Origin of the sequence: Mucilaginibacter straminoryzae (assembly GCF_022953055.1) — a bacterium.
Lineage (GTDB): Bacteria > Bacteroidota > Bacteroidia > Sphingobacteriales > Sphingobacteriaceae > Mucilaginibacter > Mucilaginibacter straminoryzae.
Genome location: NZ_JALJEJ010000008.1, coordinates 115,343 through 173,013 on the forward strand (window position 1 = coordinate 115,343; position 57,671 = coordinate 173,013).

Annotated in this window: 51 protein-coding genes, 2 tRNA genes and 1 other RNA gene (2 of these 54 running past the window's edge); 31 read left to right on the forward strand and 23 right to left on the reverse strand. The window is 44.0% G+C overall.

Features of this window, described 5'->3' with window-relative positions; genetic code table 11:
- Positions 1–704, reverse strand: the start of a protein-coding gene (pnp, locus tag MUY27_RS15830; RefSeq protein ID WP_245131574.1) for a polyribonucleotide nucleotidyltransferase. Its footprint begins 1,471 nt before the window's first position; 704 of the gene's 2,175 nt are visible here — the first part of the coding sequence; the start codon lies at positions 702–704; the stop codon falls past the left edge of the window.
- A 128-nt stretch (positions 705–832) separates the two neighbouring features.
- Positions 833–1,111 (reverse strand): 30S ribosomal protein S15, encoded by a 279-nt coding sequence (rpsO, locus tag MUY27_RS15835; RefSeq protein WP_245131577.1) that lies wholly within the window; start codon positions 1,109–1,111, stop codon positions 833–835.
- A 170-nt stretch (positions 1,112–1,281) separates the two neighbouring features.
- Here rpsO and MUY27_RS15840 point away from each other — a divergent pair, with 170 nt between their 5' ends.
- From MUY27_RS15840 to MUY27_RS15855, 4 genes are read left to right on the forward strand one after another with little or no spacing between them, the layout of a single operon-like run.
- Positions 1,282–2,427, forward strand: a complete 1,146-nt coding sequence (locus MUY27_RS15840) for an aminotransferase class I/II-fold pyridoxal phosphate-dependent enzyme (RefSeq protein WP_245131580.1) — start codon at positions 1,282–1,284, stop codon at positions 2,425–2,427.
- A complete protein-coding gene (bioD, locus tag MUY27_RS15845) occupies positions 2,420–3,037 on the forward strand; it encodes a dethiobiotin synthase (protein ID WP_245131582.1) in 618 nt (205 codons plus the stop codon). Before MUY27_RS15840 ends, bioD begins: the two co-directional genes overlap by 8 nt.
- A 44-nt stretch (positions 3,038–3,081) precedes the next feature.
- On the forward strand, positions 3,082–3,969 hold the full coding sequence (locus MUY27_RS15850; RefSeq protein ID WP_245131583.1) for a 3-hydroxybutyryl-CoA dehydrogenase: 888 nt from the start codon (positions 3,082–3,084) through the stop codon (positions 3,967–3,969).
- Between the two features lie 47 nt (positions 3,970–4,016).
- Positions 4,017–4,307: a hypothetical protein gene (locus tag MUY27_RS15855; RefSeq protein WP_245131584.1), complete on the forward strand. Its 291-nt coding sequence runs from the start codon at positions 4,017–4,019 to the stop codon at positions 4,305–4,307.
- Between the two features lie 92 nt (positions 4,308–4,399).
- Here the strand turns inward: MUY27_RS15855 and argS are convergent, their stop codons facing one another.
- Positions 4,400–6,166, reverse strand: a complete 1,767-nt coding sequence (argS, locus tag MUY27_RS15860; RefSeq protein ID WP_245131585.1) for an arginine--tRNA ligase — start codon at positions 6,164–6,166, stop codon at positions 4,400–4,402.
- A gap of 85 nt (positions 6,167–6,251) precedes the next feature.
- Here argS and MUY27_RS15865 point away from each other — a divergent pair, with 85 nt between their 5' ends.
- On the forward strand, positions 6,252–7,697 hold the full coding sequence (locus MUY27_RS15865) for an arginine deiminase family protein (protein WP_245131586.1): 1,446 nt from the start codon (positions 6,252–6,254) through the stop codon (positions 7,695–7,697).
- Between the two features lie 69 nt (positions 7,698–7,766).
- Entirely contained in the window at positions 7,767–8,675 is a 909-nt protein-coding gene (gene ctlX / locus MUY27_RS15870; RefSeq protein ID WP_245131587.1) for a citrulline utilization hydrolase CtlX, read from the forward strand.
- Positions 8,676–8,793: 118 nt separating this feature from the next.
- On the opposite strand, the gene MUY27_RS15875 is transcribed toward ctlX, so the two are convergent.
- Positions 8,794–9,396: a DUF502 domain-containing protein gene (locus MUY27_RS15875; RefSeq protein ID WP_245131588.1), complete on the reverse strand. Its 603-nt coding sequence runs from the start codon at positions 9,394–9,396 to the stop codon at positions 8,794–8,796.
- A gap of 15 nt (positions 9,397–9,411) precedes the next feature.
- Entirely contained in the window at positions 9,412–11,874 is a 2,463-nt protein-coding gene (locus tag MUY27_RS15880; protein ID WP_245131589.1) for a bifunctional UDP-N-acetylmuramoyl-tripeptide:D-alanyl-D-alanine ligase/alanine racemase, read from the reverse strand.
- Positions 11,875–11,932: 58 nt separating this feature from the next.
- On the opposite strand from MUY27_RS15880, the gene MUY27_RS15885 reads away from it, so the two are divergent.
- The 6 genes from MUY27_RS15885 to MUY27_RS15905 all read left to right on the forward strand — a co-directional run bounded on the left by MUY27_RS15885 (position 11,933) and on the right by MUY27_RS15905 (position 14,602).
- Positions 11,933–12,418, forward strand: a complete 486-nt coding sequence (locus tag MUY27_RS15885) for a regulatory protein RecX (RefSeq protein WP_245131592.1) — start codon at positions 11,933–11,935, stop codon at positions 12,416–12,418.
- Between the two features lie 105 nt (positions 12,419–12,523).
- Positions 12,524–12,596, forward strand: a tRNA-Gly gene (locus MUY27_RS15890).
- A 175-nt stretch (positions 12,597–12,771) separates the two neighbouring features.
- Positions 12,772–12,857: transfer RNA gene (locus tag MUY27_RS15895), tRNA-Leu, on the forward strand.
- A gap of 31 nt (positions 12,858–12,888) precedes the next feature.
- Positions 12,889–13,152: a GIY-YIG nuclease family protein gene (locus MUY27_RS15900; RefSeq protein ID WP_245131595.1), complete on the forward strand. Its 264-nt coding sequence runs from the start codon at positions 12,889–12,891 to the stop codon at positions 13,150–13,152.
- 70 nt (positions 13,153–13,222) lie between these two features.
- Entirely contained in the window at positions 13,223–13,414 is a 192-nt protein-coding gene (locus tag MUY27_RS20720) for a GIY-YIG nuclease family protein (RefSeq protein WP_420846908.1), read from the forward strand.
- Positions 13,415–13,486: 72 nt separating this feature from the next.
- Positions 13,487–14,602 carry a S41 family peptidase gene (locus MUY27_RS15905; protein WP_245131597.1) on the forward strand — a complete coding sequence of 372 codons (1,116 nt, stop codon included), beginning with the start codon at positions 13,487–13,489 and terminating at the stop codon, positions 14,600–14,602.
- A 408-nt stretch (positions 14,603–15,010) separates the two neighbouring features.
- Here MUY27_RS15905 and MUY27_RS15910 read toward each other — a convergent pair whose 3' ends face one another.
- Positions 15,011–16,234 carry a thioredoxin family protein gene (locus tag MUY27_RS15910; protein WP_245131600.1) on the reverse strand — a complete coding sequence of 408 codons (1,224 nt, stop codon included), beginning with the start codon at positions 16,232–16,234 and terminating at the stop codon, positions 15,011–15,013.
- 368 nt (positions 16,235–16,602) lie between these two features.
- Here MUY27_RS15910 and MUY27_RS15915 point away from each other — a divergent pair, with 368 nt between their 5' ends.
- The 3 genes from MUY27_RS15915 to MUY27_RS15925 all read left to right on the forward strand — a co-directional run bounded on the left by MUY27_RS15915 (position 16,603) and on the right by MUY27_RS15925 (position 18,550).
- Entirely contained in the window at positions 16,603–17,037 is a 435-nt protein-coding gene (locus MUY27_RS15915) for a MarR family winged helix-turn-helix transcriptional regulator (RefSeq protein ID WP_245131602.1), read from the forward strand.
- Positions 17,034–18,008: a S41 family peptidase gene (locus tag MUY27_RS15920; RefSeq protein ID WP_245131604.1), complete on the forward strand. Its 975-nt coding sequence runs from the start codon at positions 17,034–17,036 to the stop codon at positions 18,006–18,008. Before MUY27_RS15915 ends, MUY27_RS15920 begins: the two co-directional genes overlap by 4 nt.
- Positions 18,009–18,139: 131 nt before the next feature.
- Positions 18,140–18,550 carry a hypothetical protein gene (locus MUY27_RS15925; RefSeq protein WP_245131607.1) on the forward strand — a complete coding sequence of 137 codons (411 nt, stop codon included), beginning with the start codon at positions 18,140–18,142 and terminating at the stop codon, positions 18,548–18,550.
- On the opposite strand, the gene MUY27_RS15930 is transcribed toward MUY27_RS15925, so the two are convergent.
- Positions 18,525–19,427, reverse strand: a complete 903-nt coding sequence (locus MUY27_RS15930; RefSeq protein ID WP_245131609.1) for a winged helix family transcriptional regulator — start codon at positions 19,425–19,427, stop codon at positions 18,525–18,527. The genes MUY27_RS15925 and MUY27_RS15930 overlap by 26 nt on opposite strands.
- A gap of 102 nt (positions 19,428–19,529) precedes the next feature.
- Here MUY27_RS15930 and MUY27_RS15935 point away from each other — a divergent pair, with 102 nt between their 5' ends.
- Positions 19,530–20,639, forward strand: a complete 1,110-nt coding sequence (locus tag MUY27_RS15935) for a sialidase family protein (RefSeq protein ID WP_245131611.1) — start codon at positions 19,530–19,532, stop codon at positions 20,637–20,639.
- A 105-nt stretch (positions 20,640–20,744) separates the two neighbouring features.
- On the opposite strand, the gene MUY27_RS15940 is transcribed toward MUY27_RS15935, so the two are convergent.
- The 6 genes from MUY27_RS15940 to alaS all read right to left on the reverse strand — a co-directional run bounded on the left by MUY27_RS15940 (position 20,745) and on the right by alaS (position 30,647).
- Entirely contained in the window at positions 20,745–22,262 is a 1,518-nt protein-coding gene (locus MUY27_RS15940) for a serine hydrolase domain-containing protein (protein ID WP_245131613.1), read from the reverse strand.
- 200 nt (positions 22,263–22,462) lie between these two features.
- A complete protein-coding gene (locus MUY27_RS15945) occupies positions 22,463–22,990 on the reverse strand; it encodes a hypothetical protein (protein ID WP_245131616.1) in 528 nt (175 codons plus the stop codon).
- Positions 22,991–23,177: 187 nt separating this feature from the next.
- Positions 23,178–24,494 (reverse strand): carbohydrate porin, encoded by a 1,317-nt coding sequence (locus MUY27_RS15950; protein WP_245131618.1) that lies wholly within the window; start codon positions 24,492–24,494, stop codon positions 23,178–23,180.
- A 109-nt stretch (positions 24,495–24,603) separates the two neighbouring features.
- Entirely contained in the window at positions 24,604–27,291 is a 2,688-nt protein-coding gene (mgtA, locus tag MUY27_RS15955) for a magnesium-translocating P-type ATPase (RefSeq protein ID WP_245131621.1), read from the reverse strand.
- A 160-nt stretch (positions 27,292–27,451) separates the two neighbouring features.
- On the reverse strand, positions 27,452–27,865 hold the full coding sequence (locus tag MUY27_RS15960) for a Fur family transcriptional regulator (protein ID WP_245131624.1): 414 nt from the start codon (positions 27,863–27,865) through the stop codon (positions 27,452–27,454).
- A 76-nt stretch (positions 27,866–27,941) separates the two neighbouring features.
- Positions 27,942–30,647 carry an alanine--tRNA ligase gene (gene alaS, locus MUY27_RS15965; RefSeq protein ID WP_245131626.1) on the reverse strand — a complete coding sequence of 902 codons (2,706 nt, stop codon included), beginning with the start codon at positions 30,645–30,647 and terminating at the stop codon, positions 27,942–27,944.
- Positions 30,648–30,899: 252 nt separating this feature from the next.
- On the opposite strand from alaS, the gene MUY27_RS15970 reads away from it, so the two are divergent.
- From MUY27_RS15970 to MUY27_RS15985, 4 genes are all read left to right on the forward strand, one after another.
- Positions 30,900–31,235, forward strand: coding sequence for a MerR family transcriptional regulator (locus MUY27_RS15970; protein WP_245131628.1), 336 nt, complete (start codon positions 30,900–30,902; stop codon positions 31,233–31,235).
- A 32-nt stretch (positions 31,236–31,267) separates the two neighbouring features.
- On the forward strand, positions 31,268–33,367 hold the full coding sequence (locus tag MUY27_RS15975; RefSeq protein WP_245131630.1) for a ComEC/Rec2 family competence protein: 2,100 nt from the start codon (positions 31,268–31,270) through the stop codon (positions 33,365–33,367).
- An 80-nt stretch (positions 33,368–33,447) separates the two neighbouring features.
- The gene (locus tag MUY27_RS15980) at positions 33,448–34,095 is read left to right on the forward strand and encodes a DUF4412 domain-containing protein (RefSeq protein WP_245131632.1); all 648 of its coding nucleotides are present in this window, start codon (positions 33,448–33,450) and stop codon (positions 34,093–34,095) included.
- 73 nt (positions 34,096–34,168) lie between these two features.
- Positions 34,169–36,037, forward strand: coding sequence for an LTA synthase family protein (locus tag MUY27_RS15985; RefSeq protein WP_245131634.1), 1,869 nt, complete (start codon positions 34,169–34,171; stop codon positions 36,035–36,037).
- Here MUY27_RS15985 and MUY27_RS15990 read toward each other — a convergent pair.
- Genes MUY27_RS15990 through MUY27_RS16005 form a run of 4 tightly spaced genes read right to left on the reverse strand, consistent with a single transcriptional unit; the run spans position 36,027 to position 39,331 of the window.
- Complete coding sequence (locus MUY27_RS15990; RefSeq protein WP_245131636.1) at positions 36,027–36,653, reverse strand: hypothetical protein; 627 nt, start codon at positions 36,651–36,653, stop codon at positions 36,027–36,029. The genes MUY27_RS15985 and MUY27_RS15990 overlap by 11 nt on opposite strands.
- Position 36,654: 1 nt before the next feature.
- A complete protein-coding gene (gene bioA / locus MUY27_RS15995) occupies positions 36,655–37,920 on the reverse strand; it encodes an adenosylmethionine--8-amino-7-oxononanoate transaminase (RefSeq protein ID WP_245131638.1) in 1,266 nt (421 codons plus the stop codon).
- Complete coding sequence (locus MUY27_RS16000; RefSeq protein WP_245131641.1) at positions 37,917–38,354, reverse strand: NUDIX domain-containing protein; 438 nt, start codon at positions 38,352–38,354, stop codon at positions 37,917–37,919. Before MUY27_RS16000 ends, bioA begins: the two co-directional genes overlap by 4 nt.
- On the reverse strand, positions 38,354–39,331 hold the full coding sequence (locus MUY27_RS16005) for a cation diffusion facilitator family transporter (protein WP_245131643.1): 978 nt from the start codon (positions 39,329–39,331) through the stop codon (positions 38,354–38,356). The genes MUY27_RS16000 and MUY27_RS16005 overlap by 1 nt, the downstream gene beginning before the upstream one ends.
- Positions 39,332–39,421: 90 nt before the next feature.
- Here MUY27_RS16005 and MUY27_RS16010 point away from each other — a divergent pair, with 90 nt between their 5' ends.
- The 3 genes from MUY27_RS16010 to MUY27_RS16020 all read left to right on the forward strand — a co-directional run bounded on the left by MUY27_RS16010 (position 39,422) and on the right by MUY27_RS16020 (position 42,673).
- On the forward strand, positions 39,422–40,615 hold the full coding sequence (locus MUY27_RS16010; RefSeq protein ID WP_245131645.1) for a pyridoxal phosphate-dependent aminotransferase: 1,194 nt from the start codon (positions 39,422–39,424) through the stop codon (positions 40,613–40,615).
- A 139-nt stretch (positions 40,616–40,754) separates the two neighbouring features.
- Positions 40,755–41,139: RNase P RNA component class A (gene rnpB / locus MUY27_RS16015), an RNA gene on the forward strand.
- A 136-nt stretch (positions 41,140–41,275) separates the two neighbouring features.
- Positions 41,276–42,673 (forward strand): sigma-54-dependent transcriptional regulator, encoded by a 1,398-nt coding sequence (locus MUY27_RS16020; RefSeq protein WP_245131647.1) that lies wholly within the window; start codon positions 41,276–41,278, stop codon positions 42,671–42,673.
- A 13-nt stretch (positions 42,674–42,686) separates the two neighbouring features.
- On the opposite strand, the gene MUY27_RS16025 is transcribed toward MUY27_RS16020, so the two are convergent.
- Positions 42,687–43,571: a fructosamine kinase family protein gene (locus tag MUY27_RS16025; protein ID WP_245131649.1), complete on the reverse strand. Its 885-nt coding sequence runs from the start codon at positions 43,569–43,571 to the stop codon at positions 42,687–42,689.
- A 62-nt stretch (positions 43,572–43,633) separates the two neighbouring features.
- Between MUY27_RS16025 and MUY27_RS16030 the strand changes: the two genes are divergently transcribed.
- The 4 genes from MUY27_RS16030 to MUY27_RS16045 all read left to right on the forward strand — a co-directional run bounded on the left by MUY27_RS16030 (position 43,634) and on the right by MUY27_RS16045 (position 47,604).
- Positions 43,634–44,221 carry a hypothetical protein gene (locus MUY27_RS16030; protein WP_245131651.1) on the forward strand — a complete coding sequence of 196 codons (588 nt, stop codon included), beginning with the start codon at positions 43,634–43,636 and terminating at the stop codon, positions 44,219–44,221.
- 148 nt (positions 44,222–44,369) lie between these two features.
- Positions 44,370–44,750 (forward strand): hypothetical protein, encoded by a 381-nt coding sequence (locus MUY27_RS16035; protein WP_245131653.1) that lies wholly within the window; start codon positions 44,370–44,372, stop codon positions 44,748–44,750.
- A gap of 102 nt (positions 44,751–44,852) precedes the next feature.
- Positions 44,853–46,640 (forward strand): translation elongation factor 4, encoded by a 1,788-nt coding sequence (gene lepA, locus MUY27_RS16040; protein WP_245131655.1) that lies wholly within the window; start codon positions 44,853–44,855, stop codon positions 46,638–46,640.
- A gap of 82 nt (positions 46,641–46,722) precedes the next feature.
- Positions 46,723–47,604, forward strand: a complete 882-nt coding sequence (locus MUY27_RS16045; RefSeq protein WP_245131657.1) for a bifunctional 5,10-methylenetetrahydrofolate dehydrogenase/5,10-methenyltetrahydrofolate cyclohydrolase — start codon at positions 46,723–46,725, stop codon at positions 47,602–47,604.
- A gap of 93 nt (positions 47,605–47,697) precedes the next feature.
- On the opposite strand, the gene MUY27_RS16050 is transcribed toward MUY27_RS16045, so the two are convergent.
- Genes MUY27_RS16050 through MUY27_RS16060 form a run of 3 tightly spaced genes read right to left on the reverse strand, consistent with a single transcriptional unit; the run spans position 47,698 to position 49,244 of the window.
- The gene (locus MUY27_RS16050) at positions 47,698–48,141 is read right to left on the reverse strand and encodes a Cif family virulence factor (protein ID WP_245131658.1); all 444 of its coding nucleotides are present in this window, start codon (positions 48,139–48,141) and stop codon (positions 47,698–47,700) included.
- The gene (locus tag MUY27_RS16055; RefSeq protein ID WP_245131660.1) at positions 48,138–48,473 is read right to left on the reverse strand and encodes a Rieske (2Fe-2S) protein; all 336 of its coding nucleotides are present in this window, start codon (positions 48,471–48,473) and stop codon (positions 48,138–48,140) included. The genes MUY27_RS16050 and MUY27_RS16055 overlap by 4 nt, the downstream gene beginning before the upstream one ends.
- A gap of 3 nt (positions 48,474–48,476) precedes the next feature.
- Complete coding sequence (locus MUY27_RS16060) at positions 48,477–49,244, reverse strand: hypothetical protein (protein ID WP_245131662.1); 768 nt, start codon at positions 49,242–49,244, stop codon at positions 48,477–48,479.
- A gap of 99 nt (positions 49,245–49,343) precedes the next feature.
- Here MUY27_RS16060 and MUY27_RS16065 point away from each other — a divergent pair, with 99 nt between their 5' ends.
- Both MUY27_RS16065 and MUY27_RS16070 read left to right on the forward strand, forming a co-directional pair.
- The gene (locus MUY27_RS16065; RefSeq protein WP_245131664.1) at positions 49,344–49,967 is read left to right on the forward strand and encodes a 7-carboxy-7-deazaguanine synthase QueE; all 624 of its coding nucleotides are present in this window, start codon (positions 49,344–49,346) and stop codon (positions 49,965–49,967) included.
- 39 nt (positions 49,968–50,006) lie between these two features.
- Positions 50,007–51,908 carry an OmpA family protein gene (locus MUY27_RS16070; protein WP_245131666.1) on the forward strand — a complete coding sequence of 634 codons (1,902 nt, stop codon included), beginning with the start codon at positions 50,007–50,009 and terminating at the stop codon, positions 51,906–51,908.
- Positions 51,909–52,031: 123 nt separating this feature from the next.
- Here the strand turns inward: MUY27_RS16070 and dnaB are convergent, their stop codons facing one another.
- Positions 52,032–53,588 (reverse strand): replicative DNA helicase, encoded by a 1,557-nt coding sequence (dnaB, locus tag MUY27_RS16075; protein WP_245131669.1) that lies wholly within the window; start codon positions 53,586–53,588, stop codon positions 52,032–52,034.
- A gap of 264 nt (positions 53,589–53,852) precedes the next feature.
- On the opposite strand from dnaB, the gene rlmB reads away from it, so the two are divergent.
- Positions 53,853–54,620, forward strand: a complete 768-nt coding sequence (rlmB, locus tag MUY27_RS16080; protein WP_245131671.1) for a 23S rRNA (guanosine(2251)-2'-O)-methyltransferase RlmB — start codon at positions 53,853–53,855, stop codon at positions 54,618–54,620.
- Between the two features lie 91 nt (positions 54,621–54,711).
- On the opposite strand, the gene MUY27_RS16085 is transcribed toward rlmB, so the two are convergent.
- Complete coding sequence (locus MUY27_RS16085) at positions 54,712–55,797, reverse strand: mannose-1-phosphate guanylyltransferase (RefSeq protein ID WP_245131673.1); 1,086 nt, start codon at positions 55,795–55,797, stop codon at positions 54,712–54,714.
- Positions 55,798–56,045: 248 nt separating this feature from the next.
- Here MUY27_RS16085 and recQ point away from each other — a divergent pair, with 248 nt between their 5' ends.
- Positions 56,046–57,671, forward strand: partial view of a DNA helicase RecQ gene (recQ, locus tag MUY27_RS16090; RefSeq protein ID WP_245131745.1) — the 5' portion only. 567 nt of this gene lie beyond the right edge of the window; the window shows 1,626 of its 2,193 coding nt (coding positions 1–1,626); its start codon is at positions 56,046–56,048; its stop codon lies off the right edge, out of view.

Consider the following 57,671-nt stretch of genomic DNA (forward strand, 5'->3'; position numbering starts at 1 on the left):
CGTTTGGTTTTTGCTTTCTCTACTTTTGCAGCAAGCTCTTTCTGTGCAGCCACCTGAACTTTGATCGCATCATGCGCAAACTTCAGTGCTTCCAGCATTTCTTCTTCCTGGATCTCTTTACACTCGCCTTCAACCATGTTGATGTCGTGTTCAGAACCTGCTACGATAAATTCTAAAGTGGCACGTTCCAGATCGCTCAGTAACGGATTGATTACCAGTTTACCATCGATTTTTGCTACGCGTACTTCTGAAATAGGCCCGTTGAAAGGAATGTCAGAAACCGCTAAAGCCGCAGATGCTGCTAAACCAGCCAAGGCATCGGGCATAATGTTTTTATCAGCAGATATCAGGGAGATCATTACCTGGGTGTCTGCGTGATAATCTTCAGGGAATAACGGGCGTAATGCACGGTCAACCAGACGTGAGATCAGGATCTCATAATCTGATAAGCGTGCCTCGCGGCGTAAGAAGCCACCCGGGATACGGCCTGTTGAAGCGTATTTTTCCTGATAGTCTACAGATAATGGCAGAAAATCTACCCCTTCTTTTGCTTCCGGTGCAGATACGACAGTAGCCAGTAACATGGTATCACCCATTTTCACTACTACAGAACCGTCTGCCTGTTTGGCCAATTTACCGGTTTCGATCTCAACGATGCGGCCGTCACCTAAATCGAACGATTGTTTAATTGCGTTATAACTCATCTTGTTGTTGTTGCAGTGCGTTTTTCATCTTTTAGAACGCACCATTTTTGTGTATGTAAATATGTTGTTTTTAATGCAAAAAAGCCATCCGAAAATGCGGACGGCTTTTGAAGAAAAAAAAGTCAAACTTACTTGATGATATCACGAAGCTCAAGCGCTTTGATGATCGCACGATATCTTTCGATATCTTTGTTGTATAAGTAAGCCAGTAATGCACGACGTTTACCTACAAGTTTCTGAAGTGACAACTGGGTAGAAAAATCTTTTTTGTTCTTTTTAAGGTGACCGGTTAAATGCGCAATTCTGGTGGTGAATAATGCGATCTGACCTTCTGCCGAACCTGTGTTAGTGGCCTGACCACCGTGTTTTGCAAAGATCTCTGCCTTTGCTTCTTTACTTAAATACATTACTTGAATAATATTAAAGCGTGTAAAACTTTGTTAATTGTGGCACAAAGGTAATGTTTTGTTTTTATAATAAAAAGACTTTGACAGCTATTGTTATTGGTTATTTATTTGCCTGTTTTTCAGCCTTTTTAGGCTATTTCGTTTAATGTAACGAGGTAGCTTAGTGCCGAATGTTTTATTTTAGCGGCAAAGTTTTAGTGTTGCATCCTGTACATACATATCTCCAGCAAAAACTTCTTCAGCGGGAAGAAGCAGGTAACCTGCGGAGTTTAAAGCCCGGAAATACGCTGATAGACTTTGCTTCTAACGATTACCTTGGTTTTTCCAAAGACCATCGGCTACAAGAACTGATCACGCGCGAACTTGAAAATCAGCATCATCAAACAGGCTCTACCGGTTCACGGCTACTTACAGGTAATTCTGTCTATGCGGAAGACCTGGAACGCGGGATAGCGAATATACATAATGCTGAAGCCGGGTTGTTATATAACTCGGGGTATGATGCCAACCTGGGGCTATTCTCGTCCATTGCCCAGCGCGGCGATACGGTAATTGCCGACGAACTGATCCACGCTTCTATTATAGATGGTATCCGCCTGAGCAACGCTAACCGGTATACCTTTAAGCACAATGATCTAAGCAGCCTGGAAGAGAAGCTAAAAAACGCCAAAGGCAATGTATTTGTAGCCGTTGAGAGCGTTTACTCCATGGATGGCGACCTTGCCCTGCTTTTACCCATTGCTGAAATTTGCGACCGTTACGGTGCGGCTTTAATTGTAGATGAAGCACATGCTATCGGCGTATTCCATACCGGACTGGTAGATCAGCTTCAACTACAGGAACAAGTTTTCGTGCGGGTGGTGACCTTTGGAAAAGCTATGGGCTGCCACGGTGCAATTGTATTAGGCAGCGAAGTGCTCCGTAATTACCTGGTCAATTTTTCGCGTTCTTTTATCTATACTACAGCTGCTCCTTTACACCAACTGGCGGCTATTAAATGCGCTTATCAATTGCTGGAAAATGCCGACGATGACATTGATCTGTTACATAATAACATCGCCCTTTTAAAAGATTTGCTTGCTCATTCAGGTATCAATATCCCCGGGCAAAGTGCGGTGAACTGTATTATTACCGGAAACAACGAAAAGGCAAAAGCACTTGCGCTGCAACTTAACCAGGCCGGGATTGACGTAAGGCCGGTACTCAGCCCGACTGTGGCAGCAGGTACCGAGCGTTTACGTATCTGCATGCACACTTATAATACTGAAACTGAAATCAACCTGTTAGCAAAAACAATTATTGATTTTTATGCTTGAAAGCAAACCATTATTTATTACCGGTATCGGAACCGGGATTGGAAAAACCGTTACTTCGGCCATCATCACCGAAAAACTACAGGCCGATTATTGGAAACCGGTACAGTCAGGCGACCTGGATCAAAGCGATTCGTTAACCGTTCGAAGCCTGGTTAGCAATTCCCGCACTGTTTTTCACCCCGAAACTTACCGGTTAACACAACCCTATTCACCACATAAATCAGCAAAAATCGATGAGATCACCATCGATCCGGATAAATTCACCCTGCCAGAAACGGAAAACACATTGATTATTGAAGGCGCCGGTGGATTGATGGTTCCTTTGAATGATGAGTTCCTGATCATCGATCTGATTAAGAAATTAGATGCGGAAGTGATCTTGGTTTCGCGAAACTACCTGGGCAGCATTAACCACACCCTGTTAAGTTGGAAGGTGTTAAAAAGCGAGCAGATTTCAGTAAGAGGCATTATTTTTAACGGCTACAGCGACGAATCTTCTGAAAGCTATATCCTAAACTATACAGGCTTAAAACTATTGGGCCGTGTGCCGGAGTTCCAGGAAATCACCAAAGAAACCATAAAACAAGCCGGGGCTTTTATTACCTTGTAATCACCTATTTTGGCAAGACCAATTGTAATCATAACCTATATATTATGGAAAGAATAACCGTAATCGGTTCGGGAACCATGGGTAACGGCATTGCGCATGTGTTTGCACAATACGGCTACCGCGTCACCCTGACCGATATCAGTGAAGAGGCTTTACAAAAAGCGCTTAAAACCATTGAGGGCAACTTTGACCGGCAGATAAAAAAAGGCACAATAGACGAAGCGGCGAAAAAATCAGCACTGGATCATATCTTCACTACCACCAACCTTGCCGAAGCCGTTCAAGAGGCCGACCTGGTGATTGAAGCTGCGACGGAAAATACCGAGATTAAACTGAACCTTTTTAAACAGTTGAGTGAACTTTGCAAACCGGAAGCTATCCTGGCCAGCAATACCTCGTCTATTTCTATCACGCGGATCGCTGCGGCAACTACACGGCCGGAGCAGGTGATCGGTATGCATTTTATGAACCCAGTACCGGTGATGAAACTGGTGGAAGTGATCCGCGGATATGCCACCAGCGATGCCGTAACCGACACGATTATGAGACTATCTGAAAAGATAGAAAAGGTTCCGGTAGAAGTAAATGATTACCCCGGCTTCGTAGCTAACCGGATTCTAATGCCCATGATCAACGAGGCTATTTATACCCTGTATGAAGGCGTTGCCGGTGTTTATGAAATTGATACCGTGATGAAACTGGGAATGGCGCACCCGATGGGTCCGCTACAACTGGCAGATTTTATCGGCCTCGACGTATGCCTTGCCATCTTGAACGTGCTGCATGAAGGCTTTGGCAACCCTAAATATGCACCTTGCCCATTGTTGGTAAACATGGTTACCGCCGGGCACAAGGGTGTGAAAAGCGGGCAGGGTTTCTACACCTATACTGCTGGTAGCAAAGATTTGGTTGTAGCGCCAAAATTTTCCTGACTAAACTTTTGAACCGCTCTGCCGTCATAGTAGTAAACAACACAACTATGAAAGCATTAAGTAAGATCCTTTTAGGATTAAGTTTAGCCGTTACCGTATTCTCTTCCTGCTCTGGCAGTTACTACGTAAGTGAAAGACCGGTAGAGCCTGTTTATGAAAGGGCACCCGCTCCATACGCCGATGCCTACTGGATACCCGGCGAATGGCAGTGGAATGGTGTTAGATATGTTTATGTTCGTGGGTATTGGGTGCATGCCCGTCCGGGTCGTGCTTACGTTCCGGGCTACTGGCGCCAGGTTCCAAGAGGTCACGTTTGGGTAAGAGGCCACTGGAGATAATATTCTAATTTTTGATAACAGAATAGGCCTTGCAAAACACAAGGCCTATTCTGTTTCTTGATTCTTGTCTCTTGATTCTTGAATCTAACTTGCTACATTCTTTCCGGTACTTCTATACCCAATAAAATCATTCCTTTTCTGATAGCATCTGCGGCGGCGCCCGAAAGCTGTAAACGGAATTTCTTCAGGGTTTCATCCTCTGCCTGCAGGATCGATTTTTCGTGGTAAAACTTATTATAAGCCTTGGCCAGTTCGTAAACATAGTTGGCAATAACAGCAGGGCTATAGTCTTTCGCCGCTTGCTGAACCGTTTGCGGATATTGTGTTAAGGCAATGATCAGATCGCGCTCCACAGCAGATAACTCTTCTACCGGTTGAGTTTCGGTAAAATCAACTCCTGCCCTGTTCAATACAGAACGGATACGTGCATGCGTGTATTGAATAAACGGACCGGTATGTCCCTGGAAGTCGATCGACTCATTCGGGTCGAACAACAAGCGCTTTTTAGGTTCCACTTTCAGCAGGAAATACTTCAAAGCCCCCATACCAATCATGTGGTACAGCCGTTGCTTTTCCTCCTCGCTAAAATCGTCCACCTTGCCTAACTGCTCGGTTTGCACTTTGGCAGTCTGCTCCATCTCTGTAATCAGATCATCCGCATCGACAACAGTACCTTCGCGCGATTTCATTTTACCAGAAGGCAGGTCGACCATACCGTAAGATAGATGGTACAAACCTTTCGCCCAACTTTTGCCGAGTTTCTGCAAGATCAGGAAGAGCACCTTAAAATGGTAATCCTGCTCGTTACCCACCACGTAGATGGATTCATCCATGTGGAAGTCGTTATATTTCAGTTCAGCAGTACCTAAATCCTGGGTAATATAAACAGAGGTACCATCAGCACGGAGCACCAGTTTCTGGTCGAGGCCGTTGGCAGTAAGGTCGATCCATACCGAGCCATCTTCTTTTTTGAAGAAAACGCCCTGACTTAAACCGTCTTCAATAATATCTTTTCCTAACAGATAGGTATTCGATTCGTAATAGAACTTATCGAAGCTGACACCCAGTTTAGTGTAAGTGTCTTCAAAGCCGGCGTAAACCCAGCCGTTCATCGTCTTCCAAAGGTTGATCACTTCCTCGTCGCCCGCCTCCCATTGCTGCAGCATTGCCTGCGCCTCTTTAATCAGCGGTGCATTCTTCTTTGCTTCCTCTTCAGTTTGGCCCTGGGCCTTTAGCTCATCTATCTGTTTTTTGTATTCCTTATCGAAGATAACATAATATTTTCCTACCAGGTGGTCACCCTTCAAACCAGAAGATTCCGGCGTTTCGCCATTACCAAATTGCTGCCAGGCCAGCATGGATTTACAGATATGTATACCCCTGTCATTCACAAGGTTAGCTTTTATCACCTCATATCCTGCTGCGCCTAAGATTTGGGCTACAGAATAACCTAACAAATTATTACGAACGTGCCCCAAATGCAAAGGTTTATTGGTATTAGGCGAAGAATATTCCACCATTACCTTTTTACCGTTTGGTGCAACCGTACCAAAATCCGCGGTTAAAATCTGGTTGTTCAGTTTGTCCAGCCAATAGTTATCAGCCAGAGAAATATTCAAGAAACCCTTAATTACGTTAAAGGCAGCTACTTCTGGTAATTCTTTCTGTAAGAACTCGCCGATATCATTTCCTGTCTGCTCAGGTGACTTTTTTGAATAACGGGTGATCGGAAAGGTTACTATAGTTACCTGTCCTTCAAATTCTTTTCGTGTCTCCTGCAGGTTAATATCCGAGGACGACAAATCTGTATCATATAAGGCTTTAACAGCTTTTAGGGCTGCATCGATAATAAAATCCATCGGTCAAAATTAATAAAATTACAGCCATACGCCTCAAGATATTATTAAGCAGTAAAAAACTATATAGATTTGTGTGAAGTCATTTATGATAAAAAACAAGGAATTTAAGATAGGCGTAGCGTCTGAAATTGGCCGGTTAAAGGCCTTATTGATCCATAGCCCGGATAGCGGATTGGGTAAAGTTGTACCCTCAAAAGCGCAGGACTGGCTGTATGAGGATATTGTACACCTGGACACTATGCGCGCGGGTGAGTATGACTACTACGTAAAACTGCTGATGTATTTCCTGGACCAGGACAAGATAAAAGGCCGTTTGGCTGAAATTGATGCACCTGAAAATCAAAGGGCATTTTATAAACCCGATCATCCGGATTTTCACAGTTCGAACAAAGTAGTGGAGCTGCAATGCCTGCTGAGCGATATTTTGGCTGATGCAGAGATTAGGCTGAAACTGGTTTCTTCAGTCTGCGCGATTGAAAACTGCGACTATCGCTTGCAGCAGCGTTTGCTGGGGATGGACCCGCACGAACTGGCAAAGATCTTTATCTCCGGGTCGATTGATAACGAAAAGATGATCTTCGCCCCCATCCCCAACCTGATCTTTTCGCGGGATATCGGCATCGTCATCAACAAACACATCCTGATCAATAAACCGGCCAAAAAGGCACGTCAACGCGAAACCTTGTTGGCGCGTTATATTTTCTTTAACCATCCTTTGTTTAAAGATTACAAGGATAATATTATCGAATTACCGGAAACTGAACAGCACTTCCTTCGGCCCGGCGAAGACCAGACCGAGCGTACCACGTTAGAAGGCGGTGACGTTATGGTGATCAGTGCTGATCATGTAATTATCGGCTGTAGCGAACGCACCTCTGCCAGTGGCGCTAATGAAGCAATCAAGCTGTTATTTGCCAATAAGGTGGTGAAAAAGGTAACGGTAGTTAAAATTCCGCATAAGCGCGACTACATGCACATCGACACCATCTTTACCCAGGTAAAACGGAATGTATGGGTGCTTTTAGGTTCTTTGGCGATTACTAAAGCAGCGGTAAAAGAAATTGAACCAATCTCGTGGTTTGTAGATAACCGTCTGAAAGACCAGCCGGAGATCATTCAGTTTTATGCCGACCAGAAGCAGCCGCGCCGGTTTAAAAACCTGGAAGAATTACTGGACGATATCAGCCGTAACGATTTGGGCAGCACAGAACCGACCAAGTTTATTTATTCTGGTAATAATACGTTTCCATTTGATGCCCGCGAACAGTGGACAGATTCCTGCAACCTGCTGGCGTTAAAAGAAGGTGTAGTTTTAGGCTATGACCGTAACGATAAAACCCTGGAAGCCTTTAAACAAAGTGGGTTTAACGTTATTAAAGTTGCAGATCTGTTACAACAATTGGAGAGTGGCACGGTGACGGTGGAAAGCTTAACAGATACAATCATATTAATGCCTTCATCAGAACTTTCACGTGCCCGCGGTGGTTTCCATTGTATGAGCCTGCCGGTTTTAAGGGAAGAGATCAGTTAACGTTCATTAGTCCACCGGTTCATTAAGCATGAATCAGTTCAATTGACTAATGACAAATGAAACAATTTTATGACCATATTAATGATCCGCCCGGCAAATTTCGGGTATAACGAACAGACCGCTGAAAGCAACGCTTTTCAACAGCAAAGCCATGCTACAACCAGCGATGTGCAGGCAAACGCGCTCAAAGAGTTTGACAACTATGCCACTGTACTCAGAAATAATAACGTTGATGTTGTGGTAATTGATGACACGGCTGAACCAAGGAAACCTGATGCGATATTTCCCAACAACTGGGTTTCATTTCACGAGAGTGGTAACGTTTACCTCTACCCTATGCAGGCAGAAAACCGCCGCCTGGAGCGACGGGAGGATGTGATCCGTAAGCTGGAAGATCAGTTTCGGGTGAAGCACATGATCGATCTGAGCCGGTTTGAACTACAGCAAAAGTTTTTAGAAGGCACGGGCAGCATGGTGTTAGACAGGGTAAATAAAATAGCTTATGCCTGTATTTCACCGCGTACAGATGCAGAAGTGCTGTACACCTTTGCCGAATCTGAAGGTTACCGGATCATTACCTTTAAAGCCATCGACCAGAATGCTACCCCCATCTATCACACTAACGTTTTGATGTGCATGGGCAGCCAATTTGTAGTCATCTGCCTGGATGCCATTGCCGACGAAACAGAAAAACAAGAGCTATTAAATTCTTTTGCGATAACCGGCAAGGAAGTAGTTGCCATCACCTTCGAACAGATGAACCGCTTTGCAGGCAACATGCTGGAAGTAGAAAACAAACAGGGCGAAAAACTTTTGGTGATGTCTAAACAAGCCTATGAATCGCTGCATCAAGAGCAGATCGAGAAATTGAGCAAATATGCCAGACTAATCTATTCGGATCTGACCACCATAGAAACCATCGGCGGTGGCAGCGCCAGATGTATGCTAGCTGAAGTAGCGTTACCTTTGGTAGACTAAAGACAATGAGATAAAGGATTAAGGACGGTTGAAAGATAAAGACCGAACCACAAACTAATTAGATGATATTCTTTTGTCTATAGTCTTTCGTCATTAAGTCCAAAGTCTGCTTACGCACCTATTTTTCTTCCAAGCCGCTTACACCGCCAGAGATTACAAACTTCATCATTTGGGCGGCGCTCTTATCCAGTACTTTTACTTTATCCGCAGGGACAATCATCACTTCACCCGCAAAGGAATACGACCAGGGAAAATAAACGGCAACGTCATCAGCTAACCCAAGCGAGGTCAGGTCTTTCTGGGTAAGAAAACCGATACGTTTCACCCCCATTTCATTAATGGTTACCAAAACCGGTTCGCTGAATTTCTTTTCTTCCCCTACAAATGCTTCTGTTAAATCTTTAATGGATGAGTACAGAAACTTGAACAGTGGCAACCGGTTCAGCCAGCGGTTAAACCAATTTTTGATGGGGTCAGTCACTACAGTAGTTACCAGCACACCGGCGAGTAAAATTACCACCAATACACTTAGGATACCCATTCCAGGGATGTAAACCGGCTTACCTGTTTTAGGGCTAACCCATAAAATATCGCTCAGGTTCAGGGCTTTGTCAATACTCAGTACGGCCCAGATAATCAGGAATAATGCAGCGCCAAGAGGTACCACCACTAACAGCCCTTTGGCAAAATAGCGAAGTATAGCACCGGCAAATTTATTCATAACGAGGAAAAGAATTTACTCGTAAAAGTACACTCTTTTTACCCGCTGCGAAATATTTGTTAGTATTTCGTAAGGAATGGTGCCAATTTGTTTAGCCAACACATCTATCCCGTGCTTTTCATTGAAGACGATTACTTCGTCACCTTCTTTCACATCCACATCGCTCACGTCGATCATGCACATGTCCATCGCGATATTGCCTACGGTAGGCACCAATGTATTCTTCACCAGCATTTTACCTACCCCATTACCAAACGCACGTAAGTAGCCGTCGGCATAACCAATGCGCACAGTGGCAATCTTACCATCTTTATTCAGCTTGCCTAAACGACTGTAACCGATGGTCTCCCCCGCAGGCAGACGCTTGATCTGCGAGATACTGGTCTTTAAAGTAGCCACCTGCTGCAGCCCGTTCAGATGACTTGGCATCGCGGCGTCTACACCGTAAAGCCCGATACCCAACCTTACCATATCATACTGCGCCATGGGCCAGCGGATAATCGCCGACGTATTACAAATGTGGCGGATAAACTTATAGCCTAATGCTTGTTCTATTTTAAGATATGCCTTTTCATAACGCTTCATTTGTTTAAGCGTAAATGCATCGTGCTCCGGCGCATCAGAAGCTACCAGGTGCGAGAAAACTGACTTCACGCGGATATAGCGAATATCTTCCAGGAAATCGCACAAGGTATCAATCTCATGGTCTTCAAAACCCAGGCGGTGCATCCCGGTATCAATCTTCAGGTGTACCGGGTAATGCGAGATATCCTGCTGATAGGCAAAGCGCACAAAATCGTCCAGCATATTAAAGCTATAGATCTCGGGCTCCAGGTTATGCTCCACCATTTTATCAAATGCAGCAGCCTCGGGGTTAAGCACCATGATTGGCAGGGTAATGCCGCTTTCACGCAGGGCAACGCCCTCGTCTATGTAAGCCACGGCCAGGTAATCTACCTTGGCATATTGCAGCACGTTAGCAATCTCGAAGGTGCCGCTACCGTAAGACGATGCCTTAACCATAACCATCATTTTCACGTTCGGGTATAGTTTTGAACGGTAAAAGTTCAGGTTATTGATCATGGCATTCAGGTTCACTTCCATCTGCGTGCCATGTGCCTTTTGCGATAAGGCCCTGCTAATGCGCTCAAATTCGAAGCTCCGCGAACCTTTGATCAAGATCGTCTCCCCGCTAAACTCCAGATCACTTAAACGCTTTAATAACGTTTGGGTATCGGGATAAAAATGCTTTTTCAGGATATCGAAATAGTCCTGGTATTTAGATATGGCTTCACCTACCCCAATAAACTTGTCGATCTTTTTATCCTTCACCATATCGGCCACCTGGCGGTACAGATCTTCCTGCTTTAAGCCGGATTGGTAGATATCTGAAAGGATCAGTGTTTTGGTTTGGTGCTGTTTCTGCTGGTTCAGGTAGTTCAGCGCAATCTCCAGCGAATTGATGTCAGAGTTGTACGAATCATCAATGATGGTACAATCATTAATGCCGTTCTTCAGCTCAAGGCGCATACTCACCGCTGAAAGATGCTCGAGCCGTTTATCTATCTCTGCGGCTTCGTAACCAAGCACCAACATAGTGGCCCAGCAGGTAATAGCATTTTCAACAGAAGCTTCATCCAGAAAAGGGATCAGCGCTTCTATCTCCTTCCCTTGGTACCTGGCCCGCATATAATATTTTTTGGCGATCACCGTTTCGCTGAATACATACAGATCAGCCTCGCGTGATTTACGGCTCCAGGTAAACTGTTTAGGTGTGGGAAGATCTTTTTTATAATCGAGCAATTGATCATAGTTATAGATCATCAGCCCCGCATGCTTAAACAGCTTGAACTTTTCCAGCACCTTTTCGCGCCGATTGGCAAAACCTTCATCATGCGCAGTGCCGAGGTGGGTAAATATCCCTATAGAAGGTTTGATCATGTTCTCGAGCGCGTCCATTTCACCAACGGTAGAAATACCGGCTTCAAAAATACCGAGGTCGTTATCTTTAGTGATCTGCCATACGGAAAGCGGCACCCCTACCTGCGAATTGTAGCTTTTGGGGTTACGCACAATATTTTTGTCTGCAGCCAGCAATTGGTAAAGCCATTCTTTTACGATGGTTTTGCCGTTGCTGCCGGTAATACCGATCACCTGCAAATCAAACCGTTTACGGTGATAAGCGGCAAGCGTATGTAAAGCCTGCAGCGCATCTTCTACTTTAAGAAAGTTGGCACCAGAAAGCCGGTCGTCCTGCTCATGCTCCACTACAAAACTACGGACACCGGCATTATAGGCTTCGCGGATGAAATCGTGCCCGTCTCTTCTTCCCCTTAACGCAAAGAACAAACCTTCAGCCGGGTTTATTACCCGGCGGCTGTCCGTTAGCAATACGCTTACGGTAGCTTCCCTGACTATTGGTCCTTGTCCATTGATGATCTGGCGTACTTCTTTAATAGAATACAAACTGCTGAGCATACTGCTAATTTGAGGATATTTATGCCAAATAGACGAATTTACGCTTACTTTAGTTTTGATGGACGAACCCAAAGCAAGAAAAAAAATTACCGATCCGAAAACAGGGCTCGCTAAAGCCGAACATTACTGCGCTTACCAGGAACGTTCGCAACAAGAAGTGCGCGACAAGTTATATGAATGGGGGCTGTACCCCCAGGATATAGAACAAATTATATCCCAATTAATTGCAACTAACTTTTTAAATGAGGAACGTTTTGCCAAAGCATACGCACAGGGGAAGCTAAACCAGAAAGGCTGGGGTAAAATAAAAATAAAGCAGGGCCTGAAACTGAAAAGAGTGTCAGATCCGCTGATAAAAAAAGCGCTGCTTTCACTAGACCTTGATGATTATTTAGCAGTGCTGAAGAAGATTTTAGAAAAAAAACGACGGTTGGTTACCGAAAAAGATGCCTTTAAACGCCATTATAAGCTTAAACAGTATGCTTTATCACGGGGTTTTGAGATGGACTTAATTTTAGATGTTTTGAAAACCAACGACTTATAAAAAAGTTTAAAAAAATTTAATATTAGCTCTTGCAGAAAGCCAGTTTCTCCCTATATTTGCATCACCAAAACGGAAGACACCTGCTAAGGCAAGGGTCAAACAAAAGCGAAAGTAGCTCAGTTGGTAGAGCACAACCTTGCCAAGGTTGGGGTCGCGAGTTCGAATCTCGTCTTTCGCTCTCGAATCCCTCTCGAAAAAAGAGGGATTTGTTTTTAAAAGGTAAATTACTAATTTGGTTTAGTAATTTGAATCACCTGCTCGGCCCCGATTATCGGGGTAATAGACACGTCCCGATTTAAATCGGGATGATCCTAAAAGAAAGTGCGGGATAAAGCACTTTAAAATTATCACCTGCCTGGGTGGTGGAACTGGTAGACACGCAGGACTTAAAATCCTGTGATCCTTAAAGATCGTGCGGGTTCGATTCCCGCCCCAGGTACAAAGCCGCAAATTGCGGCTTTTGTTGTTTTATGCCTTTTTATACCTACATCCTTCAATCACAAAAAAACGGTCACTTTTATGTTGGGCATACTGCAAATCTTGATGAACGTTTAAATCGTCACAATAACGGTTTTGTAAAAGCTACAAAAGGAAAAGGCCCGTGGATGATTGTCTACACTGAAGAATACAGTACGAAACTAGAAGCTAACCAGCGGGAAATTTATATCAAATCAATGAAAAGTCGGATATTTATTAAGAAGCTGATAGACACGTCCCGATTTACATCGGGATGATCCTTAAAGATCGTGCGGGTTCGATTCCCGCCCCAGGTACAAAGCCGCAAATTGCGGCTTTTGTTGTTTTATGCCTTTTTATACCTACATCCTTCAATCACAAAAAAACAGTCGCTTTTATGTTGGGCATACTGCAAATCTTGATGAACGTTTAAATCGTCACAATAACGGTTTTTGGTACCATATAATAAAACTATTGGAGGCAAATACACGCCTGGCGTTTTCAATTCCTGATATTTTCTTTACTGTCGTAGCTTATTAAGATGATATATTTCTCAGCCTTGTGCAACGTTTGGTGACGCTATCACGTCTTACAGACACATCGATCATCATAATGAAACTAATAAAACAGGTTATTTGCCTACTATTTATGCTTGTTATAAGCTTAAATGTAGTTGCCCAAGAAGCTGAAAAATGTAATTGCAGCGAAATTATCAGCTTTTTAGCAGACAAAATTTCGAAGGACTACAGTGGCTTTACTACAAAAGTAAATACAGGAAACCGCCCATTATATAACAGAATATTAGATTCGGTATCTCTAAAAGCAAAGCGCACAGATAACATTGACAGTTGTTACCTGTTGACCAAGCGATTAACCGGCTTTTTTAAAGATTTGCATCTTCGTACACAATATAAGTGGCAATACAGAGATAAATACCCCGAGCGTATGCTTGCTTTAAAGCGGCAGTTGAAAATCAGTGACACCTCTACTCCGAGGGTCAACACTAAAACCACTATGCTGACGCTTGATGAAAAAACGCTTCTCTTATGTCTACCCTCCTTTCAAAGCGAGCAAAAACCCATAATCGATAGTATTCTTAATGCCTATAAGAGCCGGTTGGCAAAAATACCGAACCTCGTAATCGATTTGCGTGACAACGACGGTGGATACGATTACACATACAGCAACTTACTTCCTTATATTAATAAAAATCCCTATCTGGTTCATTATTATGAAATCCTGGCTTCGGATGATGCAATTGAACTTTACGAAAGCAGTCGGGACAATGCTCAACTGAATCAAGCAACAAGGGATTATTTTGCAAGGGCAGTAGAAATAATGAAAGTTAACAAGGGTAAGTTCGTCAGTCTATCAGGGAAGCGGATTGACACCATTAAAACGCAGAATAACTCTAACTACCCCTTGCGTGTGGCCATAATAACCAATCGGGGAACGATGAGTGCGGCCGAGAATTTAGTAGCTATCGCCCGGCAAAGTAAACGTGTAACCGTGTTTGGTGATAATACAGGAGGAGCCATTGATTATACCGAAGTGCTTTGGTTAGACGTACCCGCATTTCCAGATCTTCAATTGATCGTGCCGGTACAACGGTCCACAAGACTTCCTGAACAACCACTTGACAATGTTGGTTTTGCACCGGATGTCAGATTAACATCCAATGAAGATGCCTACAAGACCATCCAAAAATGGCTCAACGGGAAACATTAGTTTAACTTATAATGTACCTTTAGCAGGGCGCTATGTTATGCTTTTTAGCTGCGTTTGCTGATTGCCAATTGTTTTGTGCGCTAAGCTGGACTAGTACCGTTCATCCTGCATGTTCTGTTCGTAGCCCAGGTGATCAACTCGTCTCCGGGTTTATACCGACCATGCCAGGGCATTTGTTGCTCGCCTATACTTTCTTGGTGGATTTATAATTTCTATTGAACATATTTGGATAAACTTCCCGCCATCCGCGATATTTGATGGGTTTAAATGCCCGAGAAGCGCTATATGTTCGAAAAATAATCTGAAAACTATATATTTTGTACCCCGATTTCCGCGGTTGTTTTTATAGCCTTGCCATCCGGCTCCGCACACTTTTCCGACGGCGCCCCAACTTTTCTGATTGAACCGTCATTTAAACCTACTTAGTAATTTTTTGGTATATTGATTTGATGCCAGTTGATCCGCCCGCGAGGCCCATTTTGCGGCATCGCGCAGCGCCGGGTCATTCGGCGGCAGTAAATCGACAAAAGCAAGCGCCGTCTCGTAAAGGATACTGGCTGCATTTCCCGAATATTGCCTGGCCGCCATTTTTTTCTCTTCAGCGAATCCCGGTATTCTGGTGCTGTCCTGCTTACCACTGAGGAAAGGTTCCATCACCTGTTCGAACATAAGCTTGTCCTGTTGCCGGGCGAAATTCGTATCTATCACCATCTGGGTAGCAGCCAGCCTGTATCCTGCTTTCTTTAAACCATCTTTTAGCCCCAGTTTGCGACAATGATAAAGCGCAGTACGATCATAGCTTAGCTGTTTCGCTTTATTCAATAGCGGGTAGATCTTTTCTGCAACAGCCATTGCTTTTACGGCGGTCTTTGTGTCGCCATTTTTCACGGCATCTCCCCAAGCAAAGTACAAATGCTGGTCGAAGAATTCGTTGGCGGCTATGTCACGCTTTGCGGAGGTAAATATGGACAGATGGTTTGCTATCAACGGCATAGCTTCCGACCAGGTACGGCCAGAGTTATCCAGTAAAAATCGGACTTCAGCGCTATCAATATCCTTCTTTTTAAGCGAAACTGTGTAGGCTTTCAGCACGTCCGCATTATCCAGTTGGAATTTTGTACGTAACTCAAGATACTCTTTTAAAAAGGCTTTTTGACGTTCGCCCTTAAGGAAGCGGGTTTCCATAACGCTGAGCTTGACAGACGCATCACTTTTCTCCAAAGCGGCTTTTCCAATCTCAATGAATTGGGAAGCCTCCATAAAATCAGTGTTCCGGCTGCGAATTGTGCCGTCTGCATTTAAAAAAAGCCAGGTTGGGTAAGCTTTCACGCCATACTGTTTTGCAAGCGCAGGCCCCTCTCCTTTTTCAGCGTTAAGACGATAGGATATATAATATCTATTGTAGAATGTCCCAACTCCTTGTTGAATAAAAACTTCCTGTTCCATGCGTTTACATGGACCGCACCAATCGGTATAAACATCCACGAATACTGGCAACTTCTTTGCCTTCGCCTCAGCAAGCACCTCATCCCAACTGCCCTTAAAAAAATCGATCCCTTGCGCTGCGGTCTGAGCAAATGCGCAGGCGGAAAGGCCAGCAATGAGCATGCAGCAAACAATAAGTCTATTCATAATTTAGTTATGATGTGTTTTGACAAACCGAATCTTCGGATATAAGTTATCAAATTATATTTAACAATAACGCTATATTAGCGCAAATCCAGTCGTAATTGCCATTTCATACCTTAGAAGCTAAAATGATTGGAAATTTTGGCGCCGCAACTGCGGCTTTTATTAGTTTATGTCCTTTAACCTAAATACTCTAGTCGTAAAAAAGCGGTCCGCGTTAGGTTAGGCACATTGCGAATTTTAATGCACGTTTCAACCGTCACAATAGCTTCTTGCTAACCCTGTGCTTCCTGCTTAGCTTTCTTTCAACAAAAGTATTGATGAGCTAACAAATATAATTGATATATCAATTATATTTGTATCAATTATTTATGGAAAAGCTCGATGATATTTTATTTTACCAGTTAGACAAGGCCATCCGTACTTACCGGCAGTTCGCGCAGCATCGCATCATGTCGGCAGGATTTGAACTAACCATAGACCAATGGCTGGTGCTTCAGGCCATCGTGGACGATCCCAACCGTAATCAGCAAGAGGTTGCCGAGGCTGCCTTTAAAGATTTCGCATCTGTTACCCGCATTATCGAATTACTGGTAAAAAAAGGTTTTCTAAACAGATCCATTCATCCTGATGACCGGCGCAGGTTCCTGCTAACCCCTACCGAAAAAACAGACCGGGAGTTAGCGAACATACGTTCTATAACTATGCAAAACCGCAAGACCGCCTTAAAAGGTATTCCTGAGGCAGATTTCGACTGCTTGCATCAATGCCTTAACCAAATCATCAATAACTGTAAAAAATCATGAAATTTATTACCGTCGCGTTTATTACTATTATCGCTTACACCACCGTTTCAGCGCAAAACTTACGGTTGACTAAAGCGGACAAAACGAAAATCATCAATAGAACGGTAAAGGAACTACAGGCTAATTACGTTAACCTTGATACCGCCAGAAAGATGAGCCAGTTCATTCGACAACAGTTTCATCACGGCATGTACGATACCATCTCTTCGCCCCGGATTTTTGCAGAACACCTGACCAGCGACCTGTTAGCTGTTTATCATGACGGCCACCTATCGATATCCTATGAGCCTGGCCTAACCGATCAGTCCGGCTCTGTCGATACCGTAGCTGAAAGACAGCGTTTCCTCAATTTCCGTAAAAAACACAATTTCGGCTTTGATAAGGCGGAAATCTTACCCGGCAACATCGGCTACTTAAAGATCAGCGGTTTCTTTCCGACCGATTTGGAAGGTAAAGCGATGGCACTTGCGGCCTTCAGATTCGTCAGCAATGCTAAGGCGCTGATCCTAGACCTCCGGGAAAATCGTGGTGGCGAACCGGCTATGGTAAGTTATGTCTGCGGTTTCTTTTTCCCCAGCCGCACACATTTGAACGACCTTTACACGCGGAGCAGCCACTCACTGGAAACTTTTTGGGCCGACCCAAATACCGAGCTCACCGCATTGCAAAATATACCGATCTACATCTTGACCAGTAAAACCACTTTTTCTGCGGGTGAAGAATTAACCTATGACCTGCAAACCCAAAAGCGGGCCATGGTGATCGGAGAAGCAACCGGAGGTGGTGCACATCCTGTCCAGCCTTTTCCATTAGTTAAAGGTTTTATCGCCAATATTCCCTATGCGCGGGCGATCAATCCGGTTACACAAACAAACTGGGAAGGCAAAGGCGTACAGCCAGACCTGGTCGTACCGGCAGACCAGGCCCTTTCTGCCGCAGTAAAACTAGCCGGAGAACAGACTAAACATTGATCACCAAAAGCGCCAAGTTGCAGCTTTTGGTGGTTTTATAGACTTGTAAAATCTTATACTTCCAACTTTTCTAAGGCTGCCCATCCAGATCAGGCTTAAACAATCGCACACTCGTAATTGTTCAGTGTTGTATGAACGTTCAGCGAAAGCAATTGTTAAGTCCATTTTTCATTTTCGCACTCATCATACTTATCCCATCGCTAGTGCTCGGTATCCACAATGGTAAGAAATTATGGAATATTTACATCAGCAGTCCGGATCGTTACGAATTCACAAAAGCCAAACTCCTCAGAAATTACCATGGTAAATACAATAACCATGCTACCTATCAATTCAGGTACAAAGGAAAAATTTTAGAGGGCAGCGCAGGTAGCATCTTATGGGGAGCTGTCGGGGAAGAGGTCACAATATATTTTGAAAAGAACAATATCGAAAACAACGGCATACTGAGTGGTTTATTCTTCCTTGCCGTCGGCCAATGGCTTATCTTTTTAGTGTTAGGGGCCTATATAGTTTTTAAACTTGTCCACTATCTACGATAACAAGCTTATACCCTTTGCCGCGTACAACAGCAATTTTTATGAGCGGGTCGCATTCCAGTTTCTTTCGAAGTTTTGAGATAAACATATCCAGGCTTCGCCCTACAATAACGCCTTCATCTTCCCATATCTCTTTTTGCAACCGGGTTCTCTCAATGGTTTCATTAGGCGCCATCGCAAAAATCCTAAGTAACCGGGTTTCTGTCCCGGTAAGGTCTATGGTCTTTTCGTTAATGACAAGCTTTCGATTCTTTGGGTCGAACAGCGTCTCGCCTATCGTGAACACATCGGTATTCTGATCGTCAGGTAAGGATTTTCGCGGCTTTCGGGGACTCCAGAAAATAAAACCGAGAAAGGCTAGTAATGGCAAACTACCCAGAAGACAGCCGTTCTTTGCAGTAATAATTCCTGCCGGCTTAAATTCAATATTGATCACATAACTCGCTTTGGGTTGCCTTCTTCCGACACAGGCGATAATATCATCTTTTTTATTTGGAGATATCGCAAAGCCATAGGCAATGCCAGACTTACCCCTATTCAGCACATTTACCACATAATCGCCCGCGAGTGGATCTTTCGCTAGCAAACGTCGGGTAGTATTTACCAGAGAATCTGTTTGAAAGGTAAACGCATGCTCAAAACTGATCTGGTATACATTTTCAGTGATCTTTTCTACGGGAAGCACCCTCGATGTACTATCGCCCGATTGTAACAGCAACTCATGCCCTATCCTCCGGAGCAAAATTTCCCTTCTGCTCATATCGAAATCGTCGCGGTTAGCCCGGCCAACAAATACGCAGATCGCCACAATAAACAGCATCGGCAAAATCACAAAAAGGTATTTGCGTTTCCCGTCCAGAAAATTTATGCTATCTAACATACTGTCAACATCTTATTTACAAAGTTTACATTTTTATTTACAATCCAGGTTCTTCAGGCTCAAATATGTCAAAGTAATTTCGCTGCATCAAACTGATAGATTATGAAAAATGCAAAAATGAAAAAGTTATTTGTGCTTGCTCCGGCAGTCATCCTGGTATTACTCCTACTGAATTCTTTTATGGTAAAAGAAAAAGAGACTAAAATAACCAGTGATGATAAATCAGGCCCTTTGAACATTGTTTTCAGATCTGCGGATGGCGGGCAAACGTGGCAAAACATCAGCAAAGGACTGCCTGAGCACTTGCAGAAAGAAGGTATTAGCAACCATAACGTATTTGCAAATGAGCGTGGGCTTTATTTACGCGCTGGTAATGGCTTTTATCATAGTGAACCCTATTCTGCCACTACTTTCTGGGAAAAAGAAACATTCCCGGGTAACCAGCGGGAAATAGCCCCCGGAAATAATGGAATATTTGCCTATAACTTCAGGGGACAATTCTTACAAAAAACAAACGGCTCGAGTGACTGGTCGCCCAGGTACACAAATTTTCAAAAGCAAGCCATACAGCTTAACAAAACGGCTGATTGGATGTCCAAAAACTATAACGAGAAACAGGTAAGCAGCGTTTTTGAAACTACCGGGGGCACGGTTTTCATTGGTTCCAACAACGCCCTTTACCGATCTGCTAACCATGGAAAAACCTGGCAATATGTGCATGTAAGTGGCTGGATACTAAAAATGGCAGAGGCTAATGGGGTGCTCATGGCGGCCAGCACGCAGGGAATTTTAAGATCGACTGATAATGGCCAAACCTGGGCAAGTGTGATTGGCGAAAGTGGTGCCGGCGTTACTGTTGAACGTATTGATGGCGGGTTTGCGGCTATTGCCTATAACACGATTACCCATACTAACACGATATATATCTCGCAGGATAGTGGCAAAACCTGGAGCGATGCAGGAGAAGGACTTCAATTTTCTACGGGTAGTCCGTTGCTCAAACAACTATTCGATCCACAGCCTTCGTTGTATATTTCATCAATTGAACAAGTGGGTAAATATTTAATGTGCGGTAGCTCGGCGGGTATATTCCGGTCAGTAGATATGGGTAAAACATGGGAGAAGCTGCCACTTTCTTCTATAGAAAACAAAGGTTTCAGTTTATATGCTGCAGGCAATGTAATCTATGCCATCTCCAATAAGGGATGTTAATTTAGCATATCAATGATGTTTAACATTATTCGGATCTATCTCCCCGATAACCCCGGGGGATAGAAACCTCATCGCAAATAAATTGGCGTTGTTAGTAGCCTCTTTTTAATGGCTCTCTATCAGCTTTTCCAGAATTTTCTTCCCCGGCAGGTTACCTGGAAACATTTCTACAGACTTACGGTACATATCCATCGCTTCCTGCTTTTTTCCCGCTTGAAGTAATGCTTTACCGTAACTATCATAAGTATTCCAGCTTTGCGGATATAACAAAGTGCAATTTTTTAAGGCCTCCCGTGCGGCAGCTTCGTGGTGATCTTCCAATAATTCAAGGCCGAGTTCATTCAGCTCACGCTCATCCATAAAGTAATGCAGCGTATCAGATTTCAGGCGATTGAATAAAACTGCGGCGGCGTCCGGGCCGCTTTCCAATAGTTTCTTTATATATGGTTTAAACAATGATCGTTTAGGCTCCGGTTCTTTTTTAAAAATTTCCTGTCCATAGACTAAATTCAATACCTCCTTGCAAGCCAGGCCGAAACCAGTGCTTTCTGCGTTATCCAGCAAAATCACGGTACGCTGATGCGTGCTATCATGCCAGAAAAAAGTAAAGAATCCGGGCTCGCGACCGGTATGCATCACTATTTTACCTAAACTACTCAATTCGGGCAGAAACCATCCGAGCCCGTATGATGCGGACCCAAATTCTCCATCAGGCATGGCTTTCGAACCGTCATTAAAACGAAACGGAGTAAACATGGTATCTAACATGCGCCTGTTAAGTAATTTGTTTGCATCAAGGGCAGCGGCAAACTTCATCAGATCACCGGTAGTACTTACAATATTGGTCGGGCCATAAAGCAAGCGAAGGTTATAGCTCCAACGCCTCACCTTTTTACTTGAACTAATTGGTTCCAGGTCGTCCATATAATGATGACGGATAATATAACCAGTCACCTGATCCGCATCGACGGGTTTGCTTCCGAGCAGATAACTACTTTTCATACCAGCAGGCAGAAAAATATGCCGATGTAAATAGTCTGCGAAAGACTGTCCGCTTACTTTTTCTACCAGCAGTGCAAGAATAGCAAAGCCCAGGTTATTATAGCGCCACTGGCCGCCTGGTGCAAAAGCTAACGGTTTAGCTGACCGTTTTAATGCCGGAATAATGGAATCGTTTGTTGCCATATAATTGCTGTCGGCGTCAATCAGTGGAAAGAAGAGTTCTTCTTTATCCGGCAACCCCGAAGTATGGCTGAGCAAGTGGCGTACAGTAATGTTTTTATAAGGAAAGTCAGGGAAGTACTTCGTCAATGGATCGTCCGGATGAACCTTCCCCTGCTGTACCAGTTGCAGTACGGCTGTAGCCGTAAATGTTTTAGATACAGAACCAATTTGAAAGGCCGAGTTAACCGTGTTTCTTTTTGGGGTGTTCAGTTGTGAGAAACCCACGGAACGGCTATAAACTACTTTATTCTTTTCTGCTACCAGGACATTGCCGTTGAATTTACGGGCAGTATCCAGCGTGTTGAATAAGCTATCCAGCTTTTGATGTTTTTGTGCAAAGATTGGGGAGGTTATACAGATCATCCATAAAAGGATGAAATAAAGCTTCGGTTGTTCCATGTATTTACGCTGATTGTTTTTTATCACAATCAGAGTACCATAAGAAAAAAACCTTCAAATCGGCGCAGAATGGCTATATCTTCTAATGGACAGCCCCAAAGGTGTTCAAATTCGGACACTAAAGCGTTCGTAAATGCACCTTCGGTTTATGAAAATGCACGTCGTATGTTCGGGCTATTGGAATATGAATAACTGGTTTTTTAAGAACTTCTTCTGCTGATCTCCTGAATGATCTGATCAAGTTCAGTCGTACTCTGATGGAGCATTTTTATTAAAGCAGGGTATTCATCCGGGTTATCTACCAGTTCGAACAACTTGCTTATTCCGATGATATTGGCTAAAGGTTTTCTAACGGCATGTGATTGCAGGAAACCGATTTCATCTAATTGGTTTTCTGCGTGGTCTAACTTATTCTGGGTGTTTACAAAATCAGAAATATTGTAACCGATGCAATAAACACAATCAGGCACACCATTACTGTCTGTGATGCATTGCATTTCCCACTGTGTGGTAACGAAGCCGCCTAAGCCATCGTGCTTTCTCAAAGTCACTGGGAATAATGTTCCGGGTGTTTCAATGCACTTCGTGCCGACTTCGCTGCAAAGGGCAATATCATCGGGGTGTAACGTTACCGAAAAGAGTTTCCCGGTAAGTGTACCCATACCCAAGCTAAAATTACTATCGTAACTGGGACTAACGTACTTGTAGCGGCTGTCCATCCCGATCATAATCGTATAGAAAAATGAGGACGATCTTAAAAAATTATTAATTTTCTTATAAGTAAACATTTGGTAAAGATAATGCTGTATGCAACTACAAGCATTCCTAATTGAAGTAATTGCTAAACATATCTTGTTTAAGGACAAACGTGCCGGTTTACCCTTAAACAAGATAGGAATTTACCTACAATTACCGTTAAAACGCTACGTGTGCACGTATGCCAAACACATTTACCGGGCCGCGATCTGCATTATATGCCGGGTGCAAAATGAATTGGTAATCCGGCGATAGCCAGAACATTTTTTGATAGGCGTTTACCTTGTAATAGATTTCGGCGATCATTTCTGGCGAGTAATTCAGCTTACCATCACCGATAATGAAACCGTATCCGCCGTTCGCCAGGTAATCCCTATGGGCGCTGGAGAGCCCGTTCCCAACAAATGCAATGGCCACCTCATCGTCTTTGCGGCCCCATGAAGCGCCTTTGAGCAGCGCACCGAAACTTACGGAACGATCAATCTCTGTAAAATACCAGGTTTCGGTATGTCCGTCGTTCCAGCTTGCTTTAGCGAAAACGCCAAAATTATTGTTAAGATATTGATCGGCGCTGATTCCCCATCCGTATTTATGACGGCCATATCGTTGGGTTGAATCCACCACCGGGGAAACAGGATTTTGTTCAATAGCTGTACGATAATTACCCATTTTGCCATTATTCATAAAAGCGAGAATGCGAAACGTACCAGGCTGTCCGGAGAAGGTATACCGCTTTTCAAATTCTGCGGTCTGCGTATTGGCTTTAGCTATTTTCGCATCCCAGGTAGATGAATTTGCCTGGGTAACGCTCATGGTTATGGCAAAACGCAAAGTCCAGGTAGGTTGCCCAAGTTCTGCGACAGAACCTAACACATACCCGCGGGTATTGGCTGGATAGTCCCAAGCACCGTTATCCATCAATGACCAGTTCATGAACTGGCTGCGGGGATCATGGCTGAAATTATTTCCATCAAAAAAATCGGCCATGCCAAATTTACCTGCGGTGATAGAGAAGTATCGCTTACTCCTTATTTCTGCAAGTTGGTTTATATCGTCAGCCACGGTATCCTTATCCTTCCCCCATTGAAAAAGTTGCTTTAAATAAAGCCGGGCGATATAAATAGACGGGGCTACCGTATTAACCCGGAAAGTTTCGCCGTTGGGGAAGCCTGCAATACCCGTTGTTTTGCTTAAGCCGGATCCGCCGGATAATTCCGGGTTAAATACAGCCGTTGCGCCTTTCCATAAATGTGCAGCCCCAAACAAGGTTGACGTAATGGAGGTTTGCGTTTCTTCTTTTGCTGACAGGCTATTATTGCCTGAATAAGGTGCATGAATAGCCGGCTTGTATTGTGTAATCACCGTTTGCTGAAAATGAAAACTGAATGTTTTTTGTTTCAGGCTGTCTTGTGCTAGGATATCTTCGCTCAGGAGCAGGCAAAAGAATATCAGGATGAAAAATATATATTTTTTCACGATTGTAGTTTTTGATTGTTTTTAGAATTGTTTGAATTCAGCAGCTATCGATGATAGCCGCTGAAGCATCAGTGTTTTTGGATAATCCCCAACATCCGACGACCTATGGTTAAAGCCACTGATTGAATTTATTGATGAAGCAGTTTTTAACGAATTGGGTAAGCAGGCAATAGCTGAACAGGATACCTATAAGCCATGGAAAAAAGCTGAATGGTAACCACTGCATCTTTAACACTGGTGCAAGCGGAGTAAACGGCAAACTGATACCAATAACCATGATGGCCGTAGTAAGCGCCAGCACAGGTGCTGCCGCCCAACTCTGGATGAAAGGTATCTTACGCGTGCGGATCATATGCACGATCAATGTTTGGGATAACAGGCTTTCTACAAACCACCCGGTCTGAAACAGGGTTTGATGCGCAGGTAGATTGGCCTTAAAAACAAACCATAGTACCGCAAATGTGGCATAATCGAATATCGAGCTGATGGGGCCGATAAACATCATAAACTTGCTGATGCCTGAAGCATCCCATTTGCGCGGTTGTACAATGTATTCTTCGTCCATGCTATCCCATGGGATTGATATTTGCGATATATCATACAATAAGTTATTCACCAGTATCTGTATGGGCAACATCGGAAGGAACGGCAGTAAGGCACTGGCGCCCAACATACTGAACATATTACCAAAGTTGCTGCTGGCGGTCATTTTAATGTATTTGATAATGTTACCAAAAGTTCTTCTGCCATAAATTACGCCCTTGCGCAATACCATCAGGTCTTTTTCGAGCAAGATGATGTCTGCACTTTCTTTAGCGATATCTACCGCAGTATCCACCGAAATTCCTACATCTGCATCACGCAATGCAGCAGCATCGTTAATACCATCGCCCATAAAACCTACTGTGTGGCCTTTCTCCTGCAACACTTTTACTACCCGCGATTTCTGTAACGGACTTAACTTAGCCATGATGCTTACTGTATCTAAACTGCCTTTCAGCTCGTCGTCGCTCATTTTTTCCAACTCCTTACCCAATAGGATATGGTTAACTGGAATACCTACATCCTGGCAAATCTTTCTGGCAACAATCTCATTATCGCCTGTCAGCACTTTTATTTCGACACCTAATTTGTGCAAGGCCTCTATAGATGGTTTGGCAGAAGGCTTGGCAGGATCCAGAAAACCAATAAAACCGGTTAAAACCATGTTGCTTTCGTCTTCTACAGAATAAGTTAAAGGGCGCTCATCATAGGCTTTTACTGCAACCAATAATACCCGCAGACCTTCTTCATTTAATTTCCTCGACGTATTCAGTACCGTCTTACGCATCTTTCCATCCATCGGGATAATTGCGTTTGTTTTGATCTGCAATTGCTGATCTGAACCCGGATTAAAAGCATGGGTGCATAAATCCAGCATTTCTTCTACCGCACCTTTACAAATAAGCAGATGTTGATGACTGGCGTCTTCCAGAATAACAGACATACGTCTGCGCTGGAAATCGAAAGGTATTTCGTCTATTTTATGATAGGTTTCTCCTTCTTGCATGCAAGCGTGCTCATCGGCATGCTCCAGAACGGCAATGTCTAGCAGATTTTTTAAACCTGTTTGGTAATAACTGTTCAGATAAGCCCATTTCATTACTTCGTTATCCTCTGCACCAGCTACGTTCAGGTGTCTTTCCAGCACAATCTTATCCATGGTAAGGGTACCTGTCTTGTCCGTACAGAGAATATCCATAGCGCCAATGTTCTGTATCGCATTCAGGCGTTTTACCACTACTTTGCGTTTAGACATATTAACAGCTCCTTTAGCCAGGTTAGCCGTTACAATCATGGGCAGCATTTCGGGGGTAAGCCCTACAGCGATAGACAAGCCGAACAGAAATGCTTCCAGCCAGTTGTCTTTCGTAAAGCCGTTGATCAGCATCACTGCAGGCACCATCACCAGCATGAAACGAATAAGCAGCCAGCTCACACTGTTTACACCCTTATCAAAACTTGTTTCGGCGCGTTTGCCAACCAATGACTTTGAAAGCGACCCGAAATAGGTTTTGTCGCCCGTGTTCACAATAACGGCCATGGCAGTTCCGCTTACCACGTTTGTGCCCATAAAGCAGGTATTATTTAATTCTAATACGGAGAAAAAAACAGCATCAGGGACTGCAGCGGAAATTTTTTCAACAGGAACAGATTCACCTGTCAGCATGGCCTGGCTTACAAACAGATCTTTTGATTGCAGAATGCGTACATCAGCGGGGATCATGTCACCTGCTGCCAGTTGAATGATGTCGCCGGGAACCAATTGCTTGATATCTACTTCTTCCCTTGCGCCGACTGGCCGCAGAACTGTAGCGGTGGTTCTGACCATGGATTTCAGCTTCTCTGCCGCCTTGTTGCTGCGATACTCCTGCACAAATCTTAGCAGTACGCTAAGGATAACCATAATACTGATGATCAGCACCGTTGAATAATCGCTATCTGACGGTGCCTGGATAATGACATCGGTAATCATTGAAATAACAGCCAGTACAACCAGTACGCCTATAAACGGATTAAGGAAGGCTTGTAATAGCTGTAAATACCAGGCAGGCGCCTGTTCATGGGACACTTCATTCAGCCCGTAGATCAGTAAACGTGAACGTACCTGGTCTTTTTCAAGCCCGGTCTCATTACCATCTAACAGAGTAAAACATTCTTTTTTTTCAGCTGCAGCAATTCTTTTCAGGTGAAGTTCGGCTGCATAGTCGAGGCCCTTGTAGTTTAGGCCTACAATGTGGTTACTTCTTTTAAGCATACGTCATGATTAGCCCTGCCGGGCCAGCTTAAAAGAAGTGGTCCCGGTCAGGAAATTTCCATTAATTGATTTTGATAACTACTCGGACCAGAATCCATTTTTCTTGTTTTTTTTGACGCTGCGAAGTAAGAGAAAAAATATTTGCAATGCAATTGCATTTTTATAGCCGGCATTTATCACAATGCCCCTTAACAATCAGGTTCATTTCTGACAAAATGAAACCCGCGGGCAAGCCAATATCAGGTATTTTTGTATCGGGCAGGCAATAGGTTTCTTTACAAACCGTGCAATAAAAATGCACGTGGGTATCGTGGTGCTCGGCGGGGTCGCAATTATCGCATAGCGCGTATTTATGCACACCCGTACCATCGTCTATCAAATGTACCAGGCCATTTTGCTCAAATGTTTTCAGCGTGCGGTAAATGGTAATACGATCTGCCGGCGCCATGGCTTTTTCAATGTCGCTCAGCCCTAAGGCCGACTGGCGGCTTAACAAATATTCTAAAACCAGCAGCCGCATTGCCGTAGGCTTAATGCGATGGTCTGTCAACCGTTGTTCTAAAAGTGTCGTCATGGGGCGATCTGAATGCGGAACATGATGGTATAAAAAAAGGCCCGAAGGCCTGTTATCTTAATTTCTGAATTCGCAATTAAGCGATATAACTTTCTGCCTTCTGTAAAGCTTTGTCCAATCCGGTGATATCTTTACCGCCTGCTGTTGCGAAGAAAGGCTGACCGCCGCCACCACCCTGGATCTCTTTAGCCAGTTCGCGAACGATGTTACCGGCATTTAATCCTTTTTCTTTTACCAGGTTATCGGCGATCATCACCGTCAGGTTTGGTTTGCCGTCGAAATCAGCAGCCAATACCAGGAACAGGTTCGGAACGATGTCTTTCAGCTGATACGCCAACGTTTTTACAGCTTCTGCATTTGGTAAAGCTACTTTATCTGCGAGGAAGTTAATTCCGTTGACGGCTTTAGCTTTAGCAGCCAGCTCGGTTTTTAAACCGGCAGCCTTTTCCAGTATAGAGCGTTCAATGTCCTTCTTCAGCTTATTGTTCTCTTCCAGCAAGCTTTCAACACTTTTAGCTACATCTTTAGGGTTCTTCAGCAGTTCTTTCAGTTGTTGAATCAGCTTGCTTTGGTCGCTGATATAGTTTTCTGCGATAATGCCGGTAATGGCCTCGATCCGGCGGACACCGGCAGCAACAGCGCTTTCTGAAGTGATCTTGAAGAAACCGATCTGCCCCGTAGCTTTTACGTGTGTACCACCGCAAAGCTCTTTAGAGTAATTATCATCAAATGTGATAACGCGCACAAAGTCGCCATACTTTTCGCCGAACAATGCGGTAACACCGCTGGCCAGCGCTTCCTGGTAAGGCACGTTCCGTTCTTCTTTCAGGAAGATATTCTCGCGGATTTTTGCATTGACAATCTGTTCAATTTGCTGTATTTCTTCTTCGGTTACTTTGGCGAAGTGTGAAAAGTCGAACCGCAGGTAATCGCTGTTTACTAATGAACCTTTCTGATTCACATGCGAACCCAACACCTGCTTCATCGCGGCATGCAATAAGTGGGTTGCCGAGTGATTGCGATTAGTACTTTGACGGCGCTCCGGATCTACATAAGCGGTCAATACATCGCTGACATTTTCAGGCAGTTCGTCTGCAAAATGAACAATCAGGCCATTCTCTTTTTTAGTATCCGTAACCTTTATGATAGAACCATCAAGAAAGATCAGTTCACCTGTATCGCCCACCTGGCCACCGCTTTCGGCATAAAAAGGCGTTTTATCTAACACAATCTGGTACTGCTCTTTACCCTTGGCTTTTACCTTGCGGTATTTCACCACGTGGGCTACCGTCTCTAATTCATCATACCCGGTAAATTCTACGTTATCCTCTTCCTGCAGCAAAATCCAATCACCGGTATCAATAGCCGTAGCTGCACGCGAACGGTCTTTTTGTTTTTGAAGTTCAGCTTCGAAGCCTTGCATATCAACCTTTAAACCAGCTTCACGAGCTATAAGCTCCGTAAGATCAATCGGGAATCCGTATGTATCTTGTAATTCAAAAGCAAGAGGTCCAGAAATTATATTAGTTGAAGAATCAGTTAATACTTGTATTGGTGAACTTTCAAAAGTTTTCTTAACTAATATATAATCATTAATCTTTCTAATTCCTAATCCTAAAGTCCTTAAGAAACTCACCTCCTCTTCCAGTACCACTTTTTGCACAAAGTCTTTCTGGTTCCAAAGCTCGTCGAACACGCCTTTGAATTGCTCAGCCAGTAGCGGCACTAACTGGTTTAAGAAGGGTTCTTTAAAGCCCAGATATTGATATTGGTAACGCACCGCACGGCGAAGGATACGACGGATTACATAACCTGCCTTATTATTAGAAGGTAGCTGACCATCTGCAATAGCAAAGCTGATGGCGCGGATATGGTCGGCCATTACACGCATTGCTACGGCTTCGTTCCAGGCGGAAGAGGAGGCCCCTCCCAAACCCTCCCCTGAAGGGAGGGCTTCCTTATCATATACTTTACCGCTTTTACCTGCAATAAAGTTTATCAGCGGCATAAAAACATCGGTATCGTAGTTGGACGTTTTATTTTGTAGTACGCGCACCAACCGCTCGAAGCCCATACCGGTATCCACGTGTTTTGCCGGAAGCGATTGCAGCGAACCATCTTTTAAACGGTTGAACTGCATGAATACGTTGTTCCAGATCTCGATCACGTTCGGGTCGTCGGCATTTACCAGTTGCGCACCGGAGACTGCTACGCGCTCTTCGTCCGTACGGCCGTCAAAGTGTATTTCAGAACATGGTCCGCATGGGCCGGTTTCGCCCATTTCCCAAAAGTTATCTTTCTTATTTCCGGGCAAGATATGATCTTCCGCTACAAACTGTTTCCATAAATCATAAGCCTCCTGGTCGCGTTCCAGACCTTCTTTTTCGTCCCCCTGAAAGTAAGTGACATACAACCGGTCTTTTGGTAATTTGTAAACTTCGGTTAGTAATTCCCAGCTCCATTCAATGGCTTCTTTTTTAAAATAGTCGCCGAAGCTCCAGTTGCCCAGCATCTCGAACATGGTGTGGTGATAGGTATCTATACCCACTTCTTCCAAATCGTTATGCTTTCCAGATACCCGCAAACAACGCTGGGTATCCGCAACGCGCGGAAATTTGGCAGGCGCTTCACCCAGGAAAATATCCTTAAACTGGTTCATCCCTGCGTTGGTGAACATCAGTGTCGGGTCGTTCTTTACCACAATTGGCGCCGAAGGAACGATGGTATGTCCTTTGGAAGCAAAAAAATCTAAAAATGCCTGGCGTATTTCCTGAGCTGTCATTACTAAATATTATAGGAGCGCAAAGATAGACATAAGTCGGTGAGTCCGAAAGTCTGGAAGTCAGAAAGTCGATGAGTTAGAAAGTCAGTGAGTCAGTGAGTCAGAAAGTCGGTGAGTCCGTGAGTCCGTAAGTATAGATGCACATCTACACATTATCACATTTGTAATCTGTACATCCGCACATCTCTACACATTAGCACATCCGAACATCCATAAATTTGCACATCCGCACATCTACTGTATATTTGCACCATGCCTTACAAAGAACGCGAGATCAACAAGATGTACTATACCATGGGCGAGGTTTCGACTATGTTTAACGTGAATCAGTCGCTGTTAAGGTATTACGAAAAAGAGTTTGATATTCTTCAGCCCAAAAAGAACAAAAAGGGCAACCGCTATTTTACTGCCGAGGATATCGAGAACCTGAAGGTGATCCTATTCCTCATTCGCGAAAAGGGTTATACTATCCCTGGCGCACGTGAGCATATCCGTGGCAACCTTAACCAGGTGAAAGAAACCCAACGCATGATCGGTGTAATGGAGGATATGAAAAAATTCCTGCTCGAGGTTCGCGACCAGCTTTAATAATCTTATTTTAGCGCTAACGTAAACCCGCAATGTTAGCCGAGCACAAAGGCGAAATACCTTTTTTAATCTACCTGATGCCGTTCTTGGCGGGCATTATCGCTGGCCTCTATTTCCCTGTTTCCGTAGAGATCCTTTACATTAGTATTGCTGTATTATTCTGCTTCTTTTTAGCGCTGAACTTAACTTTTGGTAAAGCGAATATCTACAACCATTCGTGGATCGGCGGGCTATTGATCCACCTGTTGCTTTTTATGATTGGTTACACCGCTTTGGAACTGAACGATAACCGGACTGATAAAGCTTATTTTGAAAAGCAACGCGCCGACCTATTACTCGTCAGGGTAAGCAACGAGCCTGTAGTGAAGCAGAAATATGTGAGGTGTATTGCGGATGTACTGCAATGCGGCGACTTATACAACCAAAGAAAGGCCAGCGGTAAGCTGCTGCTGACCATTATGCCAGATGAACGGCACCAACTACAATACGGCGACGAACTATTGATCCCGGCTAATTACCGCGCCGTTGATCCGCCTGCTAATCCTGCAGGGTTTAATTATAAGGCTTACCTGGCGCATCAGAATATTTATGCGCAAAGCTTCCTTTATCCGGGTCAGTATCGGGTGATGGGTTATCAACCGGCTAACCAAATCATTAATTCAGCACTGAAAACCCGGCAATATTTCGTCTCGCTGTTTAAAGCCAATATCAAAGATACCACTGCTGCTGCCATTGCCAGTACGCTTATACTGGGCTACAAGGCAGACTTAAGTCCGGAAGTTACACAAACCTATTCGCGTACGGGCACTATCCACGTGCTGTCTGTTTCCGGTGCGCACGTCGCGGTTGTTTATGCGTTTATTGCCTTTCTGTTAGGCCTGCTAAAACATTCACGCAAAACGCAATGGCTAAAAGCAATTATCGCTATTCTCCTGATCTGGGCTTACGCCTTGCTTACCGGCTTCTCTCCTGCCGTTTGCCGTGCAGCATTGATGGTCAGTATGGTAATTATTGGTAACACCAGCTTCCAGTACGTAAACATGGCTAATCTGTTGGCGTTTTCTGCTTTTTTGTTACTGCTTTACAATCCGCTAATGCTGGTTGACGTCGGTTTTCAGCTTTCTTACCTGGCCGTTGCCGGTCTGCTGATGTTTCAACCCGTGATTAATAACTGGATCACCTTTAAAAGTAAATACGCTGCCACGCTCTGGTATTATATTTCTGCCTCGCTTGCTGCTCAACTGATCACATTTCCACTTAGTGCCTATTACTTTCATCAGTTCCCGGTGTACTTCCTCATCAGTAACCTGCTAATTATTCTGCCGTCTGCCGTTATCCTTTATTCGGGCCTTTCCGCCCTATTGCTTTCGATGGTTCCATTTTTAAAAAGCGTAGCCGCTCTCGGGTTCTGGTTATTGGAGAAGACCCTTACTTATATGACGATGGCGCTCTCGTGGATAGAGCACCTACCGTACGCGAGCGTTAACAAGTTATGGTATACTCTGCCCGATTGTCTACTGCTTTCTGGAATGGTGCTGCTACTGTTTTTGTTTTTCTTCAACCGGCAGGTGCGTTACCTGACGGCAAGCCTGGTTTGCCTGCTTCTTTTTTCCGCGTCGCATAGCTATGGTGCCATTAAACTCGCCGGCGATAACAGCATTACCTTTTTCAGCATCAATAAGCACCAGGCTATGCTATTAAAGAACGGTAGTCAAGGAACCGCCATCACCGATCTTTCTGCTGCCGACCCTGTTTTTAAATATACCATTCAACCTGCCGCTGATAGTCTCGGGATAACATATCTGACGATAATCAACCAAAATGAAGACCTATCCAAAAACTATCTAAAAAAGCGAAATGATCTGCTGCAGTTTAAGCAGATGAGGGTTTTCATGTTAAGGCCGGAATATTTACCCGGGAGCGGAAAAATAGATGTCGATTACCTTTACGTTACCGGCAATCCGCATTTTCAATTAAGTGATATCAGCCAAATGATAGCTTACAAAATGCTGGTGATAGATGCCACCAATAGCGCAAAAAATATAGAATGCATGGTTGCTGAAGCGGAAAGCCTGAAAATAAAATATTACGTGCTTAAACGTAACAAATCGCTAACAGTCTCATCTAATTAAGGAACTACGAACAGAAAACCAATTAAGAAAATTTGTTTCTGATATAGAAAAAAGCTAAATTGAACTATTATTCAAAACACATGAAAGTGAAATTATTTAATGTTGCCCTGGGTTTAGCCCTTACAGCAACAGCGATGAGTGCCAGCGCTCAGAAAGTTTACAAAGAAGGTAAAGCAGTATTTGCAACCCAGGCAATGGGAATGGCAGGCGAAGCTACCATGTATTTCAAAGGCGATTCTTCAGCTATTTCTACTAAGCAAGGTCCGGCTAACCTTACTTTTTTAAACAACAGCAAAACAGATTATTTAGCTGTTTTAGTTGATGTGCCTGTAGCCAATATTAAAAAAGCAGGTGTAGGTACTCCAGCAGAGATTGACGAAATGCAATCGCAATTGCCACAGCTTACCTTTACCCCTGCTACAGAAACCAAACAGATCAACGGCTTCAACTGCAAAAGAGTGGTTGCGAAAGATAAAGACGGCAAAACTTTTGACGTTTGGGTAACCAACGATATCAGCGCACCACTAGGCATGAACGGTAAAATGTTTGCGAATGCAGGCGGCTTCCCGGTACAATACACCATCACCCAGAACGGTGTTGCGGTTGAAAATACTTTAAAATCTATTGATGAGTCTAAAGCTCCCGCCGGAACGTTCATCATCCCTGCAGGCTTTGATAAAATTACCTTAACTGAACTGCGCGCAATGAGCGGCGGCGGCAGAAGATAAGCGTAATTATTCATTAACATTTCATTAAAAGCTCCTTAACATTGCGGTTAAATCATTAGTTTTGACCTAATAAATGTTGAGGAGCTTTTTAAGTTTTTGCCGGTATTTTGTTTACTGGCTTGTTATATTTTTTCTTTCGCGGCTGATCTTTGAGCTTTACTTTAATTATAAGCTGAAAGCGGCCTCTGCTGAAGAAATCGCCATGACCTTCATCCACGGTCTTTGGCTTGATTATTCCGCTGCGGCGTATATCTGCATTATTCCACTACTGGTTTTTATTGTATCATGGTTTGTACCCGGTTCAAAAATAGCTTCGGCCTGGTTAAAGGGCTATACCTGGTTCTGCCTGCTCATTATTTCCTTCCTGACCATCGTCGACCTGAACATTTTCAGGGAATGGGGAACGAAAGTAAACTACCGGGTATTTAACACTTTGTTTACCGCACCTTCAGAAGCCGTGGCTTCTACAGGGTCGTCTCCTATCGGCTTAAGCCTGGGCATTGGGGTTGGTTTAATGGCAGCGGGTATTGCACTATCTTTCCTGATCATCGACTTTAATTTTAAAAAACCGGCTAACAACCTTCTCTTTAAAATACCAACATCGCTACTGCTTTGCCTGGTTACTTTTATCATTATTCGTGGTGGGTTAAGAGGCGCGCCTATCAGCGAGCAAAAGGTGTATTTTTCTGACAAACAGATCCTTAACATGTCTGTATTGAATACAGAGTGGAACTTAATTCATAACGTAGTAGAAAATATGCGCCATGCGTATAACCCCTACGAGTTTATGCCTTACCAGAAAGCAGCAGATCTTACCGCAGATAATTATAAAGTAGCAAAGGACACCACGATAAAGCTGTTAACCACTGGCCGCCCCAACATCGTGATCATCCAGCTGGAAAGTTTTACCGCTGATATCATCGAATCTTTAGGCGGCGATAAAGGTGTGGCTCCTTATTTCGAGCAATTGATTAGGGACGGAGTTTTATTCGACCATATTTATGCCACCGGCGACCGTACTGACAAAGGCATGGTAGCAATATTCAGTGGCTTCCCTTCGCAGGCCATCCGGACGATTATTACCGAAGACAGAAAGCAGCGCAAGTTGCCTTCTATTGCAGACCTGTTAAAGCCTGCCGGTTATAGCACCTCCTACTTTTACGGTGGCGAAACCGATTATATGAACTTCCGTTCTTACATTGCCAACCACCATATTGATACCATTGTAGATGAACGTAATTTTTCGAAAAGTGAAATTGGTTCTAAATGGGGAGCTTATGACGATGTGATGCTGAACAAAAACATCGGCTTTTTAGATCATCAGAAACGGCCTTTCTTTTCCTATGTGCAGACGCTTAGCAACCATGAACCTTTTGAATTGCGCGGCCGTCCTCAATTTCCGGGAAAAGATATGGGGAACATGTTCAGAAGTACAGCATTCTTTACCGATTCCAGCCTGAATGCCTATTTTACCCAAGCTAAACAGGCTAACTGGTATAAGAATACGCTGTTCATTTTAATTGCCGACCACGGGCACCGCCTGCCTAGAAATACTTCCGAGGCATACGATCCGCGCAAGTACCATATCCCGATGCTGTTTTTCGGCGATGTAATTAAGTCCGAATATCGAGGTAAGCGAATAGAAAAACTGGGCAGCCAAACGGATTTGGCCGCTACGCTGCTGGCCCAACTTTACCTTCCGCACCAGCAGTTCAAATGGTCTAAAGATCTGCTGAACCCGTATAGCAAGCCATTTGCCTTTTTCGACTGGGATAATGGCTTCGGTTTTATGGAACCTCACCAGGCGGTATCTTATGATAACGAAGGAGATAAGATTATCTACAGGCAAAATAAAAGTCTGACCGATAAAGAAAGCGATCAGACCTTACGCAAAGGACAAGCCTACCTGCAAAAAATTTATACGGAATATCTTAGTTATTAACCGTTAAGGGCTGCACTTCTGCGGTCAATGTGTTTACCCATTGGTTGAATAAGCCGGTTTCAATTTCCACCGCTTTTTCTGCATGCTTTTCCCAATCCGGCGAGAACGATTTCAACTGGTTGATCATTTCTTCCAGGTGGCCTTCTTCTTCCAGGATGATCGATTTAACATTCACCTTGCTGCCAGATTCTGTTAAGGCATCCTGGTAAACCGGGTATAGTTCGTCTGCGCGGACTTCAATTGCATAAGTAACCAACAGATAAGCCGCAAAGCGAAGTTCGCTGCCAGAAAGACCTAACGTATTCTTCAGGTAACGGCAAACTGCAACATCTAACTGATTAAGGTAATACTTACTACTCGACGGCGCTAACAGGTAATCGCTGGCGTAGGTAGGGCAATCAGCATCCGGGAGCTTTTCTATCTGTTTTTTCAGGTAAAACGCATGGCGATGTTCTTCAGCAGCATGTTTTAAAATAATGTAAGTAACGGTAACAGGATCCTCACAAGCCGAAATCTTACGTGCGCCGGTATTCTCCATTAAAGAAAGCGTATTCAGCCAGCGTGCATGTAAATCATTATCTTTAACAATAGTTGTTATTACGTTACTCAAACTCATATCAAATCTCATTTAAAGCGTCCAGAATTTTGCGGTAAATATAATCCAGTTGCCGGTCAGTAATACAATACGGAGGTAAAATATAAATGATATTCCCTAACGGCCGCAGGATAATCCCGGCATCGAGAAAGTAATTATAAATCCTGTCCCGCAGCGAGCTGAGGTACGAGGTTTGCTCGCCCGTCTCCCATTCCATCGCGATGATGGTTCCGGTTTGTCTTACAGCCCTTATTTTAGGATGGACTTTCACCTGTTCCATAAACACCGAATGCCTCTGCTTAATGCGTTGAATATTCGCAAGGGTATCATCGCTTTCAAAAAGGTCCAAACTGGCTAAAGCAGCCGTACAGGCGATTGGATTGGCCGTAAAAGAATGCCCGTGAAAAAGGGTCTTCATTTTATCCTGGCTTAGAAAAGCATCATAAATAGCCTGCGTACAAGTGGTAAGCCCCAAAGCCATGGTACCACCGGTTAAACCTTTTGAAAAACACATGATATCCGGCTGAGCGGTCAGGTACTCAGAAGCAAAACGTTTACCCGTGCGGCCGAAACCTGTAAATACTTCGTCTGCTATGGTAAGCACTTGCTCTTGTCGGCAATGGTGCAGTAACTCGTCCAGGTATTGGGCTTCATACATTAACATACCTGCCGACCCCTGTACCAATGGTTCAAAAATGAAGCAGGCCAACTCAGATCTGAGGTTTGAGATGTGTGATTTGAGATCTGAGATATTTTCCCGGGTAGGCAGATCAATAAAATCCACTTCAAACAGTAGCTCGTCAAACGCCGCTGTAAACGCGCTTCTTCCACTCACGGCCATCGCGCCGAAAGTATCGCCATGGTAGGAATTATTAAATGCCAGTATCTTCGTGCGTTTCTGCCCTTTGTTCAACCAGTATTGCAGGCACATTTTTAACGCCACCTCAATCGCGGTAGAACCGTTGTCGGAATAAAAAGCCTTTTTCTGATTATCGGGCAATAGCGGTAATAAACGCTCTGCCAATTGCACGGCAGGTTCGTGGGTAAAACCGGCGAAAATAACGTGTTCCAGCTTTGTTAATTGCTCTGATATTTTTTGCGCGATATACGGGTGCGCATGCCCATAAAGGTTCACCCACCAGGATGATATTGCATCTATATATTGCTTGCCGTCCTCATCAAATAGTACGGCACCCTCTCCTTTTACAATTCCTACCGGCAATCCGGCAGTTTGCATTTGGGTATACGGATGCCATATTACTTTTGCATCTCTTTCTGCTAATGTCATTGTTGTTTTAAAAGTTTAACCACGTGCTGATCTATCGGGAAAGTCATATCTGTTACCGATAGCTGCTCTACCGGTAACCACCGAAATGCCTGTAACACCTCGCCTTCACCATCAAAATCAAACTGTCTCGTTTTAAAGTTCAGGTTAAGTTCGCTTAAAGCTTTTACCCAATAATATACGCTGATAATCTGCGAATCGTTAAAAGCAGATTTTACATAAAAGTCGGTGGTATAGAAATGGTCGAGCACTTCAATCTCAGCGTTACATTCCTCCATAAACTCGCGCTTCAGACCGTCTATCAAACCTTCGCCCAGTTCTAAGCCGCCGCCGGGGAATTTAGTAAAACGAAAACCGTACTCCTGTTCATCGCTGATCAGGATTTCATCATACTCGTTAATCAGTAAGCCGTATACGCGTACATTGAACAGCGCCATTAATCTTCAAAATGTTTTTTATTACGGGTAATGTTATCCATTGTCCACTCAATGTCTTTGCTTTTGGCCTCGAAACGGATGGGGCAATTAGGCATACTACAATAGTGGCAGCAATCCGGCAGACAAGGGTCTGTATGAATAAAAAGTTCGGTTTTTACGCTTGCGCCTTCATTAATCAATTTATCCACCAGGGCTACTTCGTCATGCACCCTGTTCAAGTCGAAGTAATTCGGTAAGGTCATGTGGCAATCGATATGAAGTTCGTGACCATATTTTTGTGCGCGCAGGTTATGAATGTCAATCCACTCTTCCTTGCGGCTATCATTCAACACTTTAATAATATCCTGCACAACATTGAAATCGGCCTCGTCCATTAACCCGCCGACAGACTTCCGTACCAGTTTATATCCTGTAAAAATGATATATAGCCCAACCCCTATAGAAAGCACGCTGTCCAGCCAGAGATAGCCGAGCAGGTGAATAAAGATAACACCTACCACCAGCCCGCTGCTGGTTACCATATCCGTGATCAGGTGCCTGCCATCCGCTTCGATGGTAATTGATTTTAGTATTTTACCCTGACGGATCATGTAGTAGCCCATCAATCCGTTAATACCACCTGTAACACCAATGATAATGGCTCCCGTAATAAGGTTCTGAACTTCGTGCGGGTAGAAAAGGTTATAAGCCGCTTTGAACACAATACCAATACCGGCAATAGTTATCAAAGTCCCCTCTATAAAAACCGAGAAGAATTCCACTTTACCATGGCCGTAAGGGTGGTTGATATCTTTGGGTTGGGAAGCAAGCGTGATACTATAAAAAGCAAAGGCACTGGCCAACACGTTTACAATACTTTCGGCAGCGTCTGTAAGGATAAAGTTAGAAGAGGTGATCAGATAAGCGCTGAACTTGGCAAACATCAGCACTACGCTCAATACAAGCGCAACGAGTATAATATTCCTTTTTTCCTGCAAAACTCACAAATTAGGCCCAAATTTAAGCACAAGGCTTTAAATAGCAGTAAACTAATTTTCTATATTTGCCGCCGACGTAATATTACCCTTATGAGTGCTTTAAGTAACAGGATTAACAACCTTTCTGAGTCCCAGACCATTAAAATGGCAAAACTTGGCCGCGAATTAGCCGCCAAGGGTGTGGACGTAATTAGCTTAAGTTTTGGCGAACCGGATTTTCATACACCAGAGTATGTAAAGGATGCTGCCAAGAAGGCCATGGACGATAACTTTACCTATTATACACCCGTTGCCGGTTACCCTGACCTAAGAAAGGCTATTGCCAAGAAGCTTAAAGACGAAAATAACCTTGATTACGATCCATCACAGATTGTAGTTTCTACCGGTGCTAAACAGGCGATCGCAAACGCAGTGCTTTGTTTGGTGAATCCTGGTGAAGAGGTAATCATCCCTACTCCTTACTGGGTTTCTTATTCTGAGGTAGTAAAACTGGCTGAAGGCAAAAGTGTGTTTATTGATACCACTGTAGAGCAGAACTTTAAAATTACTGCTGAACAATTAGAAGCTGCTATTACGCCCAAGAGTAAACTGTTCATGTTCTCTTCGCCAAGCAACCCTACCGGTGCCGTTTATACCAAAGACGAACTGGCCGCCTTGGCTAAGGTATTCGAGAAGCATCCGAACATCTACATTCTTTCTGACGAGATCTACGAACATATTAACTATATCGGTGGTCATGAATCTATCGCACAGTTTGATGCCATCAAAGACCGCGTAGTGATCATCAACGGTTTCTCTAAAGCCTATGCCATGACCGGTTGGCGGATTGGTTATACCGCTTCTAATTCTGAAATTGCCGCAGCATGCGACAAGATGCAAGGCCAGGTTACTTCGGGTACTTGCTCCATCACCCAGCGTGCCGGAACTGCTGCTTACGAAGGTGGCTTAGAAAGCGTACACCAGATGCGCGATGCGTTTAAACGTCGCCGCGATTTAGTTTATGGCCTGTTAAAAGAGATCGACGGTATTAAAGTGAACCTACCTGACGGGGCGTTCTACTTCTTCCCGGATGTGACTGCATTCTTTGGCAAAAGCTATAACGGACGTACCATTACAGATGCCGACGCACTGTCTCTATACTTACTGGAAGAAGGCCATGTCGCTACCGTAGGTGGTGATTCTTTCGGCGACCCGAAATCTTTGCGACTATCATATGCAGCTTCTGAAGAAAAACTGACGGAAGCTTTAAAACGAATAAAAGCGGCGCTTGATAAACTGCAATAACTAACGGATGCCCTCGAAAGAGGGCTTTTTTGTTATCCGGCCCTTTGGTTTAAATTGCTTTGGTTTAACTACTTGACCTGAAAAGTAGTTTTGTATTCCATCTTTTTAAAGGCTACAATTAAATTAACCCTATCTTTGCAGAGCAAAACGTTCTATCGCTGTTTGCTTTCGGGCAAATGGAGGAAAGTCCGGGCAACGCAGAGCATCCTGCTTCCTAACGGGAAGGCGCCTTACCAGCGGGCGACAGCAAGTGCCACAGAAAAAATACCGCCCCGAGTCATCGGGGTAAGGGTGAAAACGTGAGGTAAGAGCTCACGGCTTTTCCGGGCGACCGGAATTGCGGTAAACCTCAGGAGTTGAAAGACCAAATAGGTCCCGAATTTAAGGCGGCTCGTCTTATTTGCCTTTACGGCATGTTCGGGATGGGTAGGTTGCTTAGAGCCTTACAGCAATGTAAGGCCCAGATTAATGATAGAAGCTGCTGCAAAGCAGTACAGAACCCGGCTTATAGTAATGCTGCTGGTTAATAACCCTTTTACAATAAAAAGGGTTATTTTTTTGTTATAAAGTAAAACAAAATAGCTGAGTGTTTATTTTACTATACAAATTTCTATCTTAGCACTTACTTGAAACATTTACCCTTGCATTTACCATTAAAACATGGCTAAAATTTTAATTATTGACGACGAGCGTGCAATTCGTAACACGCTGCGCGAAATTCTTGAATACGAAGATTACCAGGTAGAAGATATTGATAACGGAATTGACGGGCTGGAGATGATCCAGAAGAACGATTACGACCTGGTGCTTTGTGATATCAAGATGAACCGCATGGACGGCATGGAGGTGCTTACCGAAGGCCTGGCCATTAAACCCGATCTTCCTTTTATCATGATATCCGGCCACGGCACGGTTGAAACCGCTGTTGAGGCCAGTAAAAAAGGGGCGTTTGACTTTATTTCTAAACCACCTGATCTAAACCGCCTGCTCATTACCGTACGAAACGCGCTCGACCGTGGAACCCTGGTTACCGAAACCAAAGTTCTGAAACGTAAAGTTGCAAAAGTACGGCCGATCTTAGGGAACTCGCAGGCGATTGTAAAGATCAAAGAGACCATTGAACGCGTTGCCCCTACTGAAGCCCGCGTACTGGTTACCGGTGCAAACGGTAGCGGTAAAGAGCTGGTTGCACGCTGGTTGCACGAAAAGTCTAACCGCTCTAATGCCCCGCTGATTGAGGTGAATTGTGCGGCTATCCCTTCCGAGTTGATCGAAAGCGAATTGTTCGGGCATGAGAAAGGCTCATTTACCTCTGCGGTTAAACAACGTATCGGTAAGTTTGAATCTGCCCATGGCGGCACCCTGTTCCTTGATGAGATTGGCGATATGAGCCATTCTGCGCAAGCGAAAGTACTGCGTGCGCTGCAGGAAAATAAGATTACCCGCGTTGGTGGCGAAAAAGAAATTGACGTAGATGTACGTGTAGTTGCGGCCACGAACAAAGATCTGCTGAAAGAAATTGAATTAGGCAATTTCCGGATGGACTTGTACCATCGCCTGAGTGTGATCCTGATCCACGTGCCGCCACTTGCCGAACGCCGCGAGGATATCCCATTGCTTACGCAGAGCTTCCTGGAAGAGATCTGCAATGAGTACGGGATGCCACCGAAGAAAATATCTGAAGGCGCGCTGGAAGCATTGAAGTCGCTGCCATGGACCGGTAATATCCGTGAATTGCGCAACATGATCGAGCGTTTGATCATTCTGAGCGATAAGATCATTACCGATAGCGATGTGAAGGCTTTTGCTAACCCGTCTGCACCGGTAACCGCCGCTACCATTGGTGCTGGTGGTGCCATTACAGCAGTAGCGCCGCAAACTGATTACGACCAGTTTAAGAACTTCCAGGAATATAAAGACCATGCTGAACGCGAATATATCAAGTTCAAGCTGGAAAAGAACAATTGGAACGTGTCTAAAACTGCAGATGATATCGATATCCAACGAAGTCACTTGTATAGCAAGATCGAGAAATACGGATTAAAAAGGGGTGAATAACCCCTTTTTCCTTTTACAGATAGCTATTTAAAGCAGCCCGCACCTGCCCTAAATAACTTCTGCCGAACAGGTTCAGGTGTAGCAATAACGGATAGAGGTTCCAAAGATCAAGCCGTTCCTCCCATCCTTTTTGCAGCGGAAAAGCTTCATCATAAGCACTATAAAATTCGTTAGTAAAACCACCGAATAAGGTGGTCATGGCGATATCAAATTCACGGTTACCATAGCTTATGGCCGGGTCAATCAGGTAAGGCTTATCATCGGTCCGGGCCAGGTAATTACCGCCCCATAAATCGCCATGAATTAATGCTGGTTGCTCTTCGTAAAACAAATCATCTAACTTTAAATACAATAATTCAAATAATTGTATTTCAGAATGATTAAGCAATCTCTTCTCTACTGCAAGTTTAACCATGGGCTGTAACCTTTCTTCAACAAAAAAAGCTTTCCACGTTGCGTGTTTCCGGTTTGATTGCGGTAACGAACCCATATAATTACCCTCATCTAAACCAAAAGCCGGTGCTGTGTTGCGATGCATTTCGGCTAACCGTCGCCCTAATGCCTCCGAAGCTTTTAGTGTTGCACGCTTCGCTTCTATCCATTCTAAAATCAGGTAACTATCATCCTCAAACTCGCCGTTTAAGATCACCGTAGGTACAGCAATGGTGTTGGTTGAAGCGATAGTTTTTAAACCCTTCGCCTCTGCGGCAAACATACCCGGATAAACTTTCGCGTTATTTACTTTCAGCATGAACTTCCCGTGGTTAGTTTCAAGGCAATAAGCATCATTAATGCTCCCACCACTGACCGGCACATAGCTGAACAAAGTTGTAGTTGAACCAACATCACGCATAAGGTCGGTTTCAAGTCGTTTGATTAATGAATTAGTCAGCGCCATATTACAAATGATATCTTTTAGAATAAATATTTGTATTTTAGAACAAACACTAAACCGAACCTATGATTATTATCGATAAAAAAGCAGAAATACTATCTTTTAAGCTTCAGCAAGACCTGGACCTTCCTGAAAGTGATATTCATTGTTCTAGTGCCTCTGGCTACCATTGGAATACAGCACCCGATGCAACCCACGCTTTCACTTATAATCTGACGTATGATGCCGCAAACCCACTTGATAACATTTCTTTTATGGAATGTATCAGCAGGCTAAAACTCATTGTGAAACTCGATGCCCCTCATGTTGACGCGATAACAGTCACGCAGCAAATACAGGAATTTGATGAGTTTGTAAAAACCTACATCCTCGAAAATGCTCCAGAATTTGCACCGAAGTTGAAATTTTATTCGACTATTAACACAGAAAACGCACTTGCGAGATTGGAAAAAAATATAGCAGAGGCAACAACATTAAAGCCGTTTGAGCAAAAGACTGAGCAAGAAAAAGAGATCGATTCTTCCATCGAAAACCTTACAATGACGAACTTTAAAACCATTAAAGAACATAGTATTATTGAAGAAAAAGATCCCACAATAAGAACTACCAGATTTACGATTACGATGGAAGAGAAATATTTAAAAAAAGAGTGAACTCCGATTCATGAATGTACTATCGAAAACCGGGGAATTGATATCATACCATAATAAAAGCACGAATCATACCGCTAAGAATGCCCCTCCTTTTTATCGAATAAAATCAGGCGAAACTTGGTGCACTAGAGCAGATCAGAGCTATTTAATGATCCACAAACTCCAATTCTCTGCAAAATACGCAGATGATAATAGATCCTTTTTAAGGTACGTTGTAAGACTCAAAGCAAATATTAGGATTGAAGATGAAAGGAAAGATGCGGCAAATGTTCTTCAATTGATCAACGATTTTCGAAAAACTGTTCATGAACATATGAAGGAAAAAATGGAAATGGGTGACCGTTACTTAACATTTCCTTTTGTTCCATTAAGCGATGATTATGTTGAAATAATTCAAGATCAACTCCATGACTTGAAAAACTTAATGCGCTTTGAAGATAAGTCTGATTGGGATATTGATTTTGAAGAGAATTTCGAACACACTGGCTCAACAATGCGACGGACAAAGTCAGAACCACTGGAAGTTTAGATATAAAATCAGTTTAGGCTCAGAAATCTACATTGACAGGCAAAAAACGCTTGAGACCGATAGCATTATATCGCTTAAAAACGCTACTTTTGCGTTTTATAAATGAAGCACATACGTAACTTTTGCATCATTGCACATATAGACCACGGTAAGAGTACTCTTGCCGATAGGTTGCTTGAATTTACCAGTACGGTTACCCAGCGCGAAGCGCAGGCCCAGCTTTTGGACGATATGGACCTCGAGCGCGAGCGTGGTATCACTATTAAAAGCCACGCTATCCAGATGAATTACAAACTGGATGGGCAGGATTATGTGCTGAACCTGATTGACACCCCCGGACACGTCGATTTTTCTTACGAAGTTTCGCGCTCTATTGCGGCCTGCGAAGGCGCGCTGCTGATTGTCGATGCTTCGCAGGGTATACAGGCGCAAACCATATCTAACCTTTACCTGGCTTTAGAGAACGACCTGGAGATTATCCCGGTGTTGAATAAAATGGATCTTCCCGGTGCTATGCCCGAAGAGGTGAAAGACCAGATCGTCGACCTGATCGGTTGTAAGCGCGAAGAAATCCTGGCTGCTTCCGGTAAAACAGGTATGGGCGTGGATGATATCCTGCGTGCCATTATCGAGCGTATCCCTGCTCCTGTCGGCGACCCGGATGCACCGCTTCAGGCTTTGATCTTCGATTCGGTTTTCAACTCGTTCCGTGGTATCATTGCTTACTTCAAAGTAGTGAACGGCGAGATCCGTAAGAATACCAAGGTAAAGTTTATGGCTACCGGTAAAGAATACTTTGCCGATGAGGTTGGCACTTTAAAACTTAACCCGCTGCCAAAAGACGTGATCAAAACCGGCGACGTAGGCTATATCATATCGGGTATTAAAGAAGCACGCGAAGTTAAGGTTGGTGATACCATCACTGTGGTTGACCGTCCGGCTGCTGAAGGTATCCAGGGTTTTGAGGAAGTAAAGCCAATGGTATTTGCAGGGATATATCCTGTTGATACCGAAGATTACGAGGAGCTGCGCGAGTCTATGGCGAAGCTGCAATTGAATGATGCTTCCCTGGTCTTCGAACCGGAATCTTCTGCTGCATTAGGCTTTGGTTTCCGCTGTGGTTTCCTGGGCATGCTGCACATGGAGATCATCCAGGAGCGTCTGGAGCGTGAGTTCGACATGACGGTAATTACTACCGTACCCAACGTGTCTTACATTGCGTTTACTACTAAAGGCGACGAAATTATTGTTAATAACCCCTCTGACCTCCCAGATCCAAGCAAGCTGGAGTATGTAGAGGAACCATATATTAAGGCGAACATCATTACCAAGTCTGAATTTGTCGGGCCGGTAATGTCGTTATGTATCCAAAAGCGCGGTATTATTATCAATCAGTCTTACCTTACTTCAGACCGGGTTGAGCTGGTTTTTGAAATGCCGATGGGTGAGATTGTATTCGACTTTTACGATAAACTGAAGACCATTTCTAAAGGTTATGCTTCGTTTGATTACCACCAGATTGGTTACCGCCAGTCAGACCTGGTGCGTCTGGACATCAAACTGAATGGTGAACCGGTAGATGCCTTGTCGTCACTGATCCACCGTAGTAATTCTTACGACTTTGGTAAAAAGATCTGCGAAAAACTGAAAGAGCTTTTACCGCGTCAGCAGTTTGAAATTGCCATACAGGCATCTATTGGTGCTAAAGTTATCGCCCGTGAAAACGTTCGCGCTTTACGTAAAGACGTTACCGCTAAATGTTATGGTGGCGATATTTCGCGTAAACGTAAACTGTTGGAAAAACAGAAAAAAGGCAAGAAACGCATGCGCCAGGTAGGTAACGTGGAAATACCGCAATCTGCCTTCATGGCCGTACTAAAATTAGACTAATTAGATTTGTGATATGAGACTTGAGATTATAGATTAATTTTCTGTCTCAGGTCTTATATCCAACTTCTCAAATCTCCACACGATGCAACTACTCGACGGAAAATACGTATCTGAAAAACTGAAGCTTGAAATTGCAGAGCAAGCTGCAGAAATATTAGCGAAGACAGGACGCAAGCCACACCTGGTAGCCGTGCTGGTTGGCCATGATGGCGGCAGCGAAACTTATGTAGCCAGCAAAATGCGCAACTGCGAAAAGGTTGGTTTTAAGTCGAGCCTGGTGCGTTACGAAGATAATGTAACCGAGGAAGAATTATTGGCTAAGGTGGCAGAGTTAAACGCAGATCCGGATATTGATGGCATCATCGTTCAACTGCCGTTGCCTAAACATATCGACCCGGAGAAGGTAACCGAGAAGATAGACCACCGCAAAGATGTTGACGGTTTTCACCCGATCAACCTGGGACGTATGCAGCGGAATTTACCTTCGTTTATACCCGCAACACCTTACGGCATTACCCTGATTCTGAAAGAGTATGGTATTGAAACGGCAGGTAAACATTGTGTAGTGGTAGGCCGTAGTAACATCGTAGGTTCGCCGATGAGCATCCTGATGGCGCGCAATACCCAACCAGGAAACTGCACGGTTACCATTTGCCACAGCCGCACGCCGGACATTAAGAAATTCACCTTAGATGCAGACATCCTGATCGTCGCTATCGGTAAAAAGAATTTCATCACCGCAGATATGGTGAAAGAAGGCGCAGTAGTGATCGACGTAGGTATGAACCGCGAAACTTCAACAACAACCAAATCCGGTTATAAACTTTATGGCGATGTTGATTTTGAAAACGTAGCACCAAAGTCATCATGGATTACCCCTGTACCGGGTGGTGTCGGCTTAATGACAATTGTAGGCTTGCTTAAAAATACGCTGGCCTCTGCCAATAAAGAAGTTTATTCTTAAGGTAACTATTATTGGTAAACGATTAAGGACAAAGGACGATGATTTTAGGATATCTCTCCTTTGTCTTTTATCATTTGCCTGTTTACCTTCACCCTATTCCCCTAAAATCAAGTATTCCTCAGGTAGCAGGTAATTCTCGTTTTCATCATTCCAGATCATTGCTGCAATCTTCCATTTTCCATCTGTCTGTATACATTGTAAAAAGCACATCCCTTTAGGTAGTCCTTTTATCACAGCATCGTTGAAACTATATTCATAAACGCTTAGGCGCTGTGCAACTTTTCCAAAAAAATCGGTGCGTTTAAATAACTCGCGCTGCATGTATTGTTCCATGGTTCCATCAGCTACCTGCCCTTCCAATCCCCGGACGTATTCAGTTGGCGTAAATCGCAGAGGTTTTCCAAAACTATTGTTGATCAGGATAGACTGCTCATCAAACAGCGAAAGCAAATGATCATAATCAGGTAACGTGCCTGCTTTAAAAGAGATGGTGGAATAAAAATCGGCTACGAGATGATCAATTTCTAAAAGGCTCATGATTTAAAAATAGCTTTTAAACGTTCCCAGAATGACGATACACCGACAAAAACCTCACCATTTTTAATTTTAACCGGGTAAGTGGGAACGAAATCAAACTGACCTTCTCCTCCCCGTCCCGTTTGCAGATCATAAGTAAAGCGATGAACCGGGCAAACCAGTTTACCTTCTTTGCACCAACCGCCGCTCAGGTCGGCGCCTGCATGGGGGCATCTGGATGCCAGGGCATAGTATTTATCGTCATTATAAACCAGGCAGATATTTTTACTACCTGCTTTTACCTTCGTGATCTTTGCCTCTGGATTGATTTTACCGGCACTAAACCATTTCATTCACTAAAAATCAATCTTTAAATTCATCACCGAAGGGTTTTTAATCACCTCATCCATATTGGTAACCAAAGTAACAGTTTTACGGTCGGCAGATAATATCGCTCTTTTGTTATCCAGCGTTTTAACCGGTTTCGCAAAACTCAACACAAGTTTGTAGGGCATATCAATCAGCAAAGCCTTGGCCATTACCAACGTCGACTGTGTTTTCTTTACAAAGTTATTGAATTTGGTTTTATCGATAATCCGGTAGAATTTGTGCGGCGTGATTTCGTAAATATAGTAGTCCTGCCCGGCGATCAACTGCGAGGCATCAAAGCCTTTTAATGGAGGTTTCGGTCCTTTGGCCAAAGTGGGCAATGATGTGGTATTGGCTACTTTTGAAATATGCTGTAGATAATATTCCAGGTCTGCCGGGCTGGTAGCCAAATGATCGATGCTTACCTTCATCAAGTTCTGCCGCAGGTTCATTTTCACGTTCAAATCGCTACTCTGCGCCAACTTCATTTCATCGGCGCTTAGCTTACTTTGAATGGTGTCCGGTAAGGCACTGTAAAAATTCAGCGAAGTATCTTTAGCCATGGCAAACTGCGGTGTAGCAGCCACCGAATCAGACATCAGGTTCATCAGAACAGCTACCGCCTGGCTCATGTCAAAATTATAGCTGACGTTGCACGAACCATCAGCCTTAAAGCTATACCGCTCCTCAATATCCACGCACGAGCTTACGCACAAGGCAAGGAGAAACAAGGCCAGAAGGTAAACTTTTTTCATGAGCTGAAATTCAAGTAATTATAAGCAATAATATTAACATTTAAAAGACAGAAAACGTTAAATCTACACACTGCTTATGCGTATATTTGCCGATTGAAAATGGCAGTACAAATTCCGGAAGACGGCACATTGCTCCCCTTAATGGAGGAGTTCTATACCATACAGGGCGAAGGTTATAATACAGGTAAAGCGGCTTATTTTATCAGGCTGGGTGGTTGCGATGTAGGCTGCCATTGGTGCGATGTAAAAGAAAGCTGGGATGCCGAACTCCATCCCCTTACCCCTGCCGATGTTATTGTAGAACACGCTTCGCGGTACCCGGCAAAAACAGTTGTTATCACGGGTGGTGAGCCACTAATTTACAATTTAGATTACCTGACCGGGCAATTGCAAAACGCGGGCATCCGTACCTTTATAGAAACATCCGGCGCTTACCCGCTTTCAGGACATTGGGACTGGATTTGCCTGTCGCCGAAGAAATTCAAAGCCCCGCAACCAGTAATTGCCCAGGCTGCACACGAGCTAAAGGTGATCGTTTTCAATAAATCTGATTTTGCCTGGGGCGAACAATATGCCGAGATGGTTTCGCCGGGATGTAAATTATATTTCCAACCAGAATGGTCTAAGGCTAAAGAAGTTACCCCGCTGGTTATTGATTATGTAATGAATAATCCCAAATGGGAGATCTCTTTACAAACCCATAAATATTTGAATATTCCTTAAAAGGCGTAAATTAGTCAGGTACTTGGACACTCCCTCCTGATGAGAAGAATCCTGATTTTAATCTTACTTGCCTTTCCATTAGTGATTTTTGCGCAGCAAAGGCCGCTATCTACACGTAACGAAGCCGCACTAAAACAGTTCGCCTACGCCAACTCGGCCATAGATGTCCGTAAATATGATGAGGCAATTAAGCTATTAACTACAGCAATAGCAGCTGAGGAACGTTTTATCGAAGCCCATGTTTTATTGGGCGATCTGTACCGTGTGAAACACCAGTACCGCGAAAGCGCCGACAGCTATTTGAAAGCGATAAACATCAACCCTGAATATAACCAGTCTGTTTATTACAAACTAAGCGAAATGGAGATTGGTGCAGGACGGTACAAGGATGCACAAATGCACCTGGTAAAATACCTGGCCTACCCATACCTACAAGATAAAGACCGTTTCTACGCAAAAAAAATGGTTGCCGATTGCGATTTTTCTTTAAAAGCTATGCAAAAACCGGTGCCGTTCAAACCCGTTGCACTTGGGCCGGAAATTAATACAACCGACGATGAATACCTGCCGGTTGCTACCGCCGATGAAAGCATGCTGATCTTCACGCGGAAGATTAATAACAACGAAGATTTTTATCGCAGTTTAAAGAAAGCAGGTAAGTGGCAAAAAGCCGAATACCTGAGCCAGCAGATCAATACGCCGCAGTATAACGAAGGCGCACAATCCATATCCCAGGATGGGAAATACTTATTTTTCACAGGTTGCAACCGTCCGGATGGCTTAGGTCGTTGCGATATTTACATCAGCCAGAAAAAAGGCGAAGACTGGTCGAAACCTTTTGATCTGAGTCCGCCGGTAAACAGCGCCGCCTGGGAATCCCAGCCTTCCATCAGTGCAGATGGGAAAACACTTTACTTTGTAAGCAACCGCAGAGGTGGCTATGGCGGTTACGATATTTGGAAGTCTACCCTCTCTGCCCAGGGCTGGAGCGAGCCGCAAAACCTTGGCCCTAATATCAATACGGCTTTTGATGAGCAGTCGCCATTCATTCACCCCGATGACAGCACGCTTTATTTTGCATCAAACGGCTGGCCGGGCATGGGCAATAAAGATTTATTTATCAGCAGGTTGTCCCCTAAAGGCGTCTGGTCTAAACCGGAGAACCTTGGCTACCCGATTAACTCCGGTGGGGATGAGAATGGTTTAACGATCACTGCAAATGGCAGCTTTGCTTTTTTTGCCTCTAACAACCTTAATCCCGGCCGCAGCGATTTCGACATCTATATGTTTGAATTACCCGCTGCCATTAAGCCGCATTCGGTTACATATGTAAAAGGAACGGTAACAGATGCTCTTACTAAAAAACCGATCGAAAGCCTGGTAGAGATCATTGATCTTGATAATAACCAAAGCGTGTATAAAGATGCCAGTTCTCCCCTACAAGGCGACTTCCTGGCGACTCTTACAAGCGGTAAAAATTATGGTTTAAATATCTCAAGACCGGGTTACTTATTCTATTCGGATAACTTCTCGCTACAGGGACATACGCCAAAAGAACCCTTTGTGATTAACGTCGCGCTTTCGCCGATAGAAATTGGCAAAAAAGTGGTACTGAAGAATATCTTCTTCGATACCAATCAATACGATCTGAAACCGCAATCAAAGGCAGAGCTTCAGAAGATCATCGAGTTTTTAAATGCCAATCCCACTGTCCGCGTAGAAATATCGGGCCATACGGACGACGTTGGTAAAGACCAGATCAATCAAACGCTTTCAGAAAACCGGGCAAAAGCAGTCTACAGTTACTTAACAGCTAACGGAATTGGCGGTGGCAGGCTGGTTTACAAAGGTTATGGAAAAACATTACCGATGGTTCCCAACAGCAACGAAGAAAACCGTGCCCGCAACAGAAGAACAGAGTTTAAGATTATCGGGAAGTAGTGTTGAATTAGCAGCTACTTTTCTGATTTTTATCTTTAAAAGAATTTGGTTCCAAACAAAAAACAAGACTGCAAATTTCTTGTGTCTTGTTTCTCATTTCTTGTCTCTCACTTCTATAATAATTTAGAACGGTGGCTCATCGTCCATTTCATCCATTCTCGACGGGCGGATAATAAAGTTATTCGGCTTATCAAAATCTTGTGATGGAGCAAGGCCGGCAGAAGCTGCACCCATCGGGCTAAAGCCGTCTATGTTCTGTTCAAGGTCGGTAAATTTCACGTATTTACCTACGAATTTCAAGCGCACGCGGCCAGTTTCACCGTTACGGTGTTTAGCCACAATTACCTCACCTACGCCCTGAGTCGGGTTATTATCTTCGTCGAACTCCAGTCCGTAATATTCCGGACGGTATAGGAACAATACCATATCCGCATCCTGCTCAATTGAACCGGATTCACGTAAGTCGGACAACATCGGGCGTTTAGATCCACCAGGACGATTTTCTACCGCACGGCTCAACTGCGATAGCGCAATAACCGGTACACTTAATTCCTTAGCAACGGTTTTTAACGCACGGGAAATACTACCGATCTCCTGCTCGCGGTTGCCGCCCTTACCATCGCTTTTACCATGCATCAACTGTAAGTAGTCAATGATGATCATCTGGATGTCGTATTGCGATTTCAAACGACGGCATTTGGCGCGGAACTCAAAAATATTCAACGAAGGCGTATCGTCAATAATCAGCGGGGCTTGTTCTAACCGGCCGATCTTAGAGTGGATTTGCTGCCACTCCCATTCTTCGAGCTGGCCTTTGCGGATCTTCTCCTGCTCTATCTGCGTTTCGCCCGAGATCAAACGATTTACCAACTGAACAGAGGACATCTCAAGCGAGAACACCACTACCGGTTTGTTAAAATCAACAGCAGCGTTACGGGCGCAACTTAGTACGAAGGCCGTTTTACCCATCGCAGGGCGGGCAGCGATAATCACCAGGTCTGATTTCTGCCAGCCGGACGTCATACGGTCAAGCTCGGTAAAGCCAGACGGCACCCCAGTCAAGCCGTCCTTCTTATCTTTCAACGCCTCTATCTCACGTAGTGACTCGTGCAAGATATCGTCCATCTTCCGCGAATCGCGACGAAGGTTATTCTGGGCGATGTCAAAAAGGTTCTTTTCCGCTTTGTCTAACAGATCCAGAACGTCTGTTGTATCCTCATAAGCACTATTAATAATATCAGAAGAGATACGGATCAGTTCGCGCTGGATATACTTTTGAATAATGATCCTGGAGTGATATTCAATATTTGCCGCTGAGGCAACACGATTGGTTAGCTCGGTAATGTAATAAGCGCCACCCACCATTTCCAATTCGCCCTGCTGGCGCAGTTGCGCGGTAACAGTCAAGATATCTACCGGAGACGTTCTTTCAAATAATAAACGAATAGCCTGAAATATCCGCTGGTGCGCTTCTACATAAAACACCTCCGGCTTCAAAACGTCGATAACGGCAGAAAGCGCATCTTTTTCCAGCATCAGTGCACCAAGCACAGCCTCTTCAAGGTCGCGTGCCTGCGGAGGCAATTTTCCAAGCGGGCTGCCGGGAACATTTATTCCTCTGATACGTCTGTCAGCGCCGGTATTATAACGTCCGGATGGGTTTTCGTTCTCAATAATCATTCTCTCTCAGGGTACTTTTAACAGCGCTAAAATAGCAAGCCGGGTGTCAAAGTTAACCATATTTCCCGGCCGATTTATTAGCCAATAATACACAAGTTGTGTTAGTATCTTTTGTCGACACCATAAGTGGCTGAAATGTAAACCACTGACCGCACTGACATAAACTTTCGCTTATTTTTAGAAAAAATACTGGCATGACAAATGCTAATCTCAAGGCTACTTTAATAAATATACCTACTTTTGCCGATTAATATTCTTAAAAGCATGTCCTTCAATCAGTCACCCAGGCGCGAAAGTAATCAGATGGTATTTGGTATCCGTGCAGTAATGGAAGCTATACGTTCTGGTAAAGAAATAGAAGCAGTTTATGTGCAACGCGGTTTGGGCGGCGGGCTGTATTTAGAATTAAAGAAATTGCTGGCAGAGCGACAGATCACCCCTCAGCAAGTCCCTATTGAGAAACTTAACCGGATCACGGTTAAAAATCACCAGGGTGTTATCGGTGTTATCTCTCAGATTGTTTATCAAAAGATTGACGACCTGATCCCGATCATCTTCGAAGAAGGACGTGTTCCCCTAATCCTGGTGTTGGATGGCGTAACCGATGTACGTAATATGGGTGCGATTGCACGTACAGCTGAATGTGCAGGCGTAGACGCCATTATCATCCCGGCTAAAGGTTCGGCACAGATAACGCCGGATGCTATTAAAACCTCTGCCGGGGCATTATATAAAATCCCGGTTTGCAGACATGAAAACTTCGTGCAGATTGTAAAATTTCTACAGGATTCTGGTCTGCAATTAGTCTGCTGCACCGAGAAAACGGAGAACAGCATTTACGATGTGGACTATACCGTTCCCACGGCAATTATCATGGGGTCTGAAGAAAGCGGTATCAGGCCTGAACTGATCCGTGTATCAGAACACCTGGCTAAGATCCCGATGTTCGGCGAGATAGAATCCCTTAACGTTTCTGTGTCTTCGGCAGTAATTATTTACGAAGCGATAAGACAGCGGAACCGCCCGCTCTAAATCTCTTCCTGAAAGGGAGACTTTTTAAAATTCATATGCACCCCGGGCCAAAGCCCTCCCTTTCGGGGAGGGTTGGGAGGGGCTAATCTCCTTAGATATATTTCGTGCCGAACTTCTGTTTAACGTCCGCAACTACTTGTTTTACATTTTGTTCCTGATCGCGCGGGCAGATCAGCAGAGTATTGTTAGATTCTACTACAATATAATCGTGTAAGCCCTGTAATACCACTAACTTTTCGCCCGGAACATTTACCATACAGTTAGATGAATCATACATGATCACCTTTTCTGCAGGGATAACAGCGTTGCCTACATAATCCTTTTCAGACAGCTGGTAAACAGAAGCCCAGGTACCCAAGTCCGACCAGCCAAATTCAGAAGGCAGCACGTATACGTTTTCTGCTTTCTCCATAATGCCGTAATCGATAGAGATATTCACGCAGCGCTGATAGGCAGTACCTACGTAACTACGTTCATTTTCGCCATTATACACTGTGCGGGCATCAGCAAAAATATCATGCATGTCCGGCAAATGCTTACCGAAAGATTCCACAATAGCTTTTGCAGACCATACAAAAATACCGGCATTCCAAAGGAAATCGCCACTTTGGATAAAGGTTTTAGCAATATCAAGCGTAGGCTTTTCGGTAAAGGTTTTCACCTTATGGAAGTCGTTATTTAATCTTTGATCAGTATACTGGATATAACCATAGCCGGTATCCGGGCGAGAAGGCTTAATTCCCAGGGTAATCAGGCAGTTATTCTCTTCAGCTGTTTTCATTGACTTGTTGATGCTTTCTACAAAAGCATTCTCATCAAGGATCAAATGGTCTGAAGGCGCCACTACGATAATAGCATCAGGGTTAAGGCTTTCTATTTTGTAACAGCCGTAAGCCACGCAAGGCGCGGTGTTACGCATTACCGGTTCGGTTAAAACCTGTTCGTCAGCAATTCCTGGTAGCTGGGTCTTCACCAGGTCGAGGTAGCTCTCATTGGTAACAATGAAAATATTTTCGGCCGGGCATATTTTCAAAAAACGATCATACGTGTTCTGTATCAATGTTTTCCCGGTGCCTAAAATGTCAATAAACTGTTTTGGGTGTGAGGTTCGGCTGATCGGCCAAAAACGGCTGCCAATACCGCCAGCCATAATAATGGCGTAATAGTTTTTGTTCATGAGTGGTTTATCCTAAGCGCAAAAATAAAATAGTATTATGAATTGCAAATTATTTCTCGACACATAAAATAAATATAGATAATTCTACGTATCTTAACTGTACTTTTTGCATCTACTATAACCTCTAAAATATCAAATTGTTCGCGGTAGTATCATTATATTGCCATTTATGCACATTTTAAAGGGGATGCTAGCTATTTTTGTTAATTTGTCCGATTGAAAGAAATTGATAGAACAACACCAAAATGATTGAAACAAAAAAATCACTTTTTGATAACCTGCAGAATTTTTTCGGCTTCGATAACTTCAAGGGTGAGCAGGAAGCGATTATAACAAACATATTGGCTGGGAATGATACTTTTGTTATTATGCCTACAGGCGGCGGCAAATCTATGTGCTACCAACTGCCGGCCCTGATGAGTGACGGGACAGCCATTGTGATTTCACCTCTTATCGCCTTAATGAAAAACCAGGTAGACCAACTGAGAGCCTTCGGCGGGTCTGACAGCATTGCACACTTCCTGAACTCATCCCTTACCAAATCCGAAATCGGAAGGGTGAAAGAGGATGTTTTAAGCGGTAAAACAAAGTTACTTTATGTAGCGCCCGAGTCTTTAACCAAGCAGGAAAATATAGATTTTTTGCGCTTGAACCATGTGTCTTTTGTAGCCGTGGATGAAGCCCACTGTATCTCTGAATGGGGGCACGATTTCCGCCCCGAGTATCGTAAGATCAGGCAGGTGATCAGTAATATCGGTGAGAATATTCCGATCATCGCCCTTACAGCTACTGCAACACCAAAGGTTCAGCATGATATCCAGAAGAACCTGCAAATGAGCAATGCAACGGTTTACAAATCATCATTTAATCGTTCTAACTTGTTCTATGAGGTGCGTGCGAAACGGAACGTACTGAAAGAGATCATCAAATTTGTAAAACAAAACCCCGGTAAATCCGGAATTATATATTGTTTAAGCCGTAAAAAGGTTGAAGAAGTGGCTGAGGCCCTCACCCTTAACGGCGTTAAAGCCCTTCCCTACCACGCCGGTTTGGATGCAAAGGTACGTGCCGATACACAGGACAAGTTCCTGATGGAAGACGTAGAGGTGATTGTAGCAACAATCGCTTTTGGTATGGGTATCGATAAACCAGACGTTCGTTACGTCATTCACCACGACATGCCTAAAAGCATGGAGGGTTATTACCAGGAAACCGGCCGTGCCGGTCGTGATGGTGGCGAAGGTGTCTGTGTGGCTTTCTACTCAGAAAAGGATATCGATAAACTGCAGAAGTTTATGAAGGATAAGCCGGTTTCTGAACGCGAAATCGGCACGCAGATATTGAAAGAAGTGATCGATTATGCCGAATCATCCGTATGCCGTCGTAAACAGATCCTGCATTATTTCGGCGAGAACTTCAATGAAGCGGGCTGTAACAACATGTGCGATAATTGCAGTTCGCACAAAGAGCAGTTCGACGGCGAAGAGCACCTGCACCAGGCCTTAAGCTTAATTAAACAGCTGGGCGAGAAATTCGACGATAACCATATTGTGAATGTGCTGATTGGTGAAGACGATTCGCATGTGCATCACTATGAGCACCACTTGCTCGAAAACTTTGGCGCAGGTAAAACCCAGGGTAAAAACTTGTGGAAATCGCTGCTGCGACAGGCATTACTTGATAACTACATTTCTAAAGACATTGATAATTACGGGTTACTGCACCTGACGGCTAAAGGCAGGGACTTTCTGGAAAATCCGCATAGTATCCGGTTTATCATGAACCGCCCGATGGAAGCAGCGGATGATGAAGATGGTGATGAAGGGCCAAAACAGGGTGGAACCGCGCTGGATACCCAACTGCTGCAAATGCTG

Bases quoted from the DNA above. Each gene is read 5' to 3' on its own strand.
- rpsO (WP_245131577.1), bottom strand. From the start codon at position 1,111: ATGTATTTAAGTAAAGAAGCAAAGGCAGAGATCTTTGCAAAACACGGT.
- MUY27_RS15840 (WP_245131580.1), top strand. From the start codon at position 1,282: ATGTTTTATTTTAGCGGCAAAGTTTTAGTGTTGCATCCTGTACATACA.
- bioD (WP_245131582.1), top strand. From the start codon at position 2,420: ATGCTTGAAAGCAAACCATTATTTATTACCGGTATCGGAACCGGGATT.
- MUY27_RS15850 (WP_245131583.1), top strand. From the start codon at position 3,082: ATGGAAAGAATAACCGTAATCGGTTCGGGAACCATGGGTAACGGCATT.
- MUY27_RS15855 (WP_245131584.1), top strand. From the start codon at position 4,017: ATGAAAGCATTAAGTAAGATCCTTTTAGGATTAAGTTTAGCCGTTACC.
- argS (WP_245131585.1), bottom strand. From the start codon at position 6,166: ATGGATTTTATTATCGATGCAGCCCTAAAAGCTGTTAAAGCCTTATAT.
- MUY27_RS15865 (WP_245131586.1), top strand. From the start codon at position 6,252: ATGATAAAAAACAAGGAATTTAAGATAGGCGTAGCGTCTGAAATTGGC.
- ctlX (WP_245131587.1), top strand. From the start codon at position 7,767: ATGACCATATTAATGATCCGCCCGGCAAATTTCGGGTATAACGAACAG.
- MUY27_RS15875 (WP_245131588.1), bottom strand. From the start codon at position 9,396: ATGAATAAATTTGCCGGTGCTATACTTCGCTATTTTGCCAAAGGGCTG.
- MUY27_RS15880 (WP_245131589.1), bottom strand. From the start codon at position 11,874: ATGCTCAGCAGTTTGTATTCTATTAAAGAAGTACGCCAGATCATCAAT.
- MUY27_RS15885 (WP_245131592.1), top strand. From the start codon at position 11,933: ATGGACGAACCCAAAGCAAGAAAAAAAATTACCGATCCGAAAACAGGG.
- MUY27_RS15900 (WP_245131595.1), top strand. From the start codon at position 12,889: ATGCCTTTTTATACCTACATCCTTCAATCACAAAAAAACGGTCACTTT.
- MUY27_RS20720 (WP_420846908.1), top strand. From the start codon at position 13,223: ATGCCTTTTTATACCTACATCCTTCAATCACAAAAAAACAGTCGCTTT.
- MUY27_RS15905 (WP_245131597.1), top strand. From the start codon at position 13,487: ATGAAACTAATAAAACAGGTTATTTGCCTACTATTTATGCTTGTTATA.
- MUY27_RS15910 (WP_245131600.1), bottom strand. From the start codon at position 16,234: ATGAATAGACTTATTGTTTGCTGCATGCTCATTGCTGGCCTTTCCGCC.
- MUY27_RS15915 (WP_245131602.1), top strand. From the start codon at position 16,603: ATGGAAAAGCTCGATGATATTTTATTTTACCAGTTAGACAAGGCCATC.
- MUY27_RS15920 (WP_245131604.1), top strand. From the start codon at position 17,034: ATGAAATTTATTACCGTCGCGTTTATTACTATTATCGCTTACACCACC.
- MUY27_RS15925 (WP_245131607.1), top strand. From the start codon at position 18,140: ATGAACGTTCAGCGAAAGCAATTGTTAAGTCCATTTTTCATTTTCGCA.
- MUY27_RS15930 (WP_245131609.1), bottom strand. From the start codon at position 19,427: ATGTTAGATAGCATAAATTTTCTGGACGGGAAACGCAAATACCTTTTT.
- MUY27_RS15935 (WP_245131611.1), top strand. From the start codon at position 19,530: ATGAAAAATGCAAAAATGAAAAAGTTATTTGTGCTTGCTCCGGCAGTC.
- MUY27_RS15940 (WP_245131613.1), bottom strand. From the start codon at position 22,262: ATGGAACAACCGAAGCTTTATTTCATCCTTTTATGGATGATCTGTATA.
- MUY27_RS15945 (WP_245131616.1), bottom strand. From the start codon at position 22,990: ATGATCGGGATGGACAGCCGCTACAAGTACGTTAGTCCCAGTTACGAT.
- mgtA (WP_245131621.1), bottom strand. From the start codon at position 27,291: ATGCTTAAAAGAAGTAACCACATTGTAGGCCTAAACTACAAGGGCCTC.
- MUY27_RS15960 (WP_245131624.1), bottom strand. From the start codon at position 27,865: ATGACGACACTTTTAGAACAACGGTTGACAGACCATCGCATTAAGCCT.
- alaS (WP_245131626.1), bottom strand. From the start codon at position 30,647: ATGACAGCTCAGGAAATACGCCAGGCATTTTTAGATTTTTTTGCTTCC.
- MUY27_RS15970 (WP_245131628.1), top strand. From the start codon at position 30,900: ATGCCTTACAAAGAACGCGAGATCAACAAGATGTACTATACCATGGGC.
- MUY27_RS15975 (WP_245131630.1), top strand. From the start codon at position 31,268: ATGTTAGCCGAGCACAAAGGCGAAATACCTTTTTTAATCTACCTGATG.
- MUY27_RS15980 (WP_245131632.1), top strand. From the start codon at position 33,448: ATGAAAGTGAAATTATTTAATGTTGCCCTGGGTTTAGCCCTTACAGCA.
- MUY27_RS15985 (WP_245131634.1), top strand. From the start codon at position 34,169: ATGTTGAGGAGCTTTTTAAGTTTTTGCCGGTATTTTGTTTACTGGCTT.
- MUY27_RS15990 (WP_245131636.1), bottom strand. From the start codon at position 36,653: ATGAGTTTGAGTAACGTAATAACAACTATTGTTAAAGATAATGATTTA.
- bioA (WP_245131638.1), bottom strand. From the start codon at position 37,920: ATGACATTAGCAGAAAGAGATGCAAAAGTAATATGGCATCCGTATACC.
- MUY27_RS16000 (WP_245131641.1), bottom strand. From the start codon at position 38,354: ATGGCGCTGTTCAATGTACGCGTATACGGCTTACTGATTAACGAGTAT.
- MUY27_RS16010 (WP_245131645.1), top strand. From the start codon at position 39,422: ATGAGTGCTTTAAGTAACAGGATTAACAACCTTTCTGAGTCCCAGACC.
- MUY27_RS16020 (WP_245131647.1), top strand. From the start codon at position 41,276: ATGGCTAAAATTTTAATTATTGACGACGAGCGTGCAATTCGTAACACG.
- MUY27_RS16025 (WP_245131649.1), bottom strand. From the start codon at position 43,571: ATGGCGCTGACTAATTCATTAATCAAACGACTTGAAACCGACCTTATG.
- MUY27_RS16030 (WP_245131651.1), top strand. From the start codon at position 43,634: ATGATTATTATCGATAAAAAAGCAGAAATACTATCTTTTAAGCTTCAG.
- MUY27_RS16035 (WP_245131653.1), top strand. From the start codon at position 44,370: ATGATCCACAAACTCCAATTCTCTGCAAAATACGCAGATGATAATAGA.
- lepA (WP_245131655.1), top strand. From the start codon at position 44,853: ATGAAGCACATACGTAACTTTTGCATCATTGCACATATAGACCACGGT.
- MUY27_RS16045 (WP_245131657.1), top strand. From the start codon at position 46,723: ATGCAACTACTCGACGGAAAATACGTATCTGAAAAACTGAAGCTTGAA.
- MUY27_RS16050 (WP_245131658.1), bottom strand. From the start codon at position 48,141: ATGAGCCTTTTAGAAATTGATCATCTCGTAGCCGATTTTTATTCCACC.
- MUY27_RS16055 (WP_245131660.1), bottom strand. From the start codon at position 48,473: ATGAAATGGTTTAGTGCCGGTAAAATCAATCCAGAGGCAAAGATCACG.
- MUY27_RS16060 (WP_245131662.1), bottom strand. From the start codon at position 49,244: ATGAAAAAAGTTTACCTTCTGGCCTTGTTTCTCCTTGCCTTGTGCGTA.
- MUY27_RS16065 (WP_245131664.1), top strand. From the start codon at position 49,344: ATGGCAGTACAAATTCCGGAAGACGGCACATTGCTCCCCTTAATGGAG.
- MUY27_RS16070 (WP_245131666.1), top strand. From the start codon at position 50,007: ATGAGAAGAATCCTGATTTTAATCTTACTTGCCTTTCCATTAGTGATT.
- dnaB (WP_245131669.1), bottom strand. From the start codon at position 53,588: ATGATTATTGAGAACGAAAACCCATCCGGACGTTATAATACCGGCGCT.
- rlmB (WP_245131671.1), top strand. From the start codon at position 53,853: ATGTCCTTCAATCAGTCACCCAGGCGCGAAAGTAATCAGATGGTATTT.
- MUY27_RS16085 (WP_245131673.1), bottom strand. From the start codon at position 55,797: ATGAACAAAAACTATTACGCCATTATTATGGCTGGCGGTATTGGCAGC.